We start from the raw sequence: 57,671 nt of genomic DNA on the forward strand, positions 1-57,671 counted from the left end.
TAAATTCAAACCGGTCCGTCGTCTCCAGGATGCACAGACTGTAGCGCCATAACGCTGCCCGCGCATCCCTTCCTACTGATCAACAATGTCAAAGAACTTTAAGGACCGAAGCCCCGTCCCGACCGCCCCGCGTCGCCGTTCTCGTTGGCGCCGCACTGCGTCGGTGGAGGCGGGTTATAGGGCCCACTCCCAAAACTGTCAAACCCTTTTTTGGAAAAAAACGACGGAAAAATCGTTTTTTGTGAATTTGTCCAAAACAAGCGGAAATCTGCCGAAATCAGACCATCACCCCTTGGTTGAGAAGCATGGAGCGTCACCTATCACCGAACCACCACCGCCCTTTCATGTTGCCCCACAACAGGGGAGCTTTGACAGCCCATTCGTCACGGCATAGAGGACACAAAACAACACATATATATAGACACTTTCATCCGGTCGCCGTCGGAGACCTCTGAAATGTCGCCTTGTTTCTCAGACCCAATAGAGGAATCGCCGCCAAACGTAGCTGCCTTGTTATTGCCATTCTCGGGTGGCAGATGATCGCCGCCCATCGGGATCAAAAGCACGAGAGTCCTTCAACGGTTCGTAAAGGAAATCGCGCCATTATACTGGTTTGGCATACACCTTTACCTGCGGTAATTCGCATTTCACATCGCTTGAGCTTTTATGTATAAGGTTTGAACCGATGTTGCCGTGAAGAGCAGCCGTGCGGGTAAACTGATTATTGGCTTTTAGGGGAGTTCTACGGCAATGGCCGGAAGAGACTTGGTTTCTATTGCGAGCGTGATGGTGATTCTGGGGGGAACAACCGGATATCTGCTATCGGATCATTATTCCAACGCTTCGGATACGGCCCTGTCCGCCAGCGCTGCCGAGAGCCATATGATGGACGGTGATGCAACCATCACCGAAACCGCCAGCATTCCAAATATTGAGCCGCGCCGTGAAACCGTGGTCCTGGAGCGCGGGTCCAACCTGATGGCGACCCTGACAGCGACGGGTCTTGAGCGTACGACCGCCTATAACGCGATTGAAGCGCTACGCGATGTCTATAATCCACGCAAGCTGCGCGCCGGTCAGGAATTTGATCTTGTTTATGCTGCCGCCCCGCATGAAGACAGCGAGTTCCTTGAACAGTTGAGCTTTCAGCCAGACCCGGAAACCATTGTATCGGTATCGCGCACCGACGAAGGCTTTGCCGCGTCTTCTGACAAAATTGATTTGACGACATCACAGAATGTTGCCTCGGGCACCATTGAGCAGAGCCTGTTTTTGGCTGCAGAGCGAAATGGTGTTCCGATCCCGGTTCTGATGGAGCTGATCGAGCTTTATTCCTATGAGGTTGACTTCCAGCGTGACATTCAGCCAGGCGACAGTTTCGAGATCATGTATCAGGAACTGGTTAATGATGCAGGCGAACTGGTTCGGTTCGGGAATGTGCTTTATGCCAGCATGACGCTGAGCGGTCATGAAGTCCGTTTGTATTCCTATACCGACAGCAAGGGTGAGACTGATTTCTATAATCAGAAGGGGGAATCTTATCGTCGTGCATTGATGCGGACCCCGATCAATGGCGCGCGCCTGTCGTCAGGGTATGGCAAGCGCAAGCACCCTATTCTTGGTTACACCAAGATGCATAAGGGCATCGACTTTGCCGCACCGACCGGAACCCCGATCTTTGCTGCCGGCAACGGGACGATTGCCAAGATTGGGCGCAATGGCGGATATGGCAATTACATCCTGATTCGTCACAATGATTCCTATGACACCGCCTATGCCCATATGAAGGGCTTTGCCAAAGGCCTGACCCAGGGATCGCGGGTTAAACAGGGCGACGTGATTGGCTATGTCGGCACGACAGGCCGTTCGACCGGACCGCACCTGCATTATGAAATCCTGAAGAACCATGCACAGGTCAACCCGATGAGAGTCAAAATGCCAAGTGGCAAGACGCTTAAGGGTGAGGAGCTGGACCGGTTCCTGGCCGATTCTGATATCTTACGCAAGCGCTATGCCGAGCTGTCGCTTGATAACAGAAAAATCGCCAGCGCCGAGTAAGGCCAAAGACAAAGACAACGACACATTCAAAACCCGCCCTTGTGGCGGGTTTTTTTTTCATACCGAAATTCCGGGGACAAGATCAAGCGCACCGCCCTTGCCCCGACGCATTGGGCACGGGCGGCAGGACCAAGCTTGGTTGCCTTGGTCGAAGTTGGGTTGCAGATAGAAGGAGTTGGGATCTGGAACAGCGTCGCAGAAGCTCAGGCTGCGTCGCGGTCAAATTGCAGCTTGGCCAGACGACCATAGAGTGGTGAGCTTTCAAGCAGCTCCTGATGGGTACCAATGGCAACCAGCTTGCCATCATCAATGACGGCAATCCGGTCCGCATGAAGGACCGTTGCCAGACGATGGGCAATCACAAGCGTGGTGCGTTCTGCCATGATGGTTTCAAGCGCCTTTTGCACCACCTGTTCGCTTTCCGCGTCGAGGGCACTGGTCGCTTCATCCAGCAGCAGGATCGAGGGGTTCCTCAAAATGGCACGTGCAATGGCGATACGTTGACGCTGCCCCCCCGAAAGGCGAACCCCCTTTTCACCAAGGAAGGTATCAAAGCCATCGGGCAAACGATCGAGAAATTCACTGGCGTGGCCAGCATCTGCTGCAGCACGCACTTCGGCATCAGTAGCATCCGGACGACCGTAGCGGATGTTGTCCCATGCATTTGCAGCAAAGATCACCGGGTCCTGTGCGACCAGGCCAATGCGTTCGCGCACAGTGACGGGATCGGCGGTGCGAATATCGACGCCGTCCACGCGAATTGTCCCACTGTCAGGATCATAGAACCGCAAAAGCAGCTGAAACACAGTGGTCTTGCCCGCCCCCGAAGGCCCGACAAGGGCGACGGTTTCGCCCGGCTTAACCGACAAATTAAGGCCTTCAAGCGCGGAACGATCCGGTCGTGCGGGATAATGGAAGGTTACGTCTTCGAAATCGACATGCCCCTGATGGGGAACCGGCAAGGCAACCGGGTTTTCCGGAGCCCTGATTTCAGGTTCTGTCGCCAGCAAGGCAACAAGACGTTCGGCAGCACCGGCCGCGCGTTGCAAATCACCGATCACTTCGCTGATCGCACCAACCGATCCCGCGACAACAACGGCATAGAAGACGAATGCAGAAAGTTCACCTGCGGAAATCGTACCATCAAGCACATCATGGCCACCAATCCACAGAATGGTGCCAACCGCGCCAAAGACCATGACAATCACAATGGCCGTCAGAAGCGCACGCGCCGAAATCCGGGCAACAGCGGTTTTGAACGCACTTTCGACATGGCCCTTAAAGCGGGTGCTTTCGATTTCCTCGTGGGTGTAGGCCTGAACCGTGCGCAGCGCATTCAGTGTTTCTTCGGAAAAGGCGCTGACATCGGCAACCCGATCCTGCGATTCCCGCGATAGTTTGCGGACACGACGTCCATAGCCAACAATCGGGATCACGACCAAGGGCACAACAAGCAAGACAAGGGCTGTGAGTTTGGGGCTGGTAATCGCCAGCATCGTCAGCCCGCCAACAAACATCAGGGCATTGCGAAGCGCGATAGACACGCTTGATCCAATGACAGCTTGCAGCAAGGTGGTGTCTGTTGTCAGCCTTGAAAGCACTTCGCCGGTACGAGTGACCTCGAAAAAGGCGGAATCAAGTCGGATGATATGACGATACACGGCCGCACGGATATCAGCGACAACCCGTTCCCCGATCCAGGAAACAAGGAAAAACCGCATATAGCTGGCACCTGCCAGCAAAAGGGTCACCGCGAACAGTACAAACAGGGCCCGATCCAGCAAAGCCCCGTCACCTTCGGCAAAGCCTTCGTCAACCAGCATGCGCAAGCCATTGCCAAGCGCAAGCACCGTGCCCGACGCTGTCACCAGCGCAATCAGCGCGCCAATAAGCTGCAAACGATATTTCGTGACAAAGGGAACGATCGCCCCAAGAGACGAAAGGTTCCGGCTGGTGTCACGATCAGAAAGCTTTGCAGAAGAAAGAGGTGTACGCGCCAAGGCACTTTATCCCGAATGCAGTGGGAACCACACGACCGACCAGAAGTCAGCCAAGATCAAGTTTGTTTCCGGTTTTCACCGCAAGATCCGCAGAAAGTTGATCATTGAGCGTGGTCGAGCCACGGGTAGACGTCCAGGTTTCGTTGTCTTCATCAAAATCATAATGGCTTGCACCGCTGACCGGCGAAGACAGCCATACCTGACGGTTCGGCCCATGCTTGTTGATGATGAATTGTTCACCCGAATCGAGTTCGATGGTCAAAATTCCTGACTGCAGATCGACTTCAAGGTCGTCACCCAGTACGTCATCAATAACATCCGATAGCGTTTCGATGGTTTCGTCAGCAATCTGATGGAAGCGGGTTTCCTCAAGGGCCACAGTCTTGTTCTCCGTCTGTCTTTGGGGGCCAAATGCCCCCGGCAAGGCGACAATCAATTGTTGGCGCACCATACTATATAAAGTGTGCTGTGCAAGTATGCATAAGAGCCCTTGCGAGAAAAGCTTGAAACCGAAGTCTGCTGCTGCTAAACGACCGCGAGATCGCTACTGCACTCCCCTCATTTGGCGTTAATCGGATAATTCCCGGTTACAGGGGTTGCGCGAGCCGATTTTTTACCTTATACACCGCGCTTCAAATTCCGGAGTGATAGGCGATGAAAAAAGATATCCATCCCGATTACCATGAAATCACCGTTCAGATGACTGACGGCAGCACCTTCACCACGCAGTCGACCTGGGGCAATCCGGGCGATGTGTTGAAGCTCGACATCGATCCGAAAAGCCACCCGGCTTGGACTGGTGTTCACCGTCTGCTGGACAGTGGCGGGCAGCTTGCGAAATTCAAAAAGCGCTTCGCTGGTTTCAATATCGGCAACTAAGCAAAAAACACATCCTTGTGTTTTGTGGGATCAGCGCCCGTCGCATCTTCTTGATGCCGCGGGCGTTTTTCTTTTGTGGCCTTGGGTTTTGAACAATTTGGCACAAGTGAAAGCGGTCGATGAAACCTGTGGTGGCTGGTATGCAGCATATCTGATGGTTATTTCGGCATTTTTTTGCCATAATCCCATTCGTTAGGATAAGGCAGCGCTGTTGATGCTGCCTGGACTTGCTTGTCAAGCATCATCAGGCTCTTAGATGAATCAAGTGGCTACGCGTAACCAGGTTAGTTATGAGGTCTATGTAAAAGACCGCTCAGGTCGTTGGCAGATCCACGGCCACTTTACCGGTGCGCAAAAAAAGCAAGCCGAAGAAGAAGCCAAACAGATTGAACGCGCCAATCACGTGTCGGGCGTGAAGGTCATTCGCGAGGTTTATAACCACGCAACCAACAGCTCCGACGAATATGTGGTTTATGAAACCCGTGGTCAGGGCAAACTGGAAAATACCAATCCCCAGGCCAAGCCAAAGCGTTCTTCTGCTGCCAAACCACAAGCAAAACCCCAAGCCCCCGCGCAAGCCCCGTCACGCGACGAGAAACCCGAACACAAGACGTCTGAGAAAGCGGCACCCGCGGCAAAGAAACCTGTCGCTGCGGGGAAATCAAACGCCCTGGCCGAAAGCCAGAGCCTTGTCGGCTTGGTCCTTAAGATGATGGTCGCCTTTTGTGTGGCAATTGCAATCGGGCTTGCCGCAATGCTGATTGCAGCCAAGGGGCTTGAACTGCTGCCGGGCATGGGCGTTAAAATCAGTCAGGGCTTTTTTGACAAAGCCAATTTCCTTTCCTTTACGATTGGCTTTTTGGCAAGCGTCGTGCCCATGCTGATGTCGCTGACCAAGAAATTCAAGGGCAGCGCAAGCAAGTCTTCAAGATCATACGCGCCGGTATCGCAGCCAAAGGCGCAACCACACGGCAAAAGACCGCCTGCTGGCCCATCAGACAATGGCAACGCCAAACGTAAATCTGCTGCTGAATTGGCCGCAGAGCTTGCCAATGACACGAACGATTCTGCTGACGACACTCCGTCATCTGAAGAAGAAAAAGAAAAACAGGAAGAGCTGTCAGAAGATCAGGAAGCCCCGATCGACGATACGCCTGACAAACCGCTGGTCGAAACCCGTGAAATGCGGGCCACACGCGATCAGATGAAGAACTTTATCACCGGTTCGATTGAGGCCATCCAACGTACTGTTCCAACGCTGGATGCTTATCACAAGTTTGGTGTTAATCTTTATGTGGCCGGCGCATGCGATGCATGTAGCGAGAAGAATGCCCTTGCTCAGAAAGATGGTCGAACCATCCTGCGTGATTGTATTTCTGCGCTTGGGGCCAACAAAAGCATGGCCGACACATTCTGCAAGAATGTTGACGACTATATCCTGGAGCCTAAATACAAGGATATGTATGGTGCCGGTCGACAATCGATGGATGCCTATATCAAGGATGAAAAAAGCATCATCACATCGGTTTCAAAAGCAATTGCAGACTGGAGCGAAAAGCCTGCAGCCGGAACACAAGGAGCAGCAGGCAAAAAGCTGCATGCCCTGATGTTTACCGATATTGTTGATTCAACCGCCAAAACCCAGGAACTGGGCGATCACGGCGCACAACAGATGGTGCATATTCATAACCAGATCGTGCGTACGGCCCTGATCAACAATTATGGCAAGGAAGTCAAACATATGGGGGATGGCATTATGGCCGTATTCCCCTCTTCTGGCAGTTCGGTCGAAGCCGCTATCGAGATTCAGAAGAACATGGTAGCGCATAACGCCAGTCAGGATATGAAATTCCAGATCCGGATCGGCATCAATGCCGGTGAAGCGATTGCCGAAGAAAACGACCTGTTTGGCAGCGTTGTGCAGCTTGCCGCCCGTGTTTGCGCCCAAGCAGGGGGTGACGAAACGCTGGTGTCAGACAACGTTAAAAAAACCTACAGCGGAAGCCGGGCCGCATTCGTGTCCAAAGGTACGCGACAGATGAAGGGCTTCTCGGAACCAATCGAGGTCTTCCAGGTACAAGCGCGCTCTTGATCGCGCCCTTTTGGTTTGCCTATAGAAGTATCCCTTAAAGCATCAACAGGCACATCACCGATTGGCTCATGCTCAGTTTCAGGCACATTTGCATGAACGTTACATCGCTGTATTGCTTGTCTGGAGAAGGTTAGCCTGATTATCCGTTGCAGCGCGCAGCGACCTGCAGTTCCATTCTGGCAGCCCGCATATAAAGCGCCTGTGCGCGCCCCATCAAATCAAGTAGTCCGGGCGAGAGAAAGCCACACGCTTCGTATCCGTCATCGGTGCACATTCGAATATCAATCATCAAGTCATTGATATCGATGGCCTCATCCCATTGAATTTCACCCTCTTCGACCGCACGCACGGAAAGAACCCACGCCATCGCCCGGATCAGACGTGTGGTCATACGCATTTCCTCGATACATTGGGCCACAGCTTCTCGTGTGTGTTTTTGTCTGTTCTGTCCACGATGCGCTGCTAAGTAGTTTCTCGCCTCGACAAGCAGGGTAAAGGCCTCATCGTAGGTCCGCGAGAAATGAACAACCGAGAAATTGCTATGATACGGTGTCGTGTCAGACGCCGGAGGATGCTCGTATGTCATCCTGAATATATTGGAAACCGGTGATGGTGCTTCAAGGCGCAAACTGCGCAAATAGAAAGACCGCCCACTTTCGGGGCGGCCTCACCTCAACCTGCTAAACTTGCCGGACTTTTTTTTGGTTTTGTTTTTGTTGTGGGCGAACTTTAGCCAGCGGTTCATAAGCGGTCAAGGCTATTAATGGCACAATTGTGACAATACGTATTAACCCGTACCACAATTATCCCACATTCCGGGTACATCGGGTTTTGACGACGCGACCGCCCCGCTTAAGATGCTGTGTAAAAACCAAAAAGAAAAAGAACCGCCCAAAAATGGGCGGCCCAGTTTAACAGGGAGGCATCGAAACATCACGTTCGACAAGGGGGTCAGTAAATGACCCTCTTACTCACATATAAGACGACAAGTTTAAATTTCAATTAACCCAAGGTTTAAAAAATTATCCTCACGTCTAGCTTATGGATAGTGTGCTTTATAGTGTGCCCTGAAGTCTGCTGTCTTCTGAATCAGCTTTTGAACAATGCTTCGGCGCCAGCAGCCACACCTTTGCGATGGGACAACGCCTCATCCACATGTTTAATTTCTCTCTCCAGTGCGGTGCGATAATCTTTAAGGCTATTGACCGACATCCCTTCGAGATTGCGCGGCAAGCCGAATTCACCGCCCTTGATGACAGCACCATCATCTTCTTCCACGATCATCCTCCATTCTTCAGGTCAGACTTTCCGTCATTGAAACACTGATAGACCCCAGATAGGTATAAAAACCAGTTTTCGCCAACGAGGTCACCATGTCCATTCCAGATTTACCTACCCACATGAACGCCATCGAAATCAAGAAACGGGATGACAGCCCCTATATGACTGTTGGTGAAATCGCATTGCCGGAATGTGGTCCGGATGATGTGCTGGTGCGGATTGCTGCGGCCGGGGTGAATCGCCCCGACCTGATGCAGGTTGCAGGTATGTATCCGCCCCCACCCGGCGCATCGGAAATTCCAGGGCTGGAATTGGCTGGCGAAGTGGTCATGGTCGGTGAAAACGTTCACAACTGGAAGTCTGGTGATACAGTCTGTGCGCTTGTGACCGGTGGCGGCTACGCGCAGTATGCGACCGTTCCGGCCGCACAGTGCCTTCCAGTCCCCAAAGGCCAAAGCATGGTGGATGCCGCAGGCCTGCCCGAAACCTTCTTTACGGTCTGGCACAATGTCTTTGACAAGGCGCAGCTACAGGCTGGCGAAACCTTTTTGGTTCACGGCGGAACGTCGGGTATCGGCACTACGGCCATACAACTTGCCAAGGCATTTGGTGCCAAAGTTATTGCCACCGCCGGCACGGATGAGAAATGTCAGGCCTGCCGTGAGCTGGGGGCAGATGTCGCGATCAACTACAAGACCCAGGACTTCGTCGACGAAGTCAAAACCGCAACCAACGGCAAGGGCGCCAATGTCATTCTTGATATGGTCGCAGGGGCCTACGTCAGCCGCAATTTCAAGGCCGCAGCGTTTGACGCACGCATCCTGATCATCGCATTTCTGCGCGGGCCCAAGGCCGAAACCAATTTTACACCGCTTTTGCTGAAACGCCTGACGCTGATGGGCTCAACATTGCGCGCCCAGCCTGTTGCAAACAAGGGTGCCATCGCAGATGCATTGCGTGAAAAAGTCTGGCCTCTGATCGAAGCAGGCAAGATTGCACCAGTCATTCACAAAACACTGCCGCTTGCACAGGCCGAAGACGCGCACGCCATATTGAAGGGTGGCGCGCACATCGGAAAAGTGATACTGGAAGTCGACTGATCGCGTATGGACGACGGTTTGATAGAATTTATCTGACCGATCCATGGCAACATGACTATGCTTGCGGTTCGAAAAGCAATATTCTTTTCGGAACGCCGCAACAGAGTGTTGCATTTACCCGCACATTGATCGAAAAGAACGCAATGGCGGGTCCGATGATGCGCAGCAACCTTTACGGTTGCCCTTGCTGCATTGCCGGACCACCAAAAGAGATTATATTCTGGGGCAGACATTCCCGTGCTTTTTGGGCCTTATACCCATTGCCGGTCTCCAGAGAGAAAGAAGGAAACAGGAGGAAATATGGCACAGCCCCTCATGCCCAAAGCAACCGCTGTATGGCTTATCGACAATACCGGCTTGTCGTTCCGGCAGATCGCCGCTTTTACCGAGCTGCACGAACTTGAAATTCAGGCAATCGCCGATGGCGATGTCGGACAAGGCATTGTTGGCCTCGACCCGGTTGCCAATGGTCAGCTAACGCAGGACGAGATTGCACGCTGCGAAAAAGATCCGCGCGAACTGCTGAAAATGGCAAAAACCGACCTGCCCCGCCCGCGCGCGCAGTCCAAAGGTGCCCGTTACACCCCGGTTTCAAAGCGCCAGGATCGCCCGAATGCGATTGCTTGGCTGCTCAAACATCACCCGGAACTTTCCGATGCACAGGTTTGCAAGCTGATTGGTACCACCAAGGATACCATTGGCAAAATCCGTGACCGTACGCACTGGAACTCGGCAAACCTTGCACCGCGCAACCCGGTTACCATGGGTCTTTGCACCGAACTTGATCTTGAAAAACAGGTCGTGATTGCACGTTCGAAGAACCCGGAAAAGATCGCCAAGGATGTTGAGCCCGATCCGCTGCCAGAAGAGCTGCAGATCAATCCGGAGCCGGATTACCCGGGCAAGAAGAACAACGAACGAAAAGAAGAGCCGAAAACTTCCGATTATATGGAAGCAGCAGAAAACCTCTTCAAATCCTGATAGACTTCAAAAAGGCCGCCTGATGGGCGGCCTTTTATATTTGGTTTCGCGCGCACAACGCGTAAGGTTTGTTTCACAGGATTGACGTTAAACCGTAACGCAACCGACATGAACGCTGCATACCATTCGCCAGCTTTTCAGATGAACAACACCGAAGAAACGTTTTCATGCAAAAACGCCCTACCGAACGCCAAGCCGGAATCGTAGAACTCGTCCGCGCAGATGGCTTCCAGACCATCGAACAACTTTCCGAACGCTTTGATGTAACCCCGCAGACCATCCGACGCGACGTCAATACGCTTTGCAATGAAGGTTTGCTACGTCGGCGTCACGGTGGTGTTGAACCAGCACTTGAGCATGAAAACATCGCCTATCGTGCCCGCAAGGTTTTAAATGTGAATGACAAGCGCAAAATCGCAGCTCTTGTCGCACGTGAAATCCCCAACGGCGCATCCCTTTTCTTTTCAATCGGGACGACGCCGGAATTGGTCGCAAGTGCGCTTTTGCAGCACCGGGATTTGCGCATTTTTACCAATAATCTCAATGTCGCATATGTTGCCGCAACCAATGACAGCTTTGAGGTCACCCTGATCGGTGGTCGTTTGCGCAATCGCGACCGTGATGTATTGGGACCAGAAGTCGAGGCATTTTTTAACAGCTATAAGGTTGACTACGGCATCTTTGGTGTTGGCGGCATCGACCCGGACGGCAGCCTGTTGGATTTCGACGAACAGGAAGTCCGCGCACGATCAGCCATCCTGAAAAATGCACGTAATTCATTTCTGGTCGCCGATCATACCAAGTTCGGCCGCAATGCAGTTGTCCGCGGCGGTTCCATCTGTGATGTCAGCGCATTCTTTAGCGATACCCCGCCGCCTGCACACATCGAACAGATCATCAGCAAATCCAGCGTCGCCCTGCACGTTCCCGAGGCCAGTACGGATTTTCCGACCTTTGTTCTTCCCGACGAAGCAGTTTAGAACCTGCAGCTACTGCGATGATTGATGATTTACTTCGCGTAACCGATCTCTTTTAAGGCTTCGGCGATTGCCGGCAGGATTGCCGGGTCATCAATGGTCGCGGGCGTGTTATAGCTTTCGCCATCGGCAATGGATCGCATGGTTTTGCGCAGAATTTTGCCCGAACGGGTTTTGGGCAAACGATCCACAACGGTTGCCTTCTTAAACGCCGCAACCGGACCGATCTGATCGCGGACCATGGCAACAACTTCTGCCAGGATGGCTTCATCGGGACGTGTGACACCCGATTTCAAAACAACAAAGCCCAACGGTACTTGGCCTTTCAAATCATCATGCACGCCAATAACGGCACATTCCGCGACGTCGGGATGACCCGACAGGACTTCTTCCATCCCTCCCGTCGACAAACGGTGTCCAGCAACATTGATGATGTCATCTGTGCGCGACATGACATAGACGTAGCCATCTTCGTCAACGAAACCGGCATCCCCGGTCGCGTAGTAGCCGGGAAATTCGTCAAGATAGGATGATCTGAACCGGTCTTCGTTCTGCCATAGAGTTGCCAAGGTGCCTGGTGGCAGCGGCAGTTTCGCTGCAAGCGCGCCGATCTGCCCACTTTCAAGAGGTTTCCCGATCTCATCAAGAACCTGAACATCCCAGCCGCAAGCCGCCACTGTCGGGGAACCATATTTGATCGGCAAAGTCTCGATACCGCGCGGATTGGCACAAATTGACCAGCCCGTTTCGGTTTGCCACCAATGGTCAATCACCGGCACACCAAGGCTGTTTTCTGCCCACTGAAGGGTATCAGGGTCGGATCGCTCCCCTGCCAGATACAAAGCCTCAAGACTGCTGAGGTCATAATTGGCCATATGGGCGGCCTTGGGATCATCACGTTTGATCGCACGAAACGCGGTCGGTGCGGTAAAGAGGACCTTGACCTTATGTTCGGAAATCACGCGCCAGAAGGCCCCGGCATCCGGGGTTCCCACCGGCTTTCCTTCAAACATGACGGTCGTGCAGCCCGCCAGAAGCGGTGCATAAACAATATAGGAATGCCCAACAACCCAGCCAACATCGGATGCAGCCCAATAAACATCACCAGCCTCGACATCATAGATATTTTTCATCGACCAGTGCAGCGCAACCATATGGCCGCCGTTATCACGTACAACCCCCTTGGGTTGCCCGGTCGTGCCCGACGTATAGAGGATGTAAAGCGGGTCAGTCGCATCGAGCGAAACACAATCAGACGGGGCGGCTTTTGCACATTCCACTTCCCAATCGTAATCGCGTCCGTCAATCAGCAACGCTTCGCTTTGCGGGCGCTGATATAAAATGACGCTTTCGGGTTTGTGTTCTGCCAAGGAGATCGCTTTATCAAGTAAGGGCTTGTAATCGATCACCCGTGATACTTCGATCCCGCAACTTGCCGACAGGATCAGTTTGGGTTTGGCGTCATTGATTCGCGTTGCCAGTTCGTTGGAGGCAAAGCCACCAAACACAACGGAATGGATCGCGCCGATACGCGCGCAGGCCAGCATCGCCATCGTGGCCTGCGGGATCATCGGCATATAAATGATGACGCGGTCGCCCTTGGTCACACCGCGCGCATGCAATGCACCGGCAAGTCGGGCAACATCATCACGCAAATGCGCATAGGTAATTGTCTGAACCGTATCGGTGACCGGGCTATCGTAAATCAGGGCTGTCTGATCGCCCCGCCCGTCTTCGATATGGCGATCCAGCGCGTTATAACAGGTATTAACCTTCGCACCCGTAAACCAGCGATAAAATGGCGGGTTGCTATCATCAAGAACACGGTCCCATTTCTTGTACCAGGATATGCCCTCAGCAGCTTCGGCCCAAAAGCCTTCCTTGTCGGCGATCGAACGTTCATAGATTTCCTGATAACGACCGGTCATTGGCATAAATCCTCCCGCGGTATTGGGTCTGATGCCCAAATGGAACGCGTCCTTAACGGCATACTGATAAATCGGCATCATAATACCGATTTAAATCAATGTTACCCCTTAGACATTGGTAGAGCCTTGCAACCCTTTGTTTTCTGCGGATTACAATTACTCAAAACAAATACAAATTGATCGCATCCGGATGATCAAACGTACCTGTTTACGGTCACGTTTTACATTTGGGGTGTAATTTGGGGATTTGAAGCGCAGACACAAAGTTGCCGCCTCACGCGTGGGCGACAAACGGAGGCGGCAAAAGCAAGAGTTCGGAAATCTGTGAGGTCGTCAAACCGTCTTCATGGGGGATCGCGCGTTTTTACACACGCGTTTAGCCATGCCAAGACGGCTAATGGGTTATTCGGTTTATCTCGTCTTTGATTTCAAGCTTGCGACGTTTAATGTCTGCAACGACGGAGTCGTCGGGCGCCGGGCGGCGCGTCTCGAGGTGGAGTTCCTGCTCAAGCGCAGCATGTTTGGCAGTAAGAGCTTCGATATGGCTTTGAACGCTCATTCGCCTACTCCTTATATCTGACATTGCCCACGAGAAGATGGTATTAATTTCGTAACATAATTTCCAGTGTTTCCATCACGAACGTGAACAAGAACACAGTCCGACAAGGAACAGCATGACGCAAAAAGATCGACTTATCATTGGCATAACCGGTGCATCCGGGGTGATTTACGGCATACGTTTTTTAGAGCTTCTCAAAAACACGCCGATTGAAACGCATCTGGTCTTGTCAAAGGCTGCTGAGCGGACCATTGCCTATGAGACCGATTTTAAAATCCGGGAAATCAAGGAGATGGCAGACGTCCTCCATGACAATGCGGACATCGGAGCATCCATTGCGTCCGGTTCATTCCGTGCCCGCGGTATGGTGATTGCCCCGTGCTCCATGAAGTCCCTGGCCGAGGTGGCAAGCGGAGTCGCGGACAACCTGATTGCGCGCGCTGCCGATGTTATGCTTAAGGAACGCCGTCGGCTTGTTCTGATGGCGCGTGAAACGCCGCTTCATGCCGGGCATATCCGCAACATGGCCCAAGCAACTGAAAACGGGGCGATTATCGCCCCACCCGTCCCGGCGTTTTATGCCCGTCCGCAATCCCTTGATGAGATGGTCACTCAAAGTTGCGGGCGGATTTTGGATCTGTTTGACATCGATCTGCCCGAAACCGCACGCTGGGGCGATACCGAGGCCACCAACCATATTCCGGTCACCGGAAAGGCAAAGACCCGCAGTTAGGCAATCTTCATCAAACCTGTCAAACCGGCAAACACCCGATCACATTCGGCCTGATCAAGATCGAAGCGGTTCGGGGAAAAATAGGCATGTGCTGCTGCCAGGGGATCATCACTCGGCACGGCTTGAACCGCCGCGCACAGGATATGCTGTTCGATGCGTTCGGCGTGCAATTCATCGGCTTTGACTTTCTGGCGCAGTTCCTGCGCGCTTTCCCCGGGCTGGTCCTTCAGGAAACGCCGGGTTTGACGCAACGGGATAATGACATTGTCGCGCCATGGCCTTACCGCGTCCTCAAGCGCGCTGATACTGTGGGGTGCCAAGCCTTTTTGCCCAAGGTACAACATGAAAAGCAGCATATTTACATCCAGGCCATAGCGGTCCTGCAGGTCCAGACACAGCTTTGCCACGCCGTCACGCCCATACATGCTGACCGTAAAGGTCCAGACTTCTTCCTGATCCATTTCCCAACCTGTTTGTTTTGTTTGCTCTTACACGGTCTTTGCCGTGCGTGCGATTTTTGGCGGATGGCCAAGATACGCACCAAGCCCCTGTGCCGTGGACACCATCGTCCCCGCCGTATCCACCAACCGCGGGCCGACAATAACATCTTTCATTGCAACATCGACGACTTTGCGCTGTGACCATGCAACCACACGATCAAACTTTTGTTCTGCAATAAGGTCCACCGCATAGACGCCAAATGCCGACGCAATCACCCGGTCGCGTGGCGATGGCGTTCCCCCGCGCTGAACATGCCCCAATACGGTAACCCGGGTTTCCCACCCGGTCCGGCGGCCCAACTCATCGGCCAACCAATGCCCAATCCCGCCATAGCGAACCTTTTGGCCATCATTGCCTTGGGTAACAGCGGCCCCATCATCGCGTTTCACAGCCTCGGCCACGATAACCAACGCATGATTGCGACCGCTTTTGCGGATATTCAGGCAATGCTTCGTCAATTCATCAAGATCGTAATCCATCTCAGGGATCAGGATGACATCCGCGCCCCCTGCAACACCGGCAAAAAGCGCGATATGCCCCGCATCACGTCCCATGACTTCAAGGATCATGATCCGTTCATGCGAGGCTGCGGTGGGCTGCAATCGATCAAGCGCATCGGTTGCAACATTTACTGCTGTGGTAAAGCCGATTGAATATTCGGTCTGGGCCAGATCGTTATCAACTGTCTTGGGAATGCCGACCAGGTTAATTCCGCCCATTTCGGCCAACCGGTGCAAAATCGCCATGCTGCCATCGCCGCCAATCCCGATCAGCGCATCCAGCCCAAGTTTCTGATATCCTTTGATAACCTCAGACGAACGATCGGCAAAGCTGCCATCGGGCATGGGATAATGGAACGGGTCGCCCTTGTTTACCGTTCCCAGAATGGTTCCACCAAGCCTGAGCATCCCGTCATTATTGACCTGATCGTTCAGGTCAACCGCCTGTGGCGGGTCCTGCATCAAACCGTGGGTGCCCTGTCGAATGCCGACCACATCCCACCCATACCCCAGAACCGCCCGACGCACGACAGCCAGAATGACCGCGTTCAAGCCGGCGCAATCACCACCACTGGTCAATATTCCTATGCGCATGGGTTTCTTTCCTGATTGTCGCCATTGTTGAAATAAAGCATATGGGTTGCCCAACTGATATCTGTTAATATCAGGGCTCCCTCGCATTGGTTATTAAGCTGGATCAAAAATGGACGAAATCAATCAGATCGAGATTGAAAAGAAACTTCATTCGTTACGCGAGGAACACCGCGATCTTGATATCGCGATTGAACAAATGGTTCAGGCCCCGCACCATGATCAATTGCGTCTTGGGCGAATGAAAAAGCGCAAACTCATCCTCAAAGACGAGATTCTTTATATCGAGTCGCAACTCGTCCCCGACATCATCGCGTAAATTTCAAAACCACTGCCCGATATCCCCTCCCCCGACAGTCTGACAGACTGCCGGGCGTAAGGAGCCAGACTTAAATTCCGTGAGGGATACGGGCAAGCTGTGCGAAATACATTTCCTTGTGCGCCCGAAGTGCGGCATCCGCAGCATTGAGCGCCGTCGTCGATGTATCGCCTTTTTCTGCTTCATGAAGCCCAAAAACGGGTTCAAGCATGATCGGATGGCCGTCATGGGTATAGGGATGCTGATCTAGCCACCGGGTAATGGCATCAACGCGCTGCCAGATATCTTCTTCGTCAACATTGTACATCAATGCGACGAAGTCATTGCAGCCAAGGTATCCCAGGTGATGCGGCGACATGATAAAGTCCGCCATAGTCCGCCGCACATAGTTAAACAAACCGTCTTTGCATTCCTGCCCATAGGTCTGCAGGATTTCATCAAGGTTGGACAGCTCACATAACAGAAGCATGCGGCTGGTTCTGTCGGTTCCGACCAATGCCATTTCATTTTCAAGAATTTGCATGAATGCTGGGCGGCTAAGCGCACCGGTAAAGGGATCCCGTCCCTCGTTGCGTGCAAGATCGGCCTGGCGTTTTTTCAGATCGCTAAGGTTTTCGGTCAGCCCGTTAATCCGCACCATCAACCGGCCAATCGCCTGTTCAACTGCCGGCGTGACCTGATGATCAGGGATGCCAAGGACATTTGCCATATCGGGCGTGTGGTAAGGGGCCTCGTCTACCGTATCTGGCACATCGTCGGTATCAATATCAACCTGATGCTTCTGATCGCGCACACGACGCTGTCCGGCATTTTTGCCATATGCAAAAACGCCGTACGGGCTTGATGGGTATCGCCCATCCCCGCCGCCCATCGAGGCTGTTGTTGATCCGGGCCTTGTGACTTTCATGTCTGACCTTCCGTGCTACCTGCACAGCTATATGAGATAATGGTAAATAATAGATCAAAAAGGAAAACAATTCACCCCTATTTTCAATCTATAGTAAGGATAGGATTGCTATTCTTTGGAATAGTCTAAACTTCTTAATAAGATTAGCCTGATGTACAGGGGTTTTCAGGGGAAGACAATCCTTCAAGTAAGCTTGCATCCTTGTTTGCGCTGCATATAATGCGGGCCTTCACGAAACCGCCCGAAACGGAGCCGCCATCATGAGCGATCAATCACCGGTCATCGGCATTATCATGGGAAGCCAGTCGGACTGGGAAACCATGAAAAATGCGGCAGATGTCCTTGATGCGCTGAACGTTGCCTATGAGACAAAAATCGTCTCGGCCCATCGCACACCTGATCGCCTGTATGATTATGCCAAAACGGCAAAATCGCGCGGACTTAAGGTCATCATTGCCGGTGCTGGTGGCGCGGCACACCTTCCGGGCATGGCATCTGCAATGACCCCGCTTCCGGTTTTGGGTGTTCCGGTTCAAAGCCGTGCGCTTAAAGGGCTCGATAGCCTGCTGTCGATTGTGCAGATGCCCGGTGGTGTTCCGGTTGGCACCCTTGCAATCGGGTCTGCCGGGGCGAAGAATGCCGGCCTGATGGCTGCCGAAATCATGGCCCTGATGGATGATGGCCTTGCCGCCCGTCTTGATGACTGGCGCGCGGCCCAGACCGCATCGGTCGCAGATGAACCGGTTGATCCTGCACCATGATTTAAAAAGGCGCGCCTAACGGGCGCGTTTTTGTTTATCAACGACATTTAGACGGTTGCCGCCAGACGGCTACCGCACTGGGCAACAGCTTCCCATCTGGAAGAGTTTTGATCGAGGATTACATGACGCAGGACTTCGACACGCGCATCATCGCTCCGGGCAGCACGATTGGTATTATGGGCAATGGCCAACTTGGGCGCATGGCGGCCTTCTGCGCAGCGGAACTGGGCTATAAGGTCCACGTTTTCGGCCCGGGTGCCGATAGCCCGACCGAACAGGTCTGTGCCAAGGCAACGGTTGCAGATTACAGCGATCTTGATGCCCTGCGCACGTTTGCCGAAGATGTCGATGTCGTGACGTTTGAATTTGAAAACGTCCCCCATGACAGCGTCAAACTGCTGGCCGATCTTGTTCCGGTGCGGCCGGGCTGGAAATGCCTGCATATTTCCCAAAACCGCCTGCGCGAAAAGACCTTTTGCAACGACAACGGCATTGGCACCGCACCGTTTGAAGCGGTTCGTTCACTTGCCGACCTTGAAGCCGCAGTTGCCAAACTTGGCCGCCCATCGGTCCTTAAGACCACTGAGCTCGGCTATGACGGCAAGGGGCAGGTCAAAATTGCCACGGATACCGACCTGGCTCAGGCATGGGCCGAAATGAACGGTGCAGAGGCAATCCTTGAAGGCTTTGTTTCCTTTGAGCGTGAAATCTCGGTCATCGTCGCACGCGGGATTGCAGGGGATACCGCCTGTTTCTGCCCGGTTGAGAACGTTCACACCAACCATATTCTTGATGTTACCGTTGCCCCGGCAGAAATCGCCGACGACCTTTCGAAAAAGGCAGAAGACATCGCGATCAAACTGGTCAGTGCGATGGAATTTGTCGGGCTTCTGGCGGTTGAGATGTTTGTTACCCGCGATGGTGACATTCTGGTCAATGAAGTCGCCCCGCGCCCGCACAACTCGGGTCACTGGACGATTGATGCCTGTATCACCAGTCAGTTCGAACAATTTGTCCGGGCCGTCTGCGGCCTGCCACTAGGCGATCCGGCACACCATTCCAAGGCGCGCATGAAGAACCTTCTGGGCGATGACATCAATGACTGGCAGGCAATTTTGACCGAGCCGAACGCCAAATTGCATCTTTATGGCAAGGCCGAAGCAAAACCCGGCCGGAAAATGGGTCATGTAACCTGGGTTCTGCCAAAGTAAGTCATCCGACACAAACCGTCTGACACCAATGTCGCCCCGGATGCCTGCTGCATTCGGGGCTTTTTTATATGTGTTTCATCGCGTTACCCACCCACACACCGAATTGGCATTTTGTGCCCAGTGGATTGGCATCTGGTTTGCTGTTGTCAGGGCAGGAAACTCTTTACGGATGACGCGTGATGAAAAAGCTTCTGATCATTCTTTCACTGATCCTTGGCCTGACCGCCATGGAAAGCCGCACAAACATGGCCCTGGCAACCCCGGGTGCTGCTGGCTTTCCCGACGTGGTCGAAGGCGACAAATTGCGCTTTGGCAGCATGATTGTCGAACTGTTTGGTATTCGCGCCCCAAAACCCGGCATGATCTGCCGGGCCGGGTCGGTTGAATTTCAGTGCGGCGCGGCAGCGGCACAGGCGCTGGATCGCATCATTGAAAATTACGCCATCAAATGTCAGCAGGTATCAAACGTGCAACTGTTCCCGATGCTGACGGAATGCCAGATGGGACAAAGCGATCTGAACCGCCTGATCCTGCGCGCCGGATGGGCGATGGTCGATATGGTTAGTTGTGACACACACCCGGCCTGCCCGACCTATTTGCGCGATCAGCAATTCGCCAAGGACAACAAAAAAGGCATCTGGATGGGAACCCCGCCTTCCGAACTGGTTGCCCTTGCTTCCAAGCCAACAGCCATTGACATCCAGAACGAGGATGACGCCACCAAACGCAAGGATGCGGCCAAAGATGCTGTCAAACCACACATCTTCGAGGCTCCAATTCAGGTTGATCTGGCCTCGGAGATGGAAAAGGCCAACGCACCGGACCGCACGCTTCTGAGTTTCCTTGACGTGGCGTTCTGATCCCGACTGCAATCAGAGTTTCCATTGCTTAAAACAAAACGCCGCCGCGCAATATACCGGTGGCGTTTTGTTTTAGGTCAGGACCTATTGATACGACTGGCGCTTAACCGCCAAACTGTCGGCGCATGCGGTTCGGGGTCGGTACGCACCGCGCGACCTTCGCGCCGAGCTTGAACGGCGCAGTCGCGACTTTACCGATCTTGCCAAATTTGGCGGTGATTTTCGGAATTTGCAGAACATTGCTGATGCGACGATCCAGAAACGCCCAGCTGTCGGCATGTCCATCAGATGTATCATCAAGCCAATAGGCAAGCGTGGAGCCATACACACCGGCAAGCAACATACGCTTGGTGTACCAATTATGGTCGGTCGATGTATCCCCTGCCGCAATCCACATTTTATCAACGGTTCCATGCGTCAGCTTAAGACCAAGGGCTGCATTCTGCGGCAGCGCCATGAAGGCAAGTGCTGCGCGCACCGTGTCTTTCTGATCTTCGACCAGATCAAGACGGGTTTTAACCGCAGTTGCAATGCGCTCGCGGATTTTCATATCATCAAGCCCCTTGGCATCAAGGGCCTCGACCATTTTGCGATCGGTCATTTCAACATAGGTAATGATGGCCTGACGAATGCCATTGGGAAACAGTCTGTCTACCTCACCCGGCGCAAGATCAAGATCCTCCGCACCAGCGTGCAATGACTGTTTGCTCCAGCCATCAAAAGGCACATGATCAAGGGCGGCCTCAACCAGTGCTTCGCGCTGCGCTTGCAGGCGGCTCATGCTTTCAGTGACAGACATTCAGGCCTCCTCGTCATCTGCTGGGGCGTCGGTTGCCCTAAAGGTAGTCTCGGGCGGGTTTTCGCGCAATTCTTCGTTAAATCCAAGAAGCGTCATGTCTTCCATACGTTCGGGATACATCACTCCGATCAAATGATCATATTCGTGCTGCACCACACGCGCATGAAAGCCGCCCGCAACCTGTTCGACAGCCTTGCCCTGTTCATTTAACCCGCGATACCGGATTTTGTTCCACCGCGGGACAACACCCTGCAGGCCAGGTATCGATAAACATCCTTCCCAACCATCCACGATTTCATCGCCAATCGGCTCGATTTCCGGGTTGATCAAAACACTTAACGGGATTTCACCGTCATCGGGATCGTCGCTTTTGCGAAGGGCAGGCACATAATAGACCATGATCGCCTTGGACTGAAAAACCTGCGGTGCCGCAAGGCCAACGCCCCCGGCATCCTTCATGGTTTCCTTCATGTCAGCAATCAGACGCTGAATTTCGGGATCAAGCGGGTCTTCGACCCTGTCTGCAACACGGCGCAAAACAGGGTGGCCCATCCGGGCAATTTTGAGGATCGACATAGCCTTATATCCAACCAAAACTGCCCGGCTGTAAAGCCCCTATACGCGCTAACACACGATCATTGCTTAATGACCAGAGAAGACCAATGTCTGAATCGGCCACAGCAGTGCCTGAACACGCAACAACAATGCATGCACAATCCCGACCGTCTGGACCATATGCAGGAACAGCCATTCCCCGGCGCCGACATCAGGATTTTCAAGTTGGTCATGGGTATTGGTGTATGCATTGGCGATACACTGACTGCCCCAAGGCACATTTTTGACCTGTTCGGGATACAACGGGATCATCTTCGCCAGGAACGTGCCCGGTTTGCTGCGTTCCGAAATATCCAGCAGTCGGTCGGTCGGTCGGAACTGACCGGCAGCAATAACCGGCTGCACACTGGTAACAAGCATCGGAACAACTTCAAACGGAAGCGATGCACAGGTCATCTCGGCAATAACACCGGCCTTTACAACCTGTGCAGAGACTTGCTGGAACCCGGCCTGAAATACGACGTCCTTGGGCTTTTCCGGAATCAGAATACCCGCCGGGCGCAACAAGGGGTTCACAATATCCCCGACCTGCAAGGCAAATTGCTGAATTTCGCCGTCAACACCGGCCCGAACGACCGTCTTTGACAAGGCAACTTCGGCTGAGCGCAAGGCTGCCTCCGCACTGGCAAGCTGCGCGGGCAATAAAGTGTCCAGTCTGGTTTGAACCGCCGTCATGTTTGCCATTGCGGCATTCACCCCACCCTGACGGGTGGTCAGGGCAACTTCGAGTTTTTCGACCTCGCGCCGGGAAACCGCGTTGGTTCCACGCGACAAAAGGTCCGCCTTCACGTTCAATTCATCGCGCACCTGGGCGTAGGCCCCTTGAGCTTCTTCAAGGTTCCCGGCAGCTACCGCAAGATCGGCTTCGGCAACGGCCATCTGCGCACGGATCTGTTCGATTTCCTGACGGGCCATTTCGACCGCTTCGGTCTCTGCGCGGTCATCAAGGCGAAACAGTGGATCACCTGATTTCACCAGCGCATCATTGCCGGTGTAAATTTCGACCACCCGGCCGTTCTTTTCCGGCAAAATCGTCAAAGTCCGGAAGAAAGACGCGACGTTATGGCTTGATGGATGGAAATAGAAGATCAGGGTAATCAGCGAAATGGTCAGGATCGCACAACCGACAATCCCGTAACGCAGTTCATACCAAACGGAAAACAGGGTGATTTCCTTGCCAATACGTTTGCCCTGCCGATAGCGGCGGAACAGATAGTCCGGCAGAACGGTAAAGATCGAACACAGAAGAAGCTCAAACATCTTTATGGTTCTCCTGCGCAGTCGTCGTATTGGAAATATCGCTCGCCGTTGCACCATCGGACACCGGTGCCGGTGCGGCCGAGTCGCTTATGGCGCCTCTTTGCCGTGCCATGGCCTTGAGCGCATCGGCAATCGACTTGATCGGTGTGTAAAAGTCAGGAACCTGAACCACTGCAATCACCAATGCTGCCAACCAAAACAGGTTGTTATGGGTAAACAGTGCAAGAAGTGTAAGGATACTGATCAGCTGGATTTGCGTGTGGTTGGCATGGTGGGCCAGTCTTTCAGGCAGCGCATGCAGGCTCAGATACAAAGCCCCCAAACCAAACACCGTTAGTATAATGAACCAGACAATAATGGTGAACAGGACATCCGATTGTCCAGGGCCGGTAACGAAGAACGGCGCATGTGCAATGGCCGTCTCCCGCAAAGAGCTTTCCATAACCAAAATCCCATCTTTCGTATGGCTCAAATGCAATAAGCGAGTTTTGTCAAAGCATTATACCCAACTTTTCAATGAGTTTTTACCTATTAATTCGCCCTCTGGTCGCTATCACAAAACTGACATTGAAAATCAAGGCCCTCTTCGACTGTATAGGGTGGCCTATTACCGTGTTTTTTGCCTTGGCGTTTCGCGATACACGCCAAACAAACGCCAAAGGCGAATATCTCCTTGCCTCTTTTCTTTTTGTCCGGTTTGCACTATATACAGCCCACGGTCATCGTGATCGTAAATCCAACCGGGGGGCATTCCGCCACTCCGGGTGTTTTTGTTTTTTTGAAAGGAGCGTGGTTTCCGTGCAGGTAATCGTTCGCGACAACAATGTCGATCAGGCTCTGAAAGCGCTTAAGAAAAAGATGCAGCGTGAGGGCATTTTCCGTGAGATGAAACTCCGTCGCCACTTTGAAAAGCCGTCGGAGAAGAAAGCTCGCGAAGGGGCGGAAGCAATCCGTCGTGCCCGCAAGCTGGAGCGTAAGCGCATCGAGCGCGAAGGCTTCTAGTCTTTTTCACTTTCGGGGTATCTCGAACGTGACTGTACGATCGAATTTAGCATGCTAAATTCGGACCCGTGCGCCAAACCCGCCTCGGAGCAATCCGGGCGGGTTTGGTTTTTCTGGGGCCCTGGTTTGAAGTCAGGCGGCCTTGCAGATCGAATTTCCACCATCAACAAGCATCGCCGAACCCGTCACAAAGCTTGAGGCATCGGACGCAAGGAACAATGCCGCCCTGGCAATTTCCACTGGATCAGCAATCCGGCCCAATGCATGGAACTTTTCGACCATGGCGCGGGTTTCGGGATCACCGGCAAAACTAGCCGCCATCGGCGTATCGGTGCCACCCGGGACAAGCGCATTCACCCGAACATTCGCCGCGCCATATTCCACTGCCAGACATTGCGCCATGCCCATCAGTCCCATCTTGCTGGCGGCATAGGCCGTCATGCCCGGCAAACCAATCGTATGCCCGACAAAGGTAGAGGTAAAAATAACCGACCCGCCGCCACGTTCGGCAATGGCAGGCATCTGATACTTTGCCCCAAACATCGCAGAGCTCAGATTGGTCTGAAACGTCTTGTTCCAGTCACCGGCATCAATATCGCTAAGCGCACCGGGCGACCCCAGCGTTCCGGCGTTGTTAAAGCCGACATCAAGCCCGCCGTACTCGCCCACGGCGGCATTCACCAATGATCTGGCGTACTCTTCGTCACAAACATCCCCGGCAATGGCAAAGGCTTCTCCGCCTGCACCGACGATCTCGGCAACGATGGCATCCAGTCGATCCGCATTGCGCGCGCCCAACACAAGCTTTGCGCCCTTGGTTGCAAACAGTTTGGCAGACGCCGCGCCAATGCCGCTGCTGGCCCCGGTGATGATGACAACCTTGTCTTGAAGTAACATGATCTTTCCATTCCATCTGGCACCGGCCAAAAGCTGCACGGTGCGATTAACAATGATGGAAAGGTATGGCGGATCAGAACGCCCCGCTCGCCAGTTTCGGACGCGACGTTTTCGCCCCTGCAACAGCGTTGCATACCTGCTTACTTGTCCGACACCCAGCTTTGAATGTCCTCAAGCATGGTCGGTTCATAACCAATGGGGTCGGGCATCGGCTCAGACCGGACAATGATCCCCGATTGCGTGCGATAGACGGTGTAAATCACGTCTTCCTTGATTTCGGTAAAGGTCGAGCTGCCATATTCGGCATCAATCATAACGTCCCATTCACGCAGATAACCGATCAGATCAGGTATATCTCCTGCCGCCAGATCATAGGCCAGATAGGGTCCGGTATTTTGCCGATTGGTATCGCTGTAACGCCCTTCAAACCGCACCAACTGATAGCGCGCATCCATGCCGATAATGTTGGCCCAGGGTTTAAGCTTGATGAACTCGGCATCAATGCGCCACTGATCACCATAGATTTTGTAACTGCCACTCACCCCGGCATCGTCAGAGGCCATGTGCGCGGTAAAGATATCGTCTTCGACCTGCTCGAAATACATCTTGGCAATCGGCTGTTCTGCGGTCAGGCGCACATAGGTCAAAATGTTCATCCCGATCGACCCGGCCAGCACGACCGACAGCAAGACAATCAAAAGAAACGAAACCTGGACCAAGCGAAGCATGCAAATTTTCCCACCCGTGTGCTTACAGCTTTGTGTGATCTGTTCGGTATAAACAAGCGATCAGACGAAAAAAAGGCAGCCCCAAAGAGCTGCCTTTCGTTCTGTCAAACCAGTTAGCTTGATCAATCATCTAGATGCGTGACGATTTCTTCGCACATCTTTTTGGCATCACCAAACAGCATCATGGTGTTATCCTTGAAGAACAATTCGTTCTGAATGCCGGCATAGCCAGCGGACATGCCGCGTTTGATGAACAACACCGTTTTGGCTTTTTCGACCTCAAGGATCGGCATGCCGAAGATCGGGCTTGCCGGGTCGGTTTTGGCCGCCGGGTTGGTGATGTCATTGGCGCCAATGACAAAGGCCACGTCTGCGGAGCCGAAATCACGGTTGATTTCTTCCATTTCCAGAACGTCGTCATAGGGCACATTGGCCTCGGCTAGAAGCACGTTCATATGACCGGGCATACGCCCTGCGACCGGATGGATGGCGTAGCGGACCTTGACACCCTCTGCCTTGAGGATATCGGCCATTTCACGCAGCGCATGCTGTGCCTGTGCGACCGCCATGCCATAGCCCGGCACGATGATCACGCTCGACGCGTTCTTCATGATGAAGGACGCATCATCAGCAGAGCCCGACTTGACCGCACGGTCACCGTCACCACCACCTGCAGCGGCAGCCTCACCCTCGGCCCCAAAGCCACCAAAGATGACGTTGAAGATCGAGCGGTTCATGCCCTTGCACATGATGTAGGACAGGATCGCACCCGACGCCCCCACAAGCGCACCGGTAATGATCAGCGCATTGTTCTGAAGCGTGAAGCCGATGCCACATGCCGCCCAACCGGAGTAGGAATTCAGCATGGAGACAACAACCGGCATATCCGCCCCGCCAATCGGAATGATCAGCGTAATGCCCAGAACAAGGGCAAGGGCAACCAGAATCCAGAATGCGGTGTGGCTTTCGGTTACCACCAGAATGATGCCAAAGACGACAATACCGATCCCGATCAGAAGGTTCAGCATATGCTGGCCCTTGAAACGAACCGGGGTTCCCGAAACGATGCCCTGCAATTTACCGAACGCAACCAGCGAGCCGGTAAAGGTAATGGCACCGATTGCCACGCCAAGCCCCATTTCAATCAGGCTGGCGGCACCGATATTGCCCGCCGTCCCGATGCCATAGGCACCTGGCGAATAAAGCGCAGCACCGGCGACAAACACAGCAGCCAAGCCGACCAACGAGTGGAAGGCCGCAACAAGCTGTGGCAGTGCGGTCATCTGGATCTTGAGCGCGATGATCGTACCAATCGCACCACCGATCAGAATACCGACGATGATGGTTGTGTATGACAGCACCGAGGGCGAGGCCAGCGTGGTAAAGATGGCAATTGCCATACCCACCATGCCAAGGATATTCCCGTTTCGGGCTGATTCAGGTGACGAAAGTCCGCGCAACGACAAGATGAAGCAGACCGAGGCCACCAGATACAGGAAAGCCGATAGGTTTTCCGACATTGTGTGTTCCCCCTACTTCTTTTTCTTGAACATATGCAGCATGCGCTGGGCGACGATAAAGCCGCCAAAGATGTTGACCGATGCCAACACCACCGCAATGAAGCCCATCATCTTGGAGAAGTTCATCTCCACCGGGCCTGCTGCCAGAAGCGCGCCGACGATAATCACCGACGAAATGGCATTGGTCACTGCCATCAGGGGTGAATGAAGGGCCGGGGTCACTTTCCACACAACGTAATAGCCAACAAAACACGCCAGCACGAAGACAGTCAGTCCCAAAACAGTCGGGCTGACACCCGTGCTTTGGGTTGCAACGGCTGCTGTGTTTGCGACTTCGGACGCGCCGTTGGCAAGGCTGTCGGCAAGTTCGGCTGCCTTTTCTGCCAGACCAAGGGCGGCATCGCGCAGTTCATTTGCATTCTGGGCTACGGATTGATCAGCCATTTGCGATCTCCTCCCCACCGAATTTCGGATGAACGACCTTTCCGTCGTGGGTCAGCCTGGTTTCGGCGATGATCTGATCTTCGCCATCAAACGCAAGCGTGCCCTTGTCTTTGTCGACAGAAAGCGTGATGAAGTTCAAAAGATTCTTGGCATACATCGCGGTTGCATCGGTTGCGACCGCACTTGTGATGTTTTCCGGACCAATCAGCTTGACGCCATTGGCCGTGATCACCGTTTCGCCAAGCTTCACACCGGCCACATTGCCACCGCGTTCTGCGGCAAGGTCAATGATGACAGACCCCGGCTTCATGCCCGCAACCATGTCGGCAGTGACAATTTCTGGGGCCGGGCGGCCGGGAATAAGGGCTGTGGTAATGACGATGTCGGTCTTTGTCAGAACCTCTTTAAGCTTTTCAGCCTGCTTTTTCTTGTAGTCGTCAGACATTTCCTTGGCGTACCCGCCAGAGGTTTCCGCATCGGACGCGCTGTCGTCTTCGACTTCAATAAAGGTCCCGCCAAGGGACTGAACCTGTTCTTTTACTGCCGGGCGCACATCAAATGCCGAAACAACGGCACCAAGACGCTTGGCCGTTGCAATGGCCTGAAGACCGGCAACACCAGCCCCCACAACAACGACACGTGCCGGTGGCAAGGTGCCAGCAGCCGTCATCATCATCGGATAAATGCGGCCAAATTCATGGGCAGCATCAAGAACAGCGCGATAGCCAGCAAGGTTGGATTGCGAGGACAGCACATCCATCGATTGCGCGCGCGAGATACGCGGCATCAATTCCATGGAATAGCCATCAACACCGGCCTCTGCCATCGCATCAATCAGATCCTTGCGATCAAATGGCTCAAGCAGGGCCACAACAGCGGCCCCCTTTTTATAGGCGGTCAATTCGTTGGTATTGCCTTCAATGACAGGTGGGCGCACCTTGAAGATGACATCGGCATCCTTCACGGTGGTTTTCATTGTTTTGGCAATGGTCGCACCGGCATCGACAAAGCGATCATCCGGTATGGCGGCGTCAGTTCCGGCACCAGCCTCGATTGCAACGTCGAACCCCAAAGACTTCAGTTTCTTGACTGTCTCTGGTGTGACGGCAACGCGCTTTTCCCCGGGCCATATTTCCTTTGGAACGGCCAGTTTCATCGCGTTCGACCTCCTTCCCTAATGATTGGTAAGCACGAAATTCTTGTTTTTTCTATGTAACCGGTTCCAGAACGTCGTTGCGCGTTCCTGTAGGACCGACCACAGGGCTACCCTTGTCCATTTTCGGTTCCAGACCAAACTTGTGGCCTGGAAAGAAAAAAGGCGGTTCTTCAAGCTTTCGCAGAAGAAACCGCCCACTTTCCCACCACGCATTACAAGGCAAAAGCCTTGCTGACATGTCAGGTCCCACCCGCCATTGGTGCTCAGGACAAACAATCAATGACGCCCTGCCATGTCTGCGTTGAAAGCAAGATGCGATTTCTCACCGGCAACCACAATCTCAAAAAACCATAAAAAATCAGTTTAACTAAATTACAGTTAAAATATTCAAAAATCCAACATGCGCGGAATTACACACATATAATTTCCGCGATGGAACAGGTCTTGATCCAACCCGTCACACAATAGAATGTTGATTTTCCGCAGTTTCCCCTGTTTTTACCCCGCGTTGTAAGTGAATATTATCTTACAAAAGAACGCATAAGTCTTCTTTTATCGCGTATCTGGTGTTCAAAAGGGAACGCAGGGAACGCCAAAAAGTTCGCAAATTTATTTCTGGTTTTTTGAAATTTGATTCCGATTAAGCGCGTTTAATCGTTTTCCCGACCATGAATTTGGCCGAATCACATCCGATTCCGGCAGACAAACACCGAATCGTTTTGGGCGATTTAAGGTCGTTTATGCGTCCGGTCGTTCCAAACCGACGGAACCAAGGGCATCGGCCTGCCGGGATTCGAGCTTGCTGGCGTCGAAATCACCAACCAGATCATTAAACAAACGATACCAGTTCACCTGCGCATCAAGACGCAGGAATACCGCGCCAAGCCCGACAGCGGCCCGGTCCACCAGAACAAACTCACGTGGTGGTTTGACCCCGCCGACACGACGCAGTTCCTGATGGACCTTTCCGGCCACCTCTGCGCCATAGGCGACCGAATTGGTTTCGCCCATCTTGCGTTCCCGGTCATCAAGGATCGGGCCATAGACAAATTCGGCCCAGATATTCAGCACATCAATCAACTCACGCGACGGCTTCTCAAAGCCCCAGCTTTCATAAGCCGAAACGGCCTTTTCCTCGTCCTCGTCGCGGAGCGCCTCATAAAGTGTGATCACCGCCTTGACGAAATCGGGTTTGAAAATGCGGATACAGCCAAAATCCAGCAGATTGACCGACAGGTCATCGCGCAAAGTATAGTTGCCCAGATGCGGATCGCCGTGGATCACCCCATAGCGATAAAACGGCACATACCAGGCGCGAAACATATTCAGTGCCACTGTATTGCGTGCATCCTGATCCGGATCGCTTTCAAGGAACTTCTGGAACTTTTGCCCGGTCTGCCATGTCATGGTCAGAAGGCGGTTGGTCGTAAGGTCGTCCACTGGTTCGGGCACATGGACAGTGCTTTCATCGGCTAGCATATGGCGATAAAGGCGCATATTTTTGGCTTCGCGGGAATAATCAAGTTCCTCGCGCAGGCGGGCGGTCAGTTCGTCCTGAATGTTTTGGGCATCAATCGCACTGTCATAGCGTTTGTAAATCGCAAAGGCCGCACGGAGCTGTTTCAGGTCGGCCTCAACGGTTGCTGACATATCCGGGTATTGCAACTTGCACGCCACATCCCGCCCATCTGGCAAAACTGCCTTATGCACCTGCCCCAATGAGGCGGCCGCCACCGCATCATGACTGAATTCAGTGAATTTTGATTGCCATCCCGCGCCAAGCTCGCTGCGCATGCGGCGTTTGACAAACAACCAGCCCATGCTTGGTGCGTCGGCCTGAAGCTGTGTTAACGCCTCGGTATATTCTTTGGGCAGGGCATCGGGGATGGTTGAAAGAATTTGTGCGACCTTCATGAGCGGGCCTTTCAGGCCGCCCAAGGCCGAGGTCAGCTCGGCGGCGTATTTGGCATGATCAACCTCGCCGCCGAACATTTTTCCTGTGGCAAGGCGAGCGGCCAGCTTGCTGGCTGACGCGCCGACCCTTGCGTAACGACGAACCCGCCCGCCGAACCTGTTTTCCTCGTTCTGCGCGGTAAAGTCATCGTCGTTGTCACTCATCTCAGGAAAGCTCCTCCAGCTCGTCGATCATGCCCTTGATCATGTTAAGACCGCGCTGCCAGAAGGCCGGGTCCGATGCATCAAGTCCGAACGGTGCCAGAAGTTCCTGATGCCGTTTGGTGCCACCGGCTTTCAGCATATCAAGATACTTCTGCTGGAAGCCGTCTTCAGCCCCCTGATAAACATCGTAAAGCGAGTTCACCAGACAATCGCCAAAGGCATAGGCATAGACATAGAACGGCGAATGGATGAAGTGCGGAATATAAGACCAGTAGTACTTGTATTCGTCTTCATAACGGATGGCATCGCCCAGACTTTCATGCTGTACGGCGATCCAGATGTCGCAGATCTCATCGACGGTCAATTCACCTTCACGGCGCTTTTCATGAACACGTTTTTCAAACTCGAAGAACGCGATCTGACGCACAACCGTATTGAGCATATCCTCGACCTTGCCGGCCAGCATGATGCGCTTCATCTTCGGATCACTTTCCGAACGCAGCATCGACTGGAAGGTCAGCATTTCCCCAAAAACCGACGCGGTTTCTGCCAGCGTGAGTGGCGTATCAGACAGGAAATAGCCCTGCTCACCGGCCAGAACCTGATGCACACCATGGCCAAGCTCATGGGCCAACGTCATCACATCGCGTGTCTTGCCGTGATAATTCAACAGCAAATACGGATGTGCGGACGGCACGGTCGGATGGGCAAAGGCCCCCGATGACTTGCCCGCACGCGGCGGCACATCGATCCATGGGTTATCAAAGAATTTCTGCCCGACTTCGGCCAGTTCCGGCGAAAATTCGCCATATGCCTTAAGCACGGTCGCACGCGCGGTGTCCCAATCAATCTGACGGTCATCGTCATCGGGCAGCGGCGCATTACGATCCCAGTAATCAAGCTGATCAACGCCAAACCATTTGGCTTTCAGGCGGTAATATCGGTGCGACAGATCAGCATGGCTGTCCTTGACCGCAGTGTTAAGCGCCTCGACCACCTCGTCTTCGACCTGATTGGACAGATTGCGCGAAGAAACCGGCGTTGCGAAGTTGCGCAGGCGGTCATCAATTTCCTTGTCCTTTGCAAGGGTATTGGTGATATGCGCAAACAGCTTGATGTTCTTGCCCAGAACATCGCCCATCGATTTGGCGGCCTTTTTGCGTTCTTCGACCTTGCTCGATGACAGCATGTTGCCAACATCCGACATGGTCAGTTCCTGGTCATCAATCGGGAAACGCAGTTCCGCCATGGTCTGATCAAACAGGCGCACCCAGGCCGCCGATCCGGCAACACGACGTTCGTGCAGAACCTGCTCGACCTCATCCGACAACTGATGCGGGCGGAAGGCGCGGTTTTCATCAAGCCACGGGCGATAACGATGCAGGGCTTCGCTTTGCACATATTTGGCATCAAGGGCTGCGTCTTCAATCCGGTTGATTTCAAGACCAAAGAACAGCGACAGGCTGGAAATACCCGTCATTTCTTCCTGAACGAACTGATAGAACTGGCCAATCGCCGCGTCCGAACTGTCCCCGGCATACATCAACTGTGCAAACGAACCGATCTTGCCACAGATTTCGCTGATCGCTTCGTATTCGGCAATGGCTGCTGCCAGTTCATCGCCAGAAAGGTCGTTGAGTTTGCCCTGATAGTTTTGCTGGAATGCCGCAGAGCGGCTTTTGGCATCATCAAGATCGCGCCGGATATTCGGGTCTTTCAGATCATTATAGAGATCCGTCAGATCCCAGGTCGGCAAATTCTTGTTGATCGCGTTCATTTGTCCTCCAGACAATTTTTGGTCTTTTCTTTCGATCCGCCTGCATCAAACCTTCATCATGTTGCTGCACTCGGATTTGGAACCCGATATATAGCGCGCAAGTGCGATATCACCAGTCCCCGGTTTTCTAACGTTGGCTTGATCATATCGTTCCGTGGCGCATGAACAATACCAAAGCACGCTCAAACGCCATTGAATTCGGTTTTCACATTGATTTGCAGCGAAAAGTAGCAAACCATAGCCTTATGGCGTGATCGAGATGACAAGACAGTCTTTTTAATGTCATTTTCAGGCTGCGTATTTATGCAATCCCTGATAACAAATGCATCTTGGAACGTTCGTTTTATTCGATCCGCAAGCCTGTCTTAACGGTAAAAGGATTGAGAACAACGTCCCCTACAGGGCAGCGCAAAGATTGCCCGTTTTCGGGATCAAACAAAGAGGCAAGGAAACGTCATGACGAGTTTGCAGGATTATGCCGACTGGCAAAACTTGCCAACAATGTTCTTCGACAAGGCCAAGACGCACGGCAACACGCCGTTTCTTTGGACCAAAAGCAGCGAAACAAAGGAATTTGAACCAACCACCTGGCAAGAGGCCGCCGATCAGGTCCGCGCCCTGGCGCGCGCACTTTACGATATCGGTGTTCGCAAAGGTGATCGGGTGCTTTTGGTTTCGGAAAACCGCACGGAATGGGGTATCGCCGATCTGGCCATCATGTGCGTTGGTGCCATGACCGTTCCGGCCTACACCACCAATACCGAACGCGACCATCTGCACGCAATCGAAGACAGTGGTGCGGCAATTGCCATCATCTCGACCAAGAAACTTGCGCAGCCCTTCCTGCATGCAGCCCTTGATAGCGGGCGCTGCCGTCATGCGATCATGATGGAAGAATGGGGACAAAGCTTTGTCGGGGACATCACCATTTCACGGTGGGATGATCTGATTTCCAAAGGACGCGGCCTTTCGCATGATGTAGACGCATGGGTTGCGGGGATCAAACGTGATGATCTGGCCTGCCTGATCTACACATCAGGCACAGGTGGCTCGCCCAAAGGTGTGATGCTGAGCCACGGCGCGGTGATTTCGAACTGTATGGGGGCGTTTGACATCATTGACACCCTTGGCATCGACAATGAAATCTTCCTGTCGTTCCTGCCGCTGTCGCATTCTTACGAACATACTGCCGGGCTGTATTTCCCGATCAGTATTGGTGCGCAAGTCTATTACGCCGAAAGCCTCGATAAGCTTGCCGCCAATCTGGCAGAAGTCCGCCCGACCATCATGACAGCTGTGCCGCGCCTGTATGAAATGCTGTATCAGCGCATGAGCCGCATGGTCGAAAAAGAAGGCGGGCTGAAACAAAAGCTGTTTGAGCTGACCCTGCGACTGGGCCGCAAGAATTACGAGGGCGAACGCCTGACACTTGTTGAGAAGCTGCAAAACCTTGCCTGTGAAGTTCTGCTCCGCCGCAAGTTGCGCCAGCGTTTTGGCGGACGGATCAAGGCAATGGTATCGGGTGGCGGTCCACTTAATTACGAGTTGGGCGTTTTGTTTGTTTCATGTGGCATTCGCATTCTGCAGGGATATGGCCAGACTGAATTTGCCCCGGTGGTCTCATGTAACCGGGCCGAAAACAACAAATTGCGCACCGTCGGCCCGCCCATGGTCGGGGCCGAAGTCAAAATTGCCGAAGATGGTGAAATCCTGCTGCGCGGCGAAAGCATGATGAAGGGGTATTGGAACCTGCCCGATGTGACGGCTGCGACCATTGTTGATGGCTGGCTTCATACCGGAGATATCGGCAAGTTCGATGAACAGGGCAGCCTGATGATCACCGACCGGAAGAAGGATATTATTGTCAATTCCGGCGGAGACAACATCTCGCCGCAGCGCATTGAAGGCCTTATGACGCTTGAAACAGAGATATCCCAAGCGATGGTCTATGGCGATGACAAACCTTATCTGGTTGCCGTTCTGTGGCCTGACGAGGAGTTCATGCGTGAATTTGCCCGCGACAATTCGCTTGCAAACGACATCGAGGAACTTGGTCAGAACGAAGATTTCCGCAAGATCATCCGCGCATCAATTGACCGGGTCAACAAGCGCCTGTCGACGATTGAAAAGGTTCGAAGCTTCATGTTCGCCGAAGCGCCCTTTACCATCGACAATGAAATGCTGACCCCGTCGATGAAAATCCGTCGCCACAAAATTCGCGAGGCATATTCAAAACAGCTTGATGGCCTGTATCAGCGCAAGCGCAAAGGCCAATAAGACGCAAGATGCCAAGCAAGAAGGCCAAGGCCAAAGACGGACACGCTCAAACCCTGACCCTGATCCGGGGCCTTCCTGGATCAGGCAAGTCCACACTGGCAAAGAACCTGTCAAAAGCCACCGGTGCCACACACCTTGAAGCCGATATGTTCATGGTCGACCGTCAGGGGTTTTATGAATTTGATCCACGCCGCCTGAAAGACACTCACGCCAAATGCGAAACCCAATGCCGCAAGGCGCTTGAGGATGGCAAAAATACCATCATCTCAAACACCTTCACCCGGCTTTGGGAAATGCAGGCCTATATCGACATGGCCGAAGAACTGGGTATCGCGCTGCAAATTGTTGAATGCCACGGCAATTTTCACAACATCCATCAGGTCCCCGATGAAACCATCGAGGCCATGCGCGACCGGTGGCAAGAACTGCCTGCCCAATATCGATAAGTTCAGGACCAATTAATTTGCCGCCGAGAACACCTGTTTGAGGATATCGGTGGTCCAGCGGGTGGGATCGGACCGAATATCGGCTTCCTGAAGTGCGATGTAATGGAACAGACCTTCCATGGCCTTGTCCGTCGCATGATCTGTCAAGGACGCCTTAAGGTCTGGCACAAACGGCAAGGTGTCATACTGCCCCAACATCTGATCATAAAGTGACAATGCCCCGGTATCGGCAAGTGCATCGGTAATCACCGGACGCAAACGGGATTCGATATCGGTCCCTGAAACCCGGCGCAAATATGTCGTTGCCGCGTCATCCGGTCCTTCCAGAATGCCTTTGGCGTCATCCACGCTCATCTGGCTGACCGCGTTAACCAGGATATCACCGGCATCACGCATGGTTTGTTCCGCAGCCCGGTTCATGCGCAATTCAATCTCGTCGGCATAACTTCCCAACCCTGCTGCGGTCATAAGTTTTTGTGCGTTTTGCAGGCTATCGGGCAATGGGATATGCGCCACCGGATCGGCATTAAATCCATCGATCATGCCAAGCTGACTGGTGACAAGCCCCACGCCGACATCCAGTGCTTGTTTCAGCCCCTGTTCGACCGTGTCTGAGGACAGCGCAGAAATCGCCGAGCTGCCGCCCCCCGACGTCGTACCGCTTCCAGATGAGTTCAAGGCATCACCAAGCGTCTCCTTGGCCTTGTCAAAAAACGATTGCGCAGTCGCATCATGAACAACGGTTGTCGCAGTCAGGCCTGCAATGACGACAAAAGTGCTGACTTTAAACAGGCTGGAAGGTTTGGATGAGGCCATGAAATATCCTGTCGAATGTTGGTGATGGGCTGTGTCGCGATTCCGACCTTAGAGTTACCGATAATCGTGGCCCGATAATGACAAAACCCCGGCGGCATGCCGGGGTTTTGCATATGTGCGTTGTTCAGGTCTTAGTCAACAACCTCGACCTTTTTGCCATTCAGCAAAAGATCATTCGCCTCTGTTGATACTGGTACGGTATCCCCGTCCTTGATCCCGCCTTCCAGTATCTGCATCGCCAATGGGTTTTGCAAATAACGCTGGATCACGCGTTTAAGCGGACGGGCGCCATAAACCGGGTCATAGCCCTTTTCGGCCAGCCAGTCCTTGGCTGCATCATCAAGTTGCAGGTCGATCTTGCGATCGAACAAAAGCTTCTCAAGACGCCCAAGCTGGATGTCGACAATCGTGCCCATCTGTTCGCGGGCCAAACGATGGAACAGGATGGTTTCATCCAGACGGTTGAGGAATTCCGGACGGAACGATGCCCGAACGATTTCCATGACCTGTGCCCGGACTTCGCCGCTGTCATGACCTGGTTCCTGATTGGCAAGGATTTCACCACCCAAGTTAGAAGTCAGAATGATCAGCGTATTGCGGAAGTCGACCACACGTCCCTGCCCGTCGGTCAAACGGCCTTCATCAAGCACCTGCAACAGGACGTTAAACACATCAGGATGTGCCTTTTCGACCTCGTCAAACAGGACCACCTGATAGGGGCGACGACGAACGGCTTCGGTCAGTGATCCACCTTCTTCGTAGCCGACATAACCGGGGGGCGCGCCCAAAAGACGTGCCACCGCGTGTTTTTCCATGAACTCGGACATATCGATCCGAACCATGGCCTGTTCATCATCAAACAGGAATTGCGCAAGGGCCTTGGTCAGCTCGGTTTTACCGACACCCGTGGGGCCAAGGAACAGGAACGAACCAATCGGTCGGTTTGGATCCTGCAACCCGGCACGCGCGCGACGCACTGCGTTCGAGATTGAACGAACCGCATCGTCCTGACCTACAACCCGCTTGCGCAGCGTGTCTTCCATTTCCAGAAGCTTTTCACGCTCGCCCTCAAGCATTTTGTCAACCGGAATGCCGGTCCAGCGTGACACGATAGATGCGATGTGCTTTTCGGTTACAGCTTCGTCCTTGATCCCGCGTGACGGATCGTTTTCCGCCTTTTCAAGCAGGGCCAGAAGGGCGGGTATTTCTTCGTATTGAAGCTGCCCGGCGCGATCAAGCTTGCCATCACGCATCACGCGTTCAAGTTCGATCCGGGCCTGATCAAGTTGCTCCTTGATATGAGTAGAAGCCGCAAGTTCCTTTTTCTGGGCTTCCCATTTCGCGGTCAGCTCGGCCGATTTACCTTCAAGCTCGACCAATTCCTTTTCCAGACGACCAAGGCGATCTTTGGATGCGCTGTCCTGCTCTTTCTTAAGCGCTTCGCGTTCAATCTTGAGCTGGATGATACGGCGATCAAGTTCGTCGATTTCTTCGGGCTTGGAGTCAAGTTCCATGCGAAGACGTGACGATGCCTCATCCATCAGATCAATTGCCTTGTCAGGCAGGAACCGATCCGTGATATACCGATGTGAAAGGGTTGCTGCCGCCACAAGCGCGGCATCGGCAATACGCACCCCATGGTGAAGTTCGTACTTATCCTTGATTCCGCGCAGGATCGAAACCGTATCGCTGACGGACGGTTCATTGACAAAGACCGGCTGGAAACGCCGGGCAAGGGCTGCGTCCTTTTCGATATGCTGACGGTATTCATCAAGCGTGGTCGCGCCCACGCAATGCAACTCGCCGCGTGCTAACGCCGGCTTCAAAAGGTTGGATGCATCCATTGACCCTTCGGCCTTGCCCGCCCCGACAAGGGTATGCAGTTCGTCGATGAACAAAACCACCTGACCGGCTTCGGATTCAATTTCACTCAGAACTGCTTTCAGGCGTTCCTCAAATTCACCACGGAACTTGGCACCGGCAATCAACGCACCAAGATCAAGTGACAGAAGTTTCTTGTCCTTGAGCGTTTCGGGCACATCCCCCTTAACGATACGAAGGGCCAGACCTTCGGCAATCGCGGTTTTACCCACACCGGGCTCGCCAATCATGACCGGGTTGTTCTTGGTCCGGCGCGACAGGACCTGCACCGCACGACGGATTTCCTCATCCCGGCCAATAACCGGATCAAGTTTGCCTTCGCGCGCGGCCTCGGTCAGGTCACGGGCATATTTCTTAAGCGCATCATACTGGCTTTCTGCCCCGGCACTGTCTGCCGTACGGCCCTTGCGGATGTCATTGATTGCACCATTAAGGCTTTGCGCCGTCACCCCGGCATCAGCCAGAACCTTGCCCGCGGTTGATTTCGGATCAAGCGCAATGGTCAAAAGCAGACGTTCAGCCGTTACATAGCTGTCACCGGCCTTTTGGGACACTTCCTGTGCCTGATCAATCAGGCGGGCAAATTCAGATGAAAGATAAATCTGACCATTGCCACCGGAAACCTTTGGCAGTTTTGCCAGTTCCTGTGCACAGCGTTCCTGGGCAAGCTTTGGCTTGCCGCCAGATGCCTTGATCAGATTGGCTGCCAGACCTTCTTCGTCGTCCAGCAAAACCTTCAGAAGATGGATCGGGACAAACTGCTGATGATTTTCACGCAGCGCAAGCGATTGCGCGGACTGCAGAAACCCTTTTGAGCGGTCCGTAAAGTTTTCAAATTCCATTCCTGTCACTCCTTGAGCCAACAGTTTTCATACGATGTGGGCCTTCTTCGAAGCACCCACGGCATTGGTGTCATTACCGAATTTCAAAATTATAGATTATTTTGACGGTGACAGTATTGATATGTATCAGTCTAGCGCGTTTGCAAGCATATCCCCCTACAAAAGTTGCAAGAATTAATTGTGCGCCGCAGCACATCTTTCTGTCATTGTTCCAACTCGCACACGATGGTGTGAATTATACGCCTGCATCAGGGTTGCCCTTGGCAAAACAACCTTTTAACGTCGCCCTTAAACATGCCATGCGCCCCAATCAAATGGCATGCACAAACGCCACACAGGAACAAAGATAATGACGGTCGAACTCAAAGCCATCAAACGCTATCCGGTTAAGGGCATGCGCGGCGTTGATATGCCGCAGGCAAAAATCAGCGCGCACCACATGCTAACCGATGATCGCCGCTTTGTCGTCGCCACCCAATCTTCTGTCGGACAGGAAGGCGTGCACGCATGGGCGCGCAAAAGCAACTTCCTTCAGTTGGTCAACACGCCGAAAATGGCCGAAATCGGAACCGAATACGATGACGCGACCTGCACACTGACCATCTTGCGGAATGGCCGGGCCATTTGCAAAGGTCGGCTGGATGACCCTATGGGCCGCACCGTCGTCGAGGATTTCCTTAAAGCGTTTCTGAAAAACGATATCGCCGGAACACCCAAGATTTATTCGGTGCCCGACACCCAGTTCGGGGACATGAAGGAACCTTACATTTCGGTTCTTAATCTGGCATCGATCCGTGATTTCGGAACCCGGATCGTTCAAAGTGAAATCGATCCCATGCGCTTTCGCGGCAACCTTCTGATTGATGGCCTTGAACCGTGGAAAGAACTTGAATGGGACGAAGGTCAAATCATCACAATCAATGGCATTTCATTGCGGGTCATTCATCCGATCACACGCTGCAAGGCCACCAGCGTCAATCCCGACACCGCAGTTGCAGATATCAATGTCCCCTTGATGCTGCGCAAAGGTGTAAACCACCTTTACATGGGCGTCTATGTCGAGGCCCTTGATGATGGGAACATTACACCAGGCGATGTTGTCAGTATCGGCTAACTATTGTCGGAATTGAACGTCGGCGCATGGACGGCCATGCCCCTGAACATCTCGTCATGGTACCAGTCGATGCGATAGGCCCGAATGGGCGGGCATCCCTTGCGGAACAATATCTGTTCTTCTTTCGGGAAACGCGCCACTTCGGCAGACCGTAAAATCGGCTGATTGTCCTGTGAACGCAGGTGAACCGGTCTGGTGGTATCCGCGCCACCGCCGGTATCCTCGAACCGTGACATCGCCGTCAGCCCGGAAACCCAATCAAGGTTAAAGGCCCCCTCCTGGCTTAGCACGGAAATGGCATCAACCCGTCCAACGACATTTTCCCAGTTAAGGCAGACATCCATCAGACCACTGACCCCCGAGAATCCCGGCCAAACGATCATTCCATCGCCATATCCACCACCCAGAAGACGCTCAAACAGCGGCATGCGTCCAACCCGTTCAATCCCGTCAAGCAGTACAAGAAATTCCGGATCGCCGGACTTCCAGCCACGTTGATTGATCAGGTTCATCATCGCAGCAAGCATCACACGGCTAAACGATGGCTGTGCATTGGGGCTGTCACCACCAAGTTGACCGATAACAAAGATCGACACCGGACCGCTGGTAATATCTTCAAGCGTGAAAGTGCTTGCGCTGACGACACGCGAAATTTGCGGGTTGTCAAACTCTTCGGTTGCAGCACGACAGGCGTCGATGATCTTCATACGCTGATCTTCGGTCATATCAAGGATGTTCAGCGCGACTTCCGATATGCGGCCATCAGCCGATTCAATCCCCATCAATTCTTCAAGAATTTTATAGAACCGGTGCGATGGCATGATCAGGTTGCGGCGCACCTCACCAAGGTTGCGGTCTTCCTTAAGGCTTTTCTGGATCGTAAAGACAATAAAACCATGAAGCAGGGTGCGTGCCGTGCGCACTTCCTGTTCATCCAGATCCTGCACAAACATCGGCGCCAAAAGGGTATCGGCGATAAAACCGGTATCGGTGATCAGGCCTTCACCCTGCTGACGGATGAAATCGAATGGATTGAACTGATGGCTTTGCATGCCGCTTTGTTTGTGCGGGTCGATCACGATCAACTTTTGCCCCATCTTGGTGCGGCGATCATGAATGGCACGGAACATACTGCCATAGCGTTCATAAACAAACAGGTTGCCTGTGTGCATAAGTGCGTTCGGCTCTGCCGATGAACGGTAATATTCTTCTGGCTTGGTCGAAAAGGTCAGAACACGCTTCAAACCGCTTGCACCCAGCAGACGTTTTTCCTCACCCCAACGTCCAAGAACAAAGTCCGGTTTGTTTTCCAGCAGCTTGCGGCCATTCAGGTCGTCGGCCTGCGCCCATTGACCTTCTGCCTTCATTTTGGCGGCTTGGGCAGGCGAGGTCGATTTTCCTGATTTTCGCGATGACGAGGATTTCGAGCGGTTTATCGCAATCACAACCAGTGGCAAGAACATTGGAATGATGAAGCAAACGCCCCCCAGCAAAGCCAGCTCGTAATCACCATTGAACAGGCCAAGGGCAATGACCATACCGCCCAGGGCCCATAACAAAACCATGACGACCCGAAATAAACCAGTCCCCATCAAATATTCCCCACTACTGCGCCTGCGTCACAAAATATCGATGCCGTCGCGTTTTCGCAGACGTGCGCTTCATGACTTTATTTATGAATTATCCTGCAGTGATACCAATATTAATCGTTGGTTGCACGATATATTCAGCTTTGCACTTATCCAGATCAACGCCCCTCCAACGCATCGCGTCTTTGGCAACATGCCTTGGAAACTGTTGCGTTTCGCTTGCAGGGTTTTGTTCGGGCTTGGCGCACTGTTGGGGCGGGGCTACGCGCAAGAACGATGAGGAACATCGTTCAAGCTAAACGGGCACAGACGTTAAACGACAACACCCCTGCAAATCATCCGACTTGCAGGGGTGCGTGTCATGTTGAAAAAGGGTTTCTGATTACATCAGGCCGAAACCGGTTCGGACCCTTCGTCAGAAGGTGCGCCTTCTTCTTCGTCACGGCCAGCAGCACGGCTGCGGCCACGGCGTGCTGTCGGATGGCGACCGCGCGTACGCGCAGTCCCACTTGATGCACGGCGCGGTTTCTTATCGCCGTCATCAGCTTGCTCTGCACCATTGGCATTTTCCGCTGCATCCTCAGCGGGTGTTTCCGCCGGCGCACTGTCGGCTGCCGGAGCTTCTTCATCGGATTTGCGTGGGCGACCACGGGCCGGGCCACGCGCATCTGAACGACGGGCACGCGGCGCACGTTTTGGCTTGCCACCGTCATCCCCCGAAGAGGCTTCCGCTGCGCTGCTGTCTGCTTCAACAGGGGCGCTGTCGGCACCATTGCCCGATGCAGTTTCCGCATTTGCAGTGTTGTCGGTGTTTTCACCCTGCTGATCATCGCTTTGATTAGACTGGGCGTCATTGCGGTCATCACGGCCACGATTGTTGCGCGGGCGATTATTGTTGTTATCGCCCCGCTCTTCACGGCGTTGATTTTCCCATTCCTGGGCCGCCTGAAGAATACGCTGATAGTGTTCCGCGTGCTGATAGTAGTTTTCAGCCAGAACAGGATCGTCGGTGCAATCCTTTGCCAGCGAAACGTATTTTTCATAGACTTGCTGGGCATTACCGCGTACGCGGCCGTCCGGCCCATTGCTATCAAAATTCTGAAACTTTGGATTTACTGGACGTTTATTCGACTGTTGCCGTCCGCGCGGACGTTTATTGTTATTTCTCATATCAACATGACTTTGGTGTTGAAGGACAATCCGGTGACATCATCGGCCCCGGAACCACTCCGTCTGAAAAACATATTTCCCGCTAAACAGTGCCGTTCACGGCACATATTGCAAACCTGCCGAGAACCATTAATGGAACGGAGATTGTAGACTGTTTACTGGGGAACACGGCGCTTTCATAAGCGCGTTGGGCACCCGGCCCGTTCAATTCAACCTATATGGCTTGAACGGTTATTCCAACTGTTTTTTTCACTGTTGGATGCTTTTTTTTACATCACAGGTGCGGATTTCCTAAATTACACAGCGCCCAACCGCACAACGGGTTTTCTTTGCCGCAACGCAGCGAACAATACCGCCAAGGTCCTCGCGATATTCAACGCCGACAAACCCGGCTTCCACCAGCATCTGGCCAACATCCTTTTCCTGCCCGCGCCCGATTTCGAAAATCACGAAACCACCCGGCTTGGCCAAATCAAACGCAGCTTGGGACAAAATGCGATAGGCTGCCAACCCATCACCTTCGTCGGTCAAGGCAAGACGCGGATCAAATTTCTGCACCTCTGGCGATAATGTGCCCATTTCTTCTGCGGTGATGTAGGGCGGGTTTGACATTACAAGGTCAAACCCCTCCGACCGTTCTTCTGCCGTGAGCGCACTGTCCCAGTCAGAAACACGAAATTCTACATGACCGTCCAGGTCAAGAAGCCTGGCATTTTCCTGTGCACAGGCAACCGCACCGGCGCTGACATCAAGACCGACCCCCGCCGCACCGGGAAGATCCCCCACGGCCGAAAGCAACAAGCACCCTGTTCCCGTTCCGAAATCAACGAGCCGCGGTGCATCGGCGTCTTCAAGAAAATCAATTGCCCATTCCACCAGCGTTTCGCTGTCAGGGCGCGGCTCAAGCGTTTCGGGCGAGAGCTTAAAGGTATGACGCCAAAAATCACGCTCGCCAAGAATGCGCCCCACTGGCTCATTCCCAATACGGCGTGAAATCATGGACCGAAAGGTTTCTGCCTTGTCATCGGGCACAATATCTTCGGGCCATGCGCTGATCCGTCCACCATCAACACCCGCCGCACGCGCCAGCAAGATGCGCGCATCCATCCGTGCATTTTCAATGCCGGCATCATTCAATGCGGTAACGGCCGCAGCCATCAGGGCACCAAGCGTCGATGGGGTGTCAGAAGACATGATCAGCTTTCAATTTCGGCAAGTTTTTGTGCCTGTTCTTCCGCAATAAGCGCATCAATCATTTCATCAACTGCCGGACCACCGGTGATGAAATCATCCAACCGGTAAAGAGTCAGATTAATACGATGATCTGATACGCGCCCCTGCGGGAAGTTATAGGTGCGGATACGCTCCGACCGATCCCCGGACCCCACCTGTGATTTACGATCTGCGGCGCGTTCGCTGTCCTTGCTTTCGCGTTCCTGATCATACAGCCGCGACATCAGCATCTTCATCGCTTTTTCTTTGTTCTTGTGCTGCGATTTTGCTTCCTGACTTGCGGCAACGACACCGGTCGGAATGTGGGTAATGCGCACAGCACTGTCGGTCGTGTTGACGTGCTGACCACCCGCCCCTTGCGAACGATATGTATCAACCCGCAAATCCTTGGGATCAATTTTGATATCGACTTCTTCGGCTTCGGGCAGAACCGCCACCGTGGCCGCTGATGTGTGAATACGTCCGCCGCCCTCGGTAACCGGCACACGTTGCACGCGGTGCACGCCACTTTCAAATTTCAGACGCGCAAATACGTCCGTGCCCGAAACATTGACGATGACTTCCTTAAACCCGCCAAGGTCGTTTTCGCTGGCATCCATCTGTTCGAACTTCCAGCCGCGCCCTTCGGCGTACCGCTGATACATGCGATACAGGTCTGCTGCAAACAGGGCTGCTTCTTCACCGCCCGTTCCAGCGCGGATTTCAAGAATGGCGTTTTTGGTATCGGCACTGTCCTTGGGGATCAGCATCAGTTTCATCTGACGCTCTGCCTCGGGCAGTTTTTCAAGGATTTCGTATTTTTCGGCCTCGGCCATTTCGCGCATATCGCGATCACCGTTCGGATCGGCCAGAATTTCTTCGGCTTCTTTCAGGTCGTTCAGAAGCTTTTTATAAGCTTCAATTGCCTCAACCACCGGGGCCAATTCAGCATGTTCACGCGACAGCTTTGAAAACCCGTCACCATCAAGCTCACCGCTTGAAAGAAGCGCGTTGAGTTCGTCGAACCGGCGTGTAACACCTTCGAGCTTCCCAAGGTCCAAACTCACTCTTTATTCTCCTGTTCAGGGTCGTTGGCCTTCGTATGATTTTCATCCGGACCGAACGGCTTATCTTCAAGTTCAAACAAACGCGCCAACAATTTCTGGGCCTTGACCCATTCAACGGTGCCCGCACCATCGGTTGTTGTCGCCAAATCCTTTAGCGCCTGTGTTGGCGTATGCAGCAGCCGGTTGATCAAAAGCCAGGTCGCTTTTTCCGCATCCCCGTGACTTTCGCTCAGCACATCTGCGCGAACGGTTTCAAATCGTTTGCGTAGATCGGCAATCGCCGGCACAGCCGCACGTTGGGCACGATCACGCACGAAACCATCAATTTCCGCCTCGATCAGTGTCCAGGCTTCGTCTGCCTTTTCTTCACGTCCGCCGCGCCCTTCGGCAGCAATCTTTTCCAGATCTTCGATCCGGTAAAAGAATACCTCGTCGATTTCATCGACTTGCGGATCGATATCGCCCGGAACGGCCGTATCGATCATCAAAACCGGGCGATATCGACGTCGCTTGACCGCCGCCAATGCACGGTTCCGATCAATCATATAGCGCCGCGATCCACCGGCAGTCAGGACGAGGTCGGCTTCTGCCAACAGGCGATCTAGGTCGTCGATCTCAGACCAGTGACAATCCAGACGTCGTGCAACCAGTCGGGCACGGGCAGTCAGCCGATCCGTCACCAAAATGCGCCCGATGCCGCGTTCGGCAAGCGACGCGGCAATCAATTCCCCCATGTCACCAGCCCCCGCAACAAGCAAGGTACAATCACCAAGGTCACCATGCAGGTCCCGCGCAACCGATTGCGCCGCAGCGGCAATGGAAACAGCCCCCTGCCCGATGCCGGTCTGATTGCGGACCTTTTTGGCAATCGCGTAGGCCGCCTGATACACCAGCTCCAATTCCCGACCGACAAGATCATGTCGGCGGGCAATGCGATGGGCGTCCTTGACCTGCCCAAAGACTTCGGGCTCGCCAATCACAAGACTATCGAGCGATGCGGCAACCGCAAACATGTGGCGAAGTGCGTCGCGACCGGCGCGAATATAAAGTTCGCTTGCCAGTTGGTCGCGATCCAGATCAGCCCAAAGCGACATCAAATCAATCAGGCGCTCACGCCCGCGTTCGGCCTCGGACGCCAGCAGATGAATTTCAGTACGGTTGCAGGTCGAAACAACAACCGCCTGCCCCAACCGGGCTTGTTCGATTGCCGCAAGGAATTGCGGCAGGCGGGCTTCTTCGATGAACAGACGGTCTCGGGTATCCTCGCTTGAGCGCCGATGATTGGTGCCGATCACCATCAGGCGATCCAGCGGCCAATCCCCGGCATCCTCATGCGTTAAACCGTCTGTCACACCGTTCTCACTTTTTGCCGATCACGTCAGCCAACTGATCAAGGGCCACTTCCTGCTGCTCACCACTATCAAGATCACGCAACTGGGCCACACCATTGGCAAGTTCATCATCACCAAGGATCACAGCCATTTTGGCATTGGCCTTATCGGCACGTTTAAGACGCTTTTTCATATTGCCGGAATAGCCAAGTTCAACGGCAATACCGGCTTCGCGCAACGTTTGCGCAATGCTGCGACATTTCGCTTCGGCGGCATCTCCCATCGGAACAAAGGCCACGGGGCGCGCACCAGCAGGCGCTTCGCCAACCATCAGGGCGAGGCGTTCAACACCCGCAGCCCACCCAACACCGGCAGTTTGCGGACCACCCATGGTCGAAATCAGGCCATCATACCGGCCACCGGCCATCACAGTTCCCTGTGCGCCAAGGGTGTTGGTGGTGAATTCAAAGCAGGTATGGCAGTAATAATCCAACCCGCGCACCAGACGCGGATTTAGGTCATAGCTGATGCCGATATCACCAAGGCCTTCGGTCAGGCCTTTGAAGAATTCCTTGGAATGTTCATTGAGGTACTCGGCAAACAGCGGCGCATTCGCCACCAGTTCACGATCCCCTTCATCCTTGGAATCAAGAATACGCAGCGGGTTCTTTTCAAGGCGCGCACGGCTGTCTTCGGACAGCTTGTCAAAATGGCCCTTGAAATAATCCACCAGTACATCGCGATAGGCCGCACGGCTTTCAGGGTCACCAAGGGTGTTCAGCTCCAGCGTGATGCTATCCCAAAGACCGAGGCTTTTAAGGATGTGCGCACCATAGCCGATCATCTCAATGTCGCCTGCAACCTGTTCGACACCAAGAAGTTCTGCACCGATCTGATGGAACTGCCGCTGACGTCCTTTTTGCGGGCGTTCATAGCGGAACATCGGGCCATAGTAGCTGACCTTGACCGGGGACATTTGCTGCATGCCATTGGAGATGTAGGCACGCGCTATACCCGCTGTTCCTTCGGGGCGCAGCGTGATCTGTTCACCGCCGCGATCTTCAAAGGTATACATTTCCTTGGTCACGACATCGGACGTGTCGCCAAGGGTGCGGGCAAAGACCTCGGTAAATTCGAAGATCGGCGTGGTCATGCGATGATAGCCATACAACTCGCCAATTTCGCGTGCGGTATTCGCGATGTAATCCTGCAGACGGTTCTGTTCCGGCAGAAGGTCGTGCGTGCCACGGACGGGTTGAAGCGATGCCACTTTGGGTCTCCGATCTAACTTGAATTCCAGATATTTGCGCGAAACATCAATGGGCGCAAACATATGCGAACATGAAAATAGCTTTCCGCCGATGTGGCGGAAAGCCAAATTTACTTAATACAGCCTTGCTATTCTGCTGCGGTTTTCTTGGCGGCTTCTTCGGCTTCGATCTTGGCCGCACGTTCTTCGACCAGCTCAACGATATGGTCGACCATTTTTTCCGTGCTGATATTGTGATCCGGGCGACCGGAAATATACATCTTGTGGTTTCCGCCACCGCCACCGGTCAGACCAATATCTGTTTCGCGTGCCTCGCCCGGACCGTTGACGATACAGCCAATGATCGACAGCGAGATCGGCGTCGAAATATGGGCCAAGCGTTCTTCAAGGGCTGCAACCGTCTCAACAACGTTAAAGCCCTGACGCGCACAAGACGGACAGGAAATGATCTGAACACCACGGGTACGAAGACCAAGCGATTTCAGGATATCAAACCCGACATGGATTTCCTCAAGCGGATCGGCAGAAAGCGAGACACGCAAGGTATCCCCAATACCGGCCCACAGAAGGTTGCCCATGCCAATCGATGACTTAACCGTACCACCGCGCAGGCCTCCAGCCTCGGTAATGCCAAGATGCAGCGGATAGTCGCATGCCTCTGCCAAACCGTAATAGGCCGCAACCGCGAGGAAAACGTCCGATGCCTTGACCGAGATTTTAAATTCGCGGAAATCCAGATCTTCAAGAATTTTGGCGTGGTTCAGCGCGCTTTCGACCATCGCTTCGGGGCAAGGTTCACCGTAACGTTCAAGAAGTTCCTTTTCCAGCGACCCGGCATTCACACCGATACGCATCGAACAGCCATGATCCTTGGCGGCTTTCACAACTTCGCGCACACGTTCGGTCGACCCGATATTCCCCGGATTGATTCGAAGGCATGCGGCACCGGCCTCGGCGGCCTCGATCGCGCGTTTATAATGGAAATGGATGTCGGCAACGATCGGGACATTCACCTGCTTGACGATGTCTTTTAACGCTGCTGATGATTCCTGATCCGGGCAGGACACGCGCACAATATCCGCACCGGCCTCTTCCAGACGATGGATCTGCGCAACAGTCGCGTTCACATCGGTGGTCAGGGTATTGGTCATGGACTGCACCGAGATCGGCGCATCCCCACCAACTTCCACATCACCAACACGGATTTTGCGGCTTTGGCGGCGTTCAATATCGCGATATGGGCGGACGCTCATTTCCGGTTCCAAAATGTTCAAGGTGTCTTGGGGGAGTATATAGCTTATCAAACGCCGATTAGAAACCGTTGGATGACAGATTTTCTGCCGGGTTTTGCATGGCAGGCAAGAAAAAAGGCGACCCCGACGGGCCGCCTTTGACATTCATATCGGATATATCGCCATCAATCTGGCAACAAACCTATTGAACTGTTGGCTCTTCGGACTGTGTCAGATTGCCGACATCAAGCGAGAAATCCGAAATCACAGCGCCATAATCGCCGACCGGCTGAGGGTCTTGCCCATCAATGCTATAGGTCAAAGCCCCGGCATTGCCGACTTCAAGTTTCAGGCCATCACGATTCGGCACCTTGTAGATATCACCAGCAGACAGCATCCGGGTCAGCAAAACATTGCCGTCTTCTTCGCGAATACGCACCCAACTGGTTTCCACCGCCGAGATGGTCACTCGACTGTCAACATTGACCGCCCCAAAGACACGCGCCCCACCAACATCATCAACGTCCGGTGCTGCGGGCACAGATGCGACCTCAGCAGCGGGTGTCGCAGGAACTTCGGCTGGTTGTTCTTCCACCGGAGCTTCTGCGATCTCTGCGACTTCGTTTGTGACCGGTGCCTCTTCAGCCTCGGCTAAGGGTTCTTCGGCCGCAGGTGCTTCAGCAACCTCAGACGGTGTTGCAGGCGTCGTATCTTCGGTTACGACAGGTTCAGACGCTGGTTGCTCGGCAACGGTCGCATTCTCGGTCGGAACGACCGGGCTTGCGGGTGCTGCCATTTCTTCAGATGTCGTTGCCGGTGTGTTTTCCGGTTCTGAAATCATCGGTGCCGGTGCCACAATCTCTGCTTCGGCTGCTTGTGCGTCCGCCGCATTTTCAAGATTGCGCGGCTGAGCTTCGTCCGATGCCGTCGTGGAATAGCTCGCCAGACGTTCCGGCAGCGGGTCCACCAAATCGGCAATGGTTTTACCCTGACTTGAAAGATAGTACCAACCGCCGTAAGCCCCCAAACCCAACATGACTGCAATCAGCAGAACTGCGCCCCCCGGCACCCGGCTTTCCTGAACCGGTTTGGGGAATGACAGTTCGCTGCGCACAGCAGGCGCGTTGCTTTCTTCCCGGAAGCGACGGGCAATTTCTGCACCATCCAACCCAAGGTATTCGGCATATGCCTTCACAAAGCCAAGGCCATAGGGACCATTCGGCAGAACCGAGTAATCACTTGCTTCAATGGCTTCGATATAAATTTTACGAATACGCAACATACGGCAAACGTCTTCGACAGTTTGCCCCAAACCATTGCGGGTCGCCCTCAACAGGCTCCCGACTTCGGTGTAGCCACCGGACTGGTTATTTTCTGCGTCCATCACGACATCATTTGATGGCGTATCGCCGGACAAAGGCCTGAAACGTAGGCGCCCACCGGTTTCGTCATCCAAATGATCATCCTTTCGCTTTTTGATCGCCAACTCCGCACCCCCACGTTACGATCTAGCAATAAAACTAGCAGAAATCCCCACCAAAAGCGATTGTTTTTAAAGTTTTACACCGTGATCTATTGCGAAAGCCTTAAGACGCGAACGCAATGATCTGGTTGGATTATCCATTATGGTGAGAATATAGCGCTCTACTTCAGACTTGCACATGCTTCTGACCATTTCCTTTACAGGGCCAACAGAAGCAGGTGCCATCGATAAACGCTTGATTCCCAAGCCAATAAGGGCCATCGCCTCAAGTGGGCGTCCCGCCATCTCACCACAAATGGTCAGACGGACGTTCCGCTCATCACACAATGTCACCAATTGGCGCATAAAAGCAAATACACTTGGTGAAAGTGTATCATACCGCCCCTCAATGCGCGGATTACCACGATCAGCCGCAAACATGAACTGCAACAAATCATTGGTGCCGACCGAAAGGAAGTCGACACGATCAAGCAATGCAGGTGCCTGCCAGATCAAGGCGGGCACCTCAAGCATCGCACCGACTTCGACCTTACGCGGGATAAATCCGCGCGCAGCTTCACGTTTAAGCTGCTGGTCAAGAACGGTCTTTGCCTGATCGAACTCGGCCACCTCGGCAATCATCGGGAACATGATGTAAAGATCACGATCATGTCCTGCACGTATCAGGGCGCGCAACTGGTGCACAAGAACCGCCGGACGATCAAGCGTGATCCGAATGGACCGCCACCCCATCGCCGGGTTCTCTTCTGTCATATCCTCCCAATAGGGCAGCAATTTGTCACCGCCCACATCGAGAGTACGAAAAACAACCGGGCGGCCTTCGGCCTGCTCGAAGATGCGGTCGTAAAGTCGGGTCTGATCCGTGATGTCGGGCATGGCAGAGCGCACCATGAACGGAATTTCCGTTCGATACAGCCCGATGCCATCCGCACCGCTTTCAATCACATGGGGAACATCAATCAAAAGACCGGCATTCACATTAAGCGAAATATCCAGGTCATCTGTTGTGCGCGCCGGCATGTCGCGCATCTGGGCATAAAGCGCCTTGCGTTCTGCCCGGGCGCGAAGTGCACCGTCAATAACGGCCCGAACATCTTCGCTTGGTCGCACAAACAATTGACTGTTGTCAGCATCGACAATCAACGGGTCACCGGCTTCGACCTTATCAAGGACACCTTTGACCCCGCCCAGTACCGGAATATCAAGCGCACGGGCGACAATCGCCACATGCGATGTATGTGACCCTTCCTCAAGCGCCAGCCCCCGCAAAAGCGTATGGTCGTAATCCAAAAGTTCTGCCGGGCCGATATTGCGCGCAACCAGAATGATGTCATCGGGCAAATCACCGAACGCCGGCGACTGATATTGCCCGGAAAGATGTTGCAGCAAACGGTTGGCCAGATCTTCAAGATCATGCAGACGTTCACGCAAATATGGATCGGTTACCTGCGCCATGCGCGCGCGGGTATCATCATGCACCTTCTGCACGGCAGCTTCGGCCGTAAGGCCGGTATGAACGGCTTCGGTAATCCGGTTCAGCCAGCCTGTATCCTGGGCAATCATTCGATAGGCTTCAAGAATATCGCCCGGATCATCCCCACCTTCCATGCCATCAATGCCCGATACGGCTTCAAGCATTTTATCAAGGTGGTTTTGAAGCCCACGCATGGCTTCACGCAGACGGGTCAGTTCTTCTTCCGGGTCATCAGACACCATCCGATCAATGACAATGCGCGGCTCATGCAGAACCGCAAGGCCCTTGCCAATGCCCGGCGCCAGACGCGCCCCGCCAAGACGAAGAGGCAGAAGCGCAATACCATCCGCAGGGATCAGTTCCTCGCGGCTGACAAGCTCACCGGCGGCGACCATTTCGGCCAACACCATGGCAACGTTTTCAAGCGCTTCCTGTTCGTCTTCGGAATACAGCCGTTCGGTTCGATTCTGCACGGCAAGAACACCGATGATGCGCCCACCGCGCAAAATCGGCACACCGATCATCGAATGATAAATTTCCTCGCCGGTTTCCGGACGATAGGCAAAATTCGGATGACTTTGCGCGTCCTTTAGGTTGAGTGGCCGCGCATGTGCGGCAACGAAACCAACGATCCCTTCCCCCACACGCAGACGCGTGAGGTGCACCGCCTCCTTTGACAGACCACAGGTCGCAAACAGCTCAAGCACTTCGCCCGCACGCATGACATAGACCGAACACACCTCTGCCACCATATCGGCAGCAATGATGGTCACGATCTGGCCCAGACGTTCCTCAGCAGTCCCCGGTCCAGCCATGACGTCGCGGACGCGCTTTAGAAGGCGTCGCGGACCTGAGACTGCGGCGGACGGAATGCTCATGTGACTTAGCTGTCTCTCTTAACCAGGGATAGGACGGCCTGTTCGACCAACTCTTCAAGGATTTCGGAAACCGGTTGTTCTTTCTTTACCATACCAACCGACTGGCCCGCCATAACCGATCCGCTTTCGACGTCACCATCGATCACGGCACGGCGCAAGGCACCAGCCCAGAAATGTTCAATTTCAAGCTGTGCTTCACCCTGATCAAGTTCGCCTGCACGGAATTTTTCAATCACGGCACGCTGCGTATCACGGAATTCGTCGGTTCCCTTGTTGGCAAGGGCGCGCACCGGAATAACAGGGAAGCGATCATCAAGCTGCACGGTCGTTACCGCATCACGTGCGCTTGCGCGGATAAAGGCCTTTTTGAAGTCGGGATGGGCGATGCATTCTTCGGCACATACAAGACGTGTGCCGACCTGAACACCTGATGCGCCCTGTTCAAGCAAACCGGTAATGGCTTCACCACGACCGATACCACCAGCACAGAAGACCGGAATGTCGGCAACATTTGGCAGAATTTCCTGCGCAAGAACCGTAAGCGAAACCGGACCAATATGGCCACCTGCTTCGCTGCCTTCGATCACAAGCGCATCCGCGCCCGAACGAACCAGTTTCTTTGCCAGAACCAATGCCGGGGCAAAACAGATAACCTTGGCAAATTCCTTGGCCTTTTTGATCGATGCCGAGGACGGCAGACCACCGGCCAGAACCACGTGACCAACGTTGTGTTCGCGGCAGACTTCGATCAGATCATCAAGCATCGGGTGCATGGTGATCAGATTGACGCCAAATGGCTTCTTGGTCATTTCCTTGGTGGCGGCAATCTCGGCTGACAGGAGATCCGGGGTCATTGACCCGCAGGCAATCACACCAAAGCCACCGGCATTTGAAACCGCCGAAACAAGATGACGCTCTGAAACCCAGGACATGGCACCGGCCATAATCGCGTAATCGGTTCCAAGAAATTCCTTGCCCGCAGCCCAAAGATTTTCAAGGCGCGCGCGTGCAGCGTCAATTTTCGGATCGCTCATATTTTCTGTACCCCAATGCAGAAACGCAGGGAACCGATGGTTCCCTGCCATTTCATCAAGACAGCCGAAACCACAAAGCCCCAGCTAGTATGTAGTAATACACGTAATTTAACAGCGGCTTAATCGCATCAAAGCGACTGCCCTGCCCAAATTATTCGGCATCCAGACCGTATGCGGTGTGCAGGGCGCGCACGGCAAGTTCGGTATATTCCTCGGCGATCAGTACGCTGACCTTGATTTCCGAGGTCGAGATGACCTGAATATTGATGCCTTTTTCCGCAAGGGTTTCAAACATCTTGCGCGCGACGCCAACGTGGGACCGCATGCCAACACCAATGATCGACACCTTGGTCACATCAGATGTGCTGAGCAGTTCCTGATAGGCGATCTGCTCTTTGTTTTTTTCGATCACCTGAAACGCACGCTGGAATTCACCCCGCGGAACGGTAAAGGTCATGTCCGTGCTTTTACCGTCTTCAGAGACGTTCTGCACGATCATGTCAACATTGATATTTGCATCAGCCAACGGGCTGAAGATTGAAGCGGCAATACCCGGTTTGTCTGCGACTTTCACCAAGGTAATCTTGGCTTCATCACGGCTATAGGCAATTCCGCTGACGACTTCCTGTTCCACGATCTCGTCCTCGTCTACAACAAGTGTTCCTTCTGCTTCGCTAAAGGTAGAGCGGACCTGCACCCGGACGCGATGGTTCATTGCCATCTCGACAGAACGGGTTTGCAGAACCTTCGCACCAAGCGAAGCGAGTTCCAGCATTTCTTCGTAGGTAATTTTTTCGATCTTCTGTGCCTTGGGCACAATGCGCGGATCGGTGGTATAGACACCGTCAACATCAGTGTAGATGTCACAGCGATCTGCCTTCAATGCCGCAGCAAGTGCGACCGCAGACGTATCCGAACCACCGCGCCCCAACGTGGTAATGCGGTTGTCAGGGGCAATTCCCTGGAAACCGGCAACGCAAACGACTTCGCCGCCATCCATGCGCTTATCAAGCTCGGTGGTATCAATTTCGCGAATGCGGGCCTTTGCATGTGCACCATCGGTTTTGATCGGGATCTGCCACCCCAGCCAGGAGCGTGCAGGCACATCCATGCTTTGCAACGCCATGGCCAGAAGACCGACTGTCACCTGTTCACCCGATGATACGATCACGTCATATTCACGTGCGTCATACATCGGCGAAACTTCCTGCGCCCAGCCAACCAGTTCATTGGTTTTACCCGACATGGCAGACACGACAACAGCAACCTGATTGCCTGCATCCACTTCGGATTTCACCCGGCGCGCAACATTCTTGATTTTATCAACATCAGCGACCGAAGTGCCGCCAAATTTCATGACAATACGGGCCATGAAGTATCCCCGCTATGCTCGCCGTCCTTCGGCTGCCCGAACGTGACGGCATGTGATCCGGTCCCAAATCAGGGAAGCATGCCGCAATTACAGCGCTTCTCCTGATCCAAGCGGCGTTATCAATACTGCCATAATCGACATGAAACAAGCGCCAAGGATGCCGAAAAGTTGCGTGAAGGCTGTTTTTTTGCTCCACAAATGTCCTGAACCAATTCGATGGAGCAAATTGTATCGAATATCCTGCGAAAACTACCCAATACCCCTGATGTCGCATGCATTGTGCGCAATGCACATCCGTCCCGGAAAACGCAACCAGCACACTCATCAATCCCCATTTAACAGCAGAGTATTGCCTTGCCGTTCGCGCCCGCGTAAACAGGGCATTATATACCATAGTAGTTTCACGCCTTCGGAGCCACGCCATGTCGGAAGCATCCGCACCAACCAGCCGCACTGCCAATGCCGAGGAAATCGCGCGCTTTTCTGCCATGGCAGAAAAATGGTGGGACCCGAATGGTGTTATGAAGCCGCTTCATAAGTTCAATCCGATACGACTTAAGCTTCTGCGCGACAATATCTGCGCCCATCTTGGGCGTGATCCTGAAACGGTTGAACCGCTCAAAGGGGTCGAAATCATCGATATTGGCTGTGGTGCTGGCTTGCTGTCCGAACCGCTTGCGCGGATGGGGGCAAAAATGACCTCCATCGATGCTGCAGAAAATAATATCGAAGTCGCCAAGGTCCATGCCAAGCAATCGGGTCTTGAGATCGATTATCGCTGCAGCACACCGGAAATGCTGGCTGACGAAGGCAAGCAGTTTGACATCGTTCTGAATATGGAAGTCATCGAACATGTCGATGACCCGCAATTTTTCATGCAGGCCTGCGCGTCGGTTCTCAAACCGGGGGGCTTGATGTTTGTTGCCACCTTGAACCGCACGATCAAATCACTGGCATTGGCAAAGATCGGGGCGGAATACATTTTGCGCTGGCTGCCTGCGGGCACCCATGACTGGCGTAAATTTGTCAAACCGTCTGAAATGTCAGGATACCTGCGTGGCGCAGGACTGGAACTGAGCGACATCACCGGTGTTGCCTATAACCCGATCACTGACACATGGGCACCGGCACCGCGCGATCTTGATGTAAATTACATGGTAATCGCGCAGAAACCGGCCTGATTTTGGCCCTCAAGACCGGCGTCTTGCGGGAACAAGTCGATTGTTGCGATCTTATTTTCCGGCTTCAGATACCTCATAGCGGTCTTTACCACTGCGCTTGGCCCGATACAGCGCCTCATCTGCACAATTTAACGAAGCTTCGATCGTGCAAACCTGCTCCGGGGGCAGGCAACACGCCCCGATGCTGACTGTAATCGAAACACTATCGCCGCCTGAAAGCGCAATACTTGTTTTACGCGCAGATGCCAACAACCGCTCGCAGACCGTTTCCGACGATTCCTTATCCCGAATGACGCTGGCAAATGCGAATTCCTCGCCGCCAAGACGCGCAACAATGTCTTCTACCCGAAAATGTTGCGCCAATGTTCGCGCAAGAGAAACCAGAACCTCGTCGCCGACCGCGTGTCCGTGTGTGTCATTTACATGCTTGAAATCATCAATATCAAGAATGCCAACCATCGCGACATATTGGTGACGTCGGCAGAACCCAAGCAGCTTTTCAAGCTGATCTACAAAACAGCGTCGGTTGGGGATACCGGTCAGGGCATCGTAATATGCCAGTTTCTCAAGCTTGATATTTGCTTCCTGAAGCTGTCGCGTCCTCTCCTCGACGAGTTTGTTCAATGAATCCTTGATTTGGCGCAGCTCGGTATTGCGGCGCTCAAGCTGTTGCGAATTGAAAACGGATTCCGTTACATCACGTTCAATCGCAGCGAAATGCGTGATCTCGCCATTCCGGTCATATAGCGGCATGATGTTCATATCGAGCCAGTATGGCCGCCCGGACTTGGAGTAATTCAAAAGTGTTTCGCGCACACCTTGTTTCTTTTCCAGGGCTTCACGTATGCGGCGGCAGGCCTCTTCGTCAGTCATTTTTCCCTGAAGAATACGCGGGGTTTCTCCAATGACCTCCTCACGCGAATAGCCGGTTAATTGCTCAAAGGCGCGATTGACATACACGATCTTGGGACCAAACGGTCCATCGACGGAATCCGCCTCTGTAACGATGACAACATCACCTGCATTTTCAAGGATATGCTCGTATGAAAACAGGCTCTGGCGATCAGTAACATCGTTGAAAGACACCACGACAAAGCCTTTGGTCTCGCTGGCTCCGCTTTGAGTCTCGACATAAGCATTCACCAGAAACCATCTTACATCGCCGGTTTCATCATCGACTTTGCCAAGTATTTCATTGATCATTTTCTGACCACTTTTGCGCACCCGGTTTACCGGATACTCGTAGACCATCAAACGTCGGTGATGTTCGTCGACAAAATGCCAATGGGAATCATGAACTGACAAACCAATCAGGTTGTCGTAATCCATTTCCAGCAAATCCATCGCACGCGGGTTTGCATAGACAATCGAGGTGTCCCAAGCATGAATGACAACCCCGACCAGCGAATGATCCAGCACGTTCTTGAGATTAAGGGCACCTAAGTCCA

50 protein-coding genes (1 of these 50 running past the window's edge) are annotated in these 57,671 nt (G+C 53.5%); 16 read left to right on the forward strand and 34 right to left on the reverse strand.

What is annotated here, in order from left to right; genetic code table 11:
• Positions 1-750: 750 nt before the first annotated feature.
• A complete protein-coding gene (locus tag JF44_RS0107530; RefSeq protein WP_238318392.1) occupies positions 751-2,058 on the forward strand; it encodes a M23 family metallopeptidase in 1,308 nt (435 codons plus the stop codon).
• Between the two features lie 203 nt (positions 2,059-2,261).
• Here JF44_RS0107530 and JF44_RS0107535 read toward each other — a convergent pair whose 3' ends face one another.
• Both JF44_RS0107535 and cyaY read right to left on the reverse strand, forming a co-directional pair.
• On the reverse strand, positions 2,262-4,058 hold the full coding sequence (locus JF44_RS0107535; RefSeq protein WP_033068380.1) for an ABC transporter transmembrane domain-containing protein: 1,797 nt from the start codon (positions 4,056-4,058) through the stop codon (positions 2,262-2,264).
• 46 nt (positions 4,059-4,104) lie between these two features.
• Positions 4,105-4,509, reverse strand: coding sequence for an iron donor protein CyaY (cyaY, locus tag JF44_RS0107540; protein ID WP_238318393.1), 405 nt, complete (start codon positions 4,507-4,509; stop codon positions 4,105-4,107).
• A gap of 203 nt (positions 4,510-4,712) precedes the next feature.
• On the opposite strand from cyaY, the gene rpmE reads away from it, so the two are divergent.
• Positions 4,713-4,937 carry a 50S ribosomal protein L31 gene (rpmE, locus tag JF44_RS0107545; RefSeq protein WP_008891651.1) on the forward strand — a complete coding sequence of 75 codons (225 nt, stop codon included), beginning with the start codon at positions 4,713-4,715 and terminating at the stop codon, positions 4,935-4,937.
• A gap of 256 nt (positions 4,938-5,193) precedes the next feature.
• A complete protein-coding gene (locus JF44_RS0107550) occupies positions 5,194-7,029 on the forward strand; it encodes an adenylate/guanylate cyclase domain-containing protein (RefSeq protein ID WP_033068381.1) in 1,836 nt (611 codons plus the stop codon).
• 139 nt (positions 7,030-7,168) lie between these two features.
• Here the strand turns inward: JF44_RS0107550 and JF44_RS0107555 are convergent, their stop codons facing one another.
• Together JF44_RS0107555 and JF44_RS0107560 are read right to left on the reverse strand one after the other, a co-directional pair.
• A complete protein-coding gene (locus JF44_RS0107555) occupies positions 7,169-7,615 on the reverse strand; it encodes a DUF1465 family protein (RefSeq protein ID WP_033068382.1) in 447 nt (148 codons plus the stop codon).
• A 503-nt stretch (positions 7,616-8,118) separates the two neighbouring features.
• Positions 8,119-8,313 (reverse strand): DUF1192 domain-containing protein, encoded by a 195-nt coding sequence (locus JF44_RS0107560; RefSeq protein ID WP_033068383.1) that lies wholly within the window; start codon positions 8,311-8,313, stop codon positions 8,119-8,121.
• Positions 8,314-8,402: 89 nt separating this feature from the next.
• On the opposite strand from JF44_RS0107560, the gene JF44_RS0107565 reads away from it, so the two are divergent.
• From JF44_RS0107565 to JF44_RS0107575, 3 genes are all read left to right on the forward strand, one after another.
• Positions 8,403-9,410, forward strand: a complete 1,008-nt coding sequence (locus JF44_RS0107565) for an NAD(P)H-quinone oxidoreductase (protein WP_033068384.1) — start codon at positions 8,403-8,405, stop codon at positions 9,408-9,410.
• A 300-nt stretch (positions 9,411-9,710) separates the two neighbouring features.
• Positions 9,711-10,391, forward strand: a complete 681-nt coding sequence (locus tag JF44_RS0107570) for a DUF1013 domain-containing protein (RefSeq protein ID WP_033068385.1) — start codon at positions 9,711-9,713, stop codon at positions 10,389-10,391.
• A gap of 167 nt (positions 10,392-10,558) precedes the next feature.
• Positions 10,559-11,371 (forward strand): DeoR/GlpR family DNA-binding transcription regulator, encoded by an 813-nt coding sequence (locus JF44_RS0107575; protein ID WP_033068386.1) that lies wholly within the window; start codon positions 10,559-10,561, stop codon positions 11,369-11,371.
• Between the two features lie 29 nt (positions 11,372-11,400).
• Here JF44_RS0107575 and JF44_RS0107580 read toward each other — a convergent pair whose 3' ends face one another.
• Together JF44_RS0107580 and JF44_RS20145 are read right to left on the reverse strand one after the other, a co-directional pair.
• On the reverse strand, positions 11,401-13,296 hold the full coding sequence (locus tag JF44_RS0107580) for a propionyl-CoA synthetase (RefSeq protein WP_033068582.1): 1,896 nt from the start codon (positions 13,294-13,296) through the stop codon (positions 11,401-11,403).
• Between the two features lie 394 nt (positions 13,297-13,690).
• Entirely contained in the window at positions 13,691-13,855 is a 165-nt protein-coding gene (locus tag JF44_RS20145) for a YdcH family protein (protein WP_081944367.1), read from the reverse strand.
• A 115-nt stretch (positions 13,856-13,970) separates the two neighbouring features.
• On the opposite strand from JF44_RS20145, the gene JF44_RS0107590 reads away from it, so the two are divergent.
• On the forward strand, positions 13,971-14,588 hold the full coding sequence (locus JF44_RS0107590) for a UbiX family flavin prenyltransferase (RefSeq protein WP_033068388.1): 618 nt from the start codon (positions 13,971-13,973) through the stop codon (positions 14,586-14,588).
• On the opposite strand, the gene JF44_RS0107595 is transcribed toward JF44_RS0107590, so the two are convergent.
• Both JF44_RS0107595 and JF44_RS0107600 read right to left on the reverse strand, forming a co-directional pair.
• Entirely contained in the window at positions 14,585-15,049 is a 465-nt protein-coding gene (locus JF44_RS0107595; RefSeq protein WP_033068389.1) for a TIGR02444 family protein, read from the reverse strand. The genes JF44_RS0107590 and JF44_RS0107595 overlap by 4 nt on opposite strands.
• Before the next feature lie 27 nt (positions 15,050-15,076).
• Positions 15,077-16,183, reverse strand: a complete 1,107-nt coding sequence (locus JF44_RS0107600; protein WP_033068390.1) for an ATP-dependent 6-phosphofructokinase — start codon at positions 16,181-16,183, stop codon at positions 15,077-15,079.
• 109 nt (positions 16,184-16,292) lie between these two features.
• Between JF44_RS0107600 and JF44_RS0107605 the strand changes: the two genes are divergently transcribed.
• A complete protein-coding gene (locus tag JF44_RS0107605; RefSeq protein ID WP_033068391.1) occupies positions 16,293-16,499 on the forward strand; it encodes a YdcH family protein in 207 nt (68 codons plus the stop codon).
• Between the two features lie 70 nt (positions 16,500-16,569).
• On the opposite strand, the gene JF44_RS0107610 is transcribed toward JF44_RS0107605, so the two are convergent.
• Positions 16,570-17,406, reverse strand: a complete 837-nt coding sequence (locus JF44_RS0107610) for a GGDEF domain-containing protein (RefSeq protein WP_238318394.1) — start codon at positions 17,404-17,406, stop codon at positions 16,570-16,572.
• A gap of 260 nt (positions 17,407-17,666) precedes the next feature.
• Here JF44_RS0107610 and purE point away from each other — a divergent pair, with 260 nt between their 5' ends.
• The 3 genes from purE to JF44_RS0107625 all read left to right on the forward strand — a co-directional run bounded on the left by purE (position 17,667) and on the right by JF44_RS0107625 (position 20,238).
• The gene (gene purE / locus JF44_RS0107615; RefSeq protein WP_033068393.1) at positions 17,667-18,167 is read left to right on the forward strand and encodes a 5-(carboxyamino)imidazole ribonucleotide mutase; all 501 of its coding nucleotides are present in this window, start codon (positions 17,667-17,669) and stop codon (positions 18,165-18,167) included.
• Positions 18,168-18,289: 122 nt separating this feature from the next.
• On the forward strand, positions 18,290-19,378 hold the full coding sequence (locus JF44_RS0107620) for a 5-(carboxyamino)imidazole ribonucleotide synthase (protein ID WP_033068394.1): 1,089 nt from the start codon (positions 18,290-18,292) through the stop codon (positions 19,376-19,378).
• A gap of 179 nt (positions 19,379-19,557) precedes the next feature.
• Positions 19,558-20,238 carry a thermonuclease family protein gene (locus JF44_RS0107625; protein ID WP_033068395.1) on the forward strand — a complete coding sequence of 227 codons (681 nt, stop codon included), beginning with the start codon at positions 19,558-19,560 and terminating at the stop codon, positions 20,236-20,238.
• A gap of 103 nt (positions 20,239-20,341) precedes the next feature.
• Here JF44_RS0107625 and JF44_RS0107630 read toward each other — a convergent pair whose 3' ends face one another.
• The 4 genes from JF44_RS0107630 to JF44_RS0107645 all read right to left on the reverse strand — a co-directional run bounded on the left by JF44_RS0107630 (position 20,342) and on the right by JF44_RS0107645 (position 23,354).
• A complete protein-coding gene (locus JF44_RS0107630; protein ID WP_033068396.1) occupies positions 20,342-21,037 on the reverse strand; it encodes a COQ9 family protein in 696 nt (231 codons plus the stop codon).
• On the reverse strand, positions 21,038-21,613 hold the full coding sequence (gene def, locus JF44_RS0107635) for a peptide deformylase (RefSeq protein WP_033068397.1): 576 nt from the start codon (positions 21,611-21,613) through the stop codon (positions 21,038-21,040).
• A gap of 66 nt (positions 21,614-21,679) precedes the next feature.
• Complete coding sequence (locus JF44_RS0107640; protein ID WP_033068398.1) at positions 21,680-22,912, reverse strand: HlyD family secretion protein; 1,233 nt, start codon at positions 22,910-22,912, stop codon at positions 21,680-21,682.
• Complete coding sequence (locus tag JF44_RS0107645; RefSeq protein ID WP_033068399.1) at positions 22,905-23,354, reverse strand: hypothetical protein; 450 nt, start codon at positions 23,352-23,354, stop codon at positions 22,905-22,907. Before JF44_RS0107645 ends, JF44_RS0107640 begins: the two co-directional genes overlap by 8 nt.
• A 356-nt stretch (positions 23,355-23,710) precedes the next feature.
• Between JF44_RS0107645 and rpsU the strand changes: the two genes are divergently transcribed.
• Positions 23,711-23,914 carry a 30S ribosomal protein S21 gene (gene rpsU, locus JF44_RS0107650; RefSeq protein ID WP_008891676.1) on the forward strand — a complete coding sequence of 68 codons (204 nt, stop codon included), beginning with the start codon at positions 23,711-23,713 and terminating at the stop codon, positions 23,912-23,914.
• Positions 23,915-24,046: 132 nt separating this feature from the next.
• Here rpsU and JF44_RS0107655 read toward each other — a convergent pair whose 3' ends face one another.
• From JF44_RS0107655 to JF44_RS0107685, 7 genes are all read right to left on the reverse strand, one after another.
• On the reverse strand, positions 24,047-24,811 hold the full coding sequence (locus JF44_RS0107655; RefSeq protein ID WP_156111628.1) for an SDR family oxidoreductase: 765 nt from the start codon (positions 24,809-24,811) through the stop codon (positions 24,047-24,049).
• Between the two features lie 140 nt (positions 24,812-24,951).
• A complete protein-coding gene (locus JF44_RS0107660) occupies positions 24,952-25,539 on the reverse strand; it encodes a hypothetical protein (protein ID WP_033068400.1) in 588 nt (195 codons plus the stop codon).
• Between the two features lie 122 nt (positions 25,540-25,661).
• Complete coding sequence (locus tag JF44_RS0107665; RefSeq protein ID WP_033068401.1) at positions 25,662-27,059, reverse strand: NAD(P)(+) transhydrogenase (Re/Si-specific) subunit beta; 1,398 nt, start codon at positions 27,057-27,059, stop codon at positions 25,662-25,664.
• A gap of 12 nt (positions 27,060-27,071) precedes the next feature.
• Positions 27,072-27,503: an NAD(P) transhydrogenase subunit alpha part 2 gene (locus tag JF44_RS0107670; protein ID WP_033068402.1), complete on the reverse strand. Its 432-nt coding sequence runs from the start codon at positions 27,501-27,503 to the stop codon at positions 27,072-27,074.
• Positions 27,496-28,659 (reverse strand): Re/Si-specific NAD(P)(+) transhydrogenase subunit alpha, encoded by a 1,164-nt coding sequence (locus tag JF44_RS0107675; protein ID WP_033068403.1) that lies wholly within the window; start codon positions 28,657-28,659, stop codon positions 27,496-27,498. The genes JF44_RS0107670 and JF44_RS0107675 overlap by 8 nt, the downstream gene beginning before the upstream one ends.
• A gap of 738 nt (positions 28,660-29,397) precedes the next feature.
• Positions 29,398-30,777 carry an ABC1 kinase family protein gene (locus JF44_RS0107680; protein WP_033068404.1) on the reverse strand — a complete coding sequence of 460 codons (1,380 nt, stop codon included), beginning with the start codon at positions 30,775-30,777 and terminating at the stop codon, positions 29,398-29,400.
• A 1-nt stretch (position 30,778) separates the two neighbouring features.
• A complete protein-coding gene (locus tag JF44_RS0107685) occupies positions 30,779-32,554 on the reverse strand; it encodes a M3 family oligoendopeptidase (protein WP_033068405.1) in 1,776 nt (591 codons plus the stop codon).
• A gap of 456 nt (positions 32,555-33,010) precedes the next feature.
• Here JF44_RS0107685 and JF44_RS0107690 point away from each other — a divergent pair, with 456 nt between their 5' ends.
• Entirely contained in the window at positions 33,011-34,831 is a 1,821-nt protein-coding gene (locus JF44_RS0107690; RefSeq protein WP_033068406.1) for an AMP-dependent synthetase/ligase, read from the forward strand.
• A gap of 8 nt (positions 34,832-34,839) precedes the next feature.
• Positions 34,840-35,277, forward strand: a complete 438-nt coding sequence (locus tag JF44_RS0107695) for an ATP-binding protein (RefSeq protein ID WP_052065586.1) — start codon at positions 34,840-34,842, stop codon at positions 35,275-35,277.
• A gap of 12 nt (positions 35,278-35,289) precedes the next feature.
• Here JF44_RS0107695 and JF44_RS0107700 read toward each other — a convergent pair whose 3' ends face one another.
• Together JF44_RS0107700 and clpB are read right to left on the reverse strand one after the other, a co-directional pair.
• Positions 35,290-36,093 carry a DUF4197 domain-containing protein gene (locus JF44_RS0107700; RefSeq protein ID WP_052065588.1) on the reverse strand — a complete coding sequence of 268 codons (804 nt, stop codon included), beginning with the start codon at positions 36,091-36,093 and terminating at the stop codon, positions 35,290-35,292.
• Positions 36,094-36,224: 131 nt separating this feature from the next.
• Complete coding sequence (gene clpB, locus JF44_RS0107705) at positions 36,225-38,816, reverse strand: ATP-dependent chaperone ClpB (RefSeq protein WP_033068407.1); 2,592 nt, start codon at positions 38,814-38,816, stop codon at positions 36,225-36,227.
• 349 nt (positions 38,817-39,165) lie between these two features.
• Between clpB and JF44_RS0107710 the strand changes: the two genes are divergently transcribed.
• Positions 39,166-39,930 carry an MOSC domain-containing protein gene (locus tag JF44_RS0107710; RefSeq protein ID WP_033068408.1) on the forward strand — a complete coding sequence of 255 codons (765 nt, stop codon included), beginning with the start codon at positions 39,166-39,168 and terminating at the stop codon, positions 39,928-39,930.
• Here JF44_RS0107710 and JF44_RS0107715 read toward each other — a convergent pair.
• The 11 genes from JF44_RS0107715 to JF44_RS0107770 form a co-directional block, all read right to left on the reverse strand.
• The gene (locus tag JF44_RS0107715) at positions 39,927-41,522 is read right to left on the reverse strand and encodes a type IV secretory system conjugative DNA transfer family protein (RefSeq protein WP_033068409.1); all 1,596 of its coding nucleotides are present in this window, start codon (positions 41,520-41,522) and stop codon (positions 39,927-39,929) included. The genes JF44_RS0107710 and JF44_RS0107715 overlap by 4 nt on opposite strands.
• A 384-nt stretch (positions 41,523-41,906) precedes the next feature.
• Positions 41,907-42,689, reverse strand: coding sequence for a DUF4167 domain-containing protein (locus tag JF44_RS0107725; protein ID WP_033068411.1), 783 nt, complete (start codon positions 42,687-42,689; stop codon positions 41,907-41,909).
• Between the two features lie 291 nt (positions 42,690-42,980).
• The gene (prmC, locus tag JF44_RS0107730; protein WP_033068412.1) at positions 42,981-43,883 is read right to left on the reverse strand and encodes a peptide chain release factor N(5)-glutamine methyltransferase; all 903 of its coding nucleotides are present in this window, start codon (positions 43,881-43,883) and stop codon (positions 42,981-42,983) included.
• 2 nt (positions 43,884-43,885) lie between these two features.
• Entirely contained in the window at positions 43,886-44,968 is a 1,083-nt protein-coding gene (gene prfA, locus JF44_RS0107735; RefSeq protein WP_033068413.1) for a peptide chain release factor 1, read from the reverse strand.
• The gene (gene hemA, locus JF44_RS0107740; RefSeq protein WP_033068414.1) at positions 44,965-46,320 is read right to left on the reverse strand and encodes a glutamyl-tRNA reductase; all 1,356 of its coding nucleotides are present in this window, start codon (positions 46,318-46,320) and stop codon (positions 44,965-44,967) included. Before hemA ends, prfA begins: the two co-directional genes overlap by 4 nt.
• 7 nt (positions 46,321-46,327) lie before the next feature.
• Positions 46,328-47,569: a histidine--tRNA ligase gene (hisS, locus tag JF44_RS0107745; protein WP_033068586.1), complete on the reverse strand. Its 1,242-nt coding sequence runs from the start codon at positions 47,567-47,569 to the stop codon at positions 46,328-46,330.
• A gap of 128 nt (positions 47,570-47,697) precedes the next feature.
• Complete coding sequence (gene ispG / locus JF44_RS0107750; RefSeq protein WP_033068415.1) at positions 47,698-48,822, reverse strand: flavodoxin-dependent (E)-4-hydroxy-3-methylbut-2-enyl-diphosphate synthase; 1,125 nt, start codon at positions 48,820-48,822, stop codon at positions 47,698-47,700.
• A 181-nt stretch (positions 48,823-49,003) separates the two neighbouring features.
• Complete coding sequence (locus JF44_RS0107755; protein ID WP_033068587.1) at positions 49,004-50,257, reverse strand: helix-turn-helix domain-containing protein; 1,254 nt, start codon at positions 50,255-50,257, stop codon at positions 49,004-49,006.
• 96 nt (positions 50,258-50,353) lie between these two features.
• A complete protein-coding gene (gene ptsP, locus JF44_RS0107760) occupies positions 50,354-52,636 on the reverse strand; it encodes a phosphoenolpyruvate--protein phosphotransferase (RefSeq protein WP_033068416.1) in 2,283 nt (760 codons plus the stop codon).
• Between the two features lie 5 nt (positions 52,637-52,641).
• Positions 52,642-53,670: an NAD(P)H-dependent flavin oxidoreductase gene (locus tag JF44_RS0107765; protein ID WP_033068417.1), complete on the reverse strand. Its 1,029-nt coding sequence runs from the start codon at positions 53,668-53,670 to the stop codon at positions 52,642-52,644.
• Between the two features lie 151 nt (positions 53,671-53,821).
• A complete protein-coding gene (locus tag JF44_RS0107770) occupies positions 53,822-55,042 on the reverse strand; it encodes an aspartate kinase (protein ID WP_033068418.1) in 1,221 nt (406 codons plus the stop codon).
• Between the two features lie 422 nt (positions 55,043-55,464).
• Here JF44_RS0107770 and ubiG point away from each other — a divergent pair, with 422 nt between their 5' ends.
• Positions 55,465-56,223 (forward strand): bifunctional 2-polyprenyl-6-hydroxyphenol methylase/3-demethylubiquinol 3-O-methyltransferase UbiG, encoded by a 759-nt coding sequence (ubiG, locus tag JF44_RS0107775; RefSeq protein ID WP_033068419.1) that lies wholly within the window; start codon positions 55,465-55,467, stop codon positions 56,221-56,223.
• Between the two features lie 51 nt (positions 56,224-56,274).
• Here ubiG and JF44_RS0107780 read toward each other — a convergent pair whose 3' ends face one another.
• Positions 56,275-57,671 carry the 3' portion of a sensor domain-containing diguanylate cyclase gene (locus tag JF44_RS0107780; protein WP_052065590.1) on the reverse strand. 7 nt of this gene lie beyond the right edge of the window, so the window shows 1,397 of its 1,404 coding nt (coding positions 8-1,404); its start codon lies off the right edge, out of view — the gene reads right to left on this strand; the stop codon is at positions 56,275-56,277.

It is taken from the genome of Thalassospira australica (genome assembly GCF_000763295.1).
Taxonomy (GTDB): Bacteria; Pseudomonadota; Alphaproteobacteria; order Rhodospirillales; family Thalassospiraceae; genus Thalassospira; species Thalassospira australica.

What these genes read in the sequence shown, in the direction of transcription:
- JF44_RS0107530 (WP_238318392.1), top strand. Translation starts at nt 751, where the DNA reads ATGGCCGGAAGAGACTTGGTTTCTATTGCGAGCGTGATGGTGATTCTG.
- cyaY (WP_238318393.1), bottom strand. Translation starts at nt 4,509, where the DNA reads ATGGTGCGCCAACAATTGATTGTCGCCTTGCCGGGGGCATTTGGCCCC.
- rpmE (WP_008891651.1), top strand. Translation starts at nt 4,713, where the DNA reads ATGAAAAAAGATATCCATCCCGATTACCATGAAATCACCGTTCAGATG.
- JF44_RS0107550 (WP_033068381.1), top strand. Translation starts at nt 5,194, where the DNA reads ATGAATCAAGTGGCTACGCGTAACCAGGTTAGTTATGAGGTCTATGTA.
- JF44_RS0107555 (WP_033068382.1), bottom strand. Translation starts at nt 7,615, where the DNA reads ATGACATACGAGCATCCTCCGGCGTCTGACACGACACCGTATCATAGC.
- JF44_RS0107560 (WP_033068383.1), bottom strand. Translation starts at nt 8,313, where the DNA reads ATGATCGTGGAAGAAGATGATGGTGCTGTCATCAAGGGCGGTGAATTC.
- JF44_RS0107565 (WP_033068384.1), top strand. Translation starts at nt 8,403, where the DNA reads ATGTCCATTCCAGATTTACCTACCCACATGAACGCCATCGAAATCAAG.
- JF44_RS0107570 (WP_033068385.1), top strand. Translation starts at nt 9,711, where the DNA reads ATGGCACAGCCCCTCATGCCCAAAGCAACCGCTGTATGGCTTATCGAC.
- JF44_RS0107575 (WP_033068386.1), top strand. Translation starts at nt 10,559, where the DNA reads ATGCAAAAACGCCCTACCGAACGCCAAGCCGGAATCGTAGAACTCGTC.
- JF44_RS0107580 (WP_033068582.1), bottom strand. Translation starts at nt 13,296, where the DNA reads ATGACCGGTCGTTATCAGGAAATCTATGAACGTTCGATCGCCGACAAG.
- JF44_RS20145 (WP_081944367.1), bottom strand. Translation starts at nt 13,855, where the DNA reads ATGAGCGTTCAAAGCCATATCGAAGCTCTTACTGCCAAACATGCTGCG.
- JF44_RS0107590 (WP_033068388.1), top strand. Translation starts at nt 13,971, where the DNA reads ATGACGCAAAAAGATCGACTTATCATTGGCATAACCGGTGCATCCGGG.
- JF44_RS0107595 (WP_033068389.1), bottom strand. Translation starts at nt 15,049, where the DNA reads ATGGATCAGGAAGAAGTCTGGACCTTTACGGTCAGCATGTATGGGCGT.
- JF44_RS0107600 (WP_033068390.1), bottom strand. Translation starts at nt 16,183, where the DNA reads ATGCGCATAGGAATATTGACCAGTGGTGGTGATTGCGCCGGCTTGAAC.
- JF44_RS0107605 (WP_033068391.1), top strand. Translation starts at nt 16,293, where the DNA reads ATGGACGAAATCAATCAGATCGAGATTGAAAAGAAACTTCATTCGTTA.
- JF44_RS0107610 (WP_238318394.1), bottom strand. Translation starts at nt 17,406, where the DNA reads ATGAAAGTCACAAGGCCCGGATCAACAACAGCCTCGATGGGCGGCGGG.
- purE (WP_033068393.1), top strand. Translation starts at nt 17,667, where the DNA reads ATGAGCGATCAATCACCGGTCATCGGCATTATCATGGGAAGCCAGTCG.
- JF44_RS0107620 (WP_033068394.1), top strand. Translation starts at nt 18,290, where the DNA reads ATGACGCAGGACTTCGACACGCGCATCATCGCTCCGGGCAGCACGATT.
- JF44_RS0107625 (WP_033068395.1), top strand. Translation starts at nt 19,558, where the DNA reads ATGAAAAAGCTTCTGATCATTCTTTCACTGATCCTTGGCCTGACCGCC.
- JF44_RS0107630 (WP_033068396.1), bottom strand. Translation starts at nt 21,037, where the DNA reads ATGTCTGTCACTGAAAGCATGAGCCGCCTGCAAGCGCAGCGCGAAGCA.
- def (WP_033068397.1), bottom strand. Translation starts at nt 21,613, where the DNA reads ATGTCGATCCTCAAAATTGCCCGGATGGGCCACCCTGTTTTGCGCCGT.
- JF44_RS0107640 (WP_033068398.1), bottom strand. Translation starts at nt 22,912, where the DNA reads ATGTTTGAGCTTCTTCTGTGTTCGATCTTTACCGTTCTGCCGGACTAT.
- JF44_RS0107645 (WP_033068399.1), bottom strand. Translation starts at nt 23,354, where the DNA reads ATGGAAAGCTCTTTGCGGGAGACGGCCATTGCACATGCGCCGTTCTTC.
- JF44_RS0107655 (WP_156111628.1), bottom strand. Translation starts at nt 24,811, where the DNA reads ATGTTACTTCAAGACAAGGTTGTCATCATCACCGGGGCCAGCAGCGGC.
- JF44_RS0107660 (WP_033068400.1), bottom strand. Translation starts at nt 25,539, where the DNA reads ATGCTTCGCTTGGTCCAGGTTTCGTTTCTTTTGATTGTCTTGCTGTCG.
- JF44_RS0107665 (WP_033068401.1), bottom strand. Translation starts at nt 27,059, where the DNA reads ATGTCGGAAAACCTATCGGCTTTCCTGTATCTGGTGGCCTCGGTCTGC.
- JF44_RS0107670 (WP_033068402.1), bottom strand. Translation starts at nt 27,503, where the DNA reads ATGGCTGATCAATCCGTAGCCCAGAATGCAAATGAACTGCGCGATGCC.
- JF44_RS0107675 (WP_033068403.1), bottom strand. Translation starts at nt 28,659, where the DNA reads ATGAAACTGGCCGTTCCAAAGGAAATATGGCCCGGGGAAAAGCGCGTT.
- JF44_RS0107680 (WP_033068404.1), bottom strand. Translation starts at nt 30,777, where the DNA reads ATGAGTGACAACGACGATGACTTTACCGCGCAGAACGAGGAAAACAGG.
- JF44_RS0107685 (WP_033068405.1), bottom strand. Translation starts at nt 32,554, where the DNA reads ATGAACGCGATCAACAAGAATTTGCCGACCTGGGATCTGACGGATCTC.
- JF44_RS0107690 (WP_033068406.1), top strand. Translation starts at nt 33,011, where the DNA reads ATGACGAGTTTGCAGGATTATGCCGACTGGCAAAACTTGCCAACAATG.
- JF44_RS0107695 (WP_052065586.1), top strand. Translation starts at nt 34,840, where the DNA reads ATGCCAAGCAAGAAGGCCAAGGCCAAAGACGGACACGCTCAAACCCTG.
- JF44_RS0107700 (WP_052065588.1), bottom strand. Translation starts at nt 36,093, where the DNA reads ATGGCCTCATCCAAACCTTCCAGCCTGTTTAAAGTCAGCACTTTTGTC.
- clpB (WP_033068407.1), bottom strand. Translation starts at nt 38,816, where the DNA reads ATGGAATTTGAAAACTTTACGGACCGCTCAAAAGGGTTTCTGCAGTCC.
- JF44_RS0107710 (WP_033068408.1), top strand. Translation starts at nt 39,166, where the DNA reads ATGACGGTCGAACTCAAAGCCATCAAACGCTATCCGGTTAAGGGCATG.
- JF44_RS0107715 (WP_033068409.1), bottom strand. Translation starts at nt 41,522, where the DNA reads ATGGGGACTGGTTTATTTCGGGTCGTCATGGTTTTGTTATGGGCCCTG.
- JF44_RS0107725 (WP_033068411.1), bottom strand. Translation starts at nt 42,689, where the DNA reads ATGAGAAATAACAATAAACGTCCGCGCGGACGGCAACAGTCGAATAAA.
- prmC (WP_033068412.1), bottom strand. Translation starts at nt 43,883, where the DNA reads ATGTCTTCTGACACCCCATCGACGCTTGGTGCCCTGATGGCTGCGGCC.
- ispG (WP_033068415.1), bottom strand. Translation starts at nt 48,822, where the DNA reads ATGAGCGTCCGCCCATATCGCGATATTGAACGCCGCCAAAGCCGCAAA.
- ptsP (WP_033068416.1), bottom strand. Translation starts at nt 52,636, where the DNA reads ATGAGCATTCCGTCCGCCGCAGTCTCAGGTCCGCGACGCCTTCTAAAG.
- JF44_RS0107765 (WP_033068417.1), bottom strand. Translation starts at nt 53,670, where the DNA reads ATGAGCGATCCGAAAATTGACGCTGCACGCGCGCGCCTTGAAAATCTT.
- JF44_RS0107770 (WP_033068418.1), bottom strand. Translation starts at nt 55,042, where the DNA reads ATGGCCCGTATTGTCATGAAATTTGGCGGCACTTCGGTCGCTGATGTT.
- ubiG (WP_033068419.1), top strand. Translation starts at nt 55,465, where the DNA reads ATGTCGGAAGCATCCGCACCAACCAGCCGCACTGCCAATGCCGAGGAA.